This window comes from Bhargavaea ginsengi (assembly GCF_900109165.1).
In the GTDB taxonomy this organism is placed as follows: Bacteria; Bacillota; Bacilli; order Bacillales_A; family Planococcaceae; genus Bhargavaea; species Bhargavaea ginsengi.
The window spans coordinates 1-57671 of the sequence record NZ_FNZF01000002.1; the positions used below are offsets into that span (position 1 = coordinate 1).

Below are 57671 nucleotides of genomic sequence, written 5' to 3' on the forward strand. Positions count from 1 at the left end.
CTCTTCAGCGCCGATGGTAGTCGGGGGCTTCCCCCTGCAAGAGTAGGACATCGCTGGGCACAAGGCCGTCTCCTTATGGAGGCGGTTTTTTTGTGTGTAGATACGGATTATAATATTTTTCGTCCCGCACTATATAGTTCTTACAACTCATGTTAATATATAGAAACTAGATATTTAGATGGAAATTTGATGCTCTGCAGACAACGAACGAATCAAGAAAGAGGAAGACAATGACCCGAAAAAAGAAAGATCAATTAACTAACAGTTTGACAGGACTGCTGTTTGCGGCAAGTGGTCTTACCTATATCAATACTCAATCCATTGAAGCGGCAGCGTTTATCTTTTTCGGCGGTGCAATCGGTCTGATGCTGATCTTGTTTGCAATTGGCTTGATGAAACAGCGGAAGATGAACGCACCCGGTATCCGACAGGTGGATGAAATGAACGGCAAGGAGTTTGAGCAATTCCTGAAACTCCGTTATGAGGCGAGAGGCTATAAGGTTCGCGTGACACCCTATCAGAATGATTTTGGAGCCGATCTTGTTATGACCCGGGATGGAAGAAGGATTGTCGTCCAGGCAAAGCGATGGAAACAAAATGTTGGCATCAAGGCTGTTCAGGAAATCGTTGCAGCGAAAAGTCACTACAAAGCAGAAGATGCCTGGGTCGTCACGAACAGCCAGTTTACAAAAGCTGCAAAGGAGCTGGCATCGAGCAATGGTGTCCGACTTGTCGACCGGATGCAACTCATTCATATCCTCTTGGAAAAACAGGTTGCCTGAATTATATAGGGAAGTTTTAAGCTGATGCCAAATAACAGGTATCAGCTTATTCTACTGGCACCGTCCAGACAGATGTTTCATAGCCTACAGGATGAAGAAAGGGGGAGGGCATCTGTCCGCTTCCGCATTTATCCTGACGATGATCCCGCTTTATCTTATGGCGCTGATCGGCTTTATTGCAAAGAAGATGAATATTCTCAACGGCAATGCCAATCCCGTGATCACACAGCTGATGCTATATGTCACATTGCCGGCTTTGATTTTGTTTTCGCTGAACACCCCATTCTCCATGGAACTATTAATAGAATTCACTTGGCTCGTCTCCATGTCAGTCTTTATCATGACAGTTTCAATGGTACTCGGTGCTTGGCTCAGGAAGCGGGCTGATCTTCCTGACGGGCAGAAAAGTGTGTTCGAGAGTCTGATTGTGTTCGGCAATCAGGGGTTCATCGGGTTTGCGGTAATCTATATGCTGATGGGAGAGCAGGGGGTGGTTTATCTGACCCTGTTCAACATCTTTTATCTGGTGCTGATCTGGTCCTATGGGATTTATCTGTTTGCCCGACATGAAGCATCCGTGAACTGGCGCATGCTGTTCCTGAATCCGGGCATTCTCGCTACACTGGTTGGATTAATCATGCTGTTTCTGCCTTTCAGCTGGCCGGACATGATCGTGAGGACATTTGAAGATGTCGGGAAGATGACGGTTCCTCTATCGATGATCCTGATTGGCAGTCTGCTTGCAGACACGCGCATGGATGACTTTAAGCAGTACTGCAGCAATCTGTATATCTGGCTGGCATCCTTGATGAAATTGTTGATTCTTCCGTTGACCCTGCTCATCTTTATCTTGTTCGGAGTCCCCGAAACACTGCTTCTTATTGCCGTGCTGACAGCCGCTATGCCAAGCGCCACCACCACTACGGTGTATGCACAGAAGTTTGGAGCTGATGCTGTTTTCGCATACTATGGCGTCATTCATTCCACGATTCTTTGTTTGCTGACGATCCCGCTGCTGTACAGCTTTCTGCAATGGCTGATGAACTAGACGAGCGATCAATAATCATCCAGCCGATGCCTAAAAGGACATCGGCTTTTTGTGCAGTCGACTTTTTCCTGGTTCTTTGTTGCTTCCCGCAAATTCTGGACCTGTTCATTGTCCACACCACGTGTCATAGTTTCTCATTCATTCTACATATTCTTGAAAGGTGCCTGCTCTGGTATGATAAATGGAGATTTTGCTTAATTGGAGTGTGGAAAATGAGTCCCAATCGTATTATTACCGGCCTTATGGTCCTGATGATAATTCTTGCCGCCTGCAGCAGTTCTGGAAGCAGCGACGGTATAAGTCCCTCGGAAGAGTTCGAAGAATATCGGACGGAAGGGATCGAGCCGCTACACGAGCGTTCATTGAAACTCGCCGAAATGGGCGGCCATCTCAACTCCATCATTCCGGAACCGGAAAATGCCCGCGACTATATCACTGACGAGATTATTCCCTATATCGAGGAAACAAAAGGGATGGCCGAAGAGTTGCAGGACAGTCTGATCAACCAGGAAATCAAAGAGGTTAACCAGGTGACGATCGCTCAACTGGAATTGATGATTGCCTCCTTCGCTAAGCAGGCCGAATTTCTGGAGTTGCACATTCCGCCCGTAAGCGATGAGTCATATGCGGAATCCGAAGAGATTTACGCGGAGATTATGCAGATTCAGGATCAGGTCGACCAGAAAACCGAAGCGTACAATGCGGGAATAGATGACCTCGAAAAGAAATACGAAAACTAAGAACATCAAAAAAAGCCGGTGCCCGCGGGCATCGGCTCTAGTTTTAGAAGTAGTGTACCATTTTACTGACGACAAATATGAATGCCGCGGCAATGCCGGCAAGGTACAGGCTGCCGAGCAAGTAAAAGAGAAGGTCGACGAGGCGGGACTGCGACTGTCTCGATGTCATACCGGTCATGGTGAAGGGTGCCTCCTGTCTATCCGTATGTTGATAATAGGACGACAGAGGGGCAAGAGAGTTCCGGCCCCTTATAGTCACTGATGACAGCAAATTGCACAAGGAGAGCCAAGGGCTGGCGATCAGGTTTATGTTATACTTTGGTCATTATAATCATTCAGGTTGCAATAGCAGAAGGTAGGAATCAGCATGTTTCGAATCGGTGTGGTCGGACCGGAAAAGTCTGTGGAACGGATTGTCGGTGTGGCCCGGGAAATTGAACAGGAGATTGAACTTGTGCCTCATCCATACGAAGAGGTGAAGGAAGTGGCGGATATCGTGAGCCGGCACGATCGCCAGGTGGACTACTGGCTGTTGTCGGGCTTCATCCCTTATCAGGTGGCGAAGAAACTCATGCCTGCCGCTGACCGGCTGGTCTACATTTACTCTACGGAATCCAGCATTTATAAAAGCTTTATGGAACTCGTCTATGCACAGGGTAAACTGCTGGAGCGGATCAGTATTGACATGATTCCTTCCACGAATATAGGGGAAGGCGAGAGCCTTGAGACATTGAAGGCAACCGTGCAGGAACTGTTTGTAGAGACCGTCGGGTCTGACACGGAATCCGAAGAACTGCTGCGGTTCCATTTGGACCTGTGGGAAGAGGGGAAAATTGACGGCGCCCTCACCTGTTATCCGACAGTCCGTGAAGCACTGGAGAAAGCGAAAGTTCCAGTCAAGCTCATGTCCCCCACACGGATTGAAATCTTTCAGACCCTGCGAATCTTCTTTGAAAAAGTCAAGACGTCTTACTATAAAGACACCCAAATTGGCGTGGAAAAAATCGAAATCAAGGATTTTGATGTGATCAAAGAAAAGATGGAAAAGACCTATCAGGTCCAGTATCTGGAGCTCAGGCTCAAGGAGACGCTGATCCAGCTTTGCGAGAAGATCGACGGTTCCCTCGTAGACGAAGGAAACGGACGGTATTCGATTTTCAGCTCTCGCGGTGCCATCGAGCGCGAACTCCAGGCACTCAAGGACAAAGCCCGCTATCTGTCACTCGAGGCGGATACGCCTGTTGCTGTAGGGATCGGGTTCGGAAGCACGGTGCTCGCGGCAGAAATCCATGCACACCGTGCCCTCCAGACGTCCAAAAAGGAAGACAGTCAGGAGATCGTCATCATTCAGGATGACGGAACTCTCATCGAGTCGGCAGGTGAAGCTGAGGAACTGGCTTATGCTTACCGGACCGATGATCAGGACATCTTAGGAAAGCTAAGGGAAGCCAAAATCAGCGTCAAGACCTACAAGAAAGTCGAGGCCCTCGTCCAAAAGATGGGTTGGCACCAGTTTACGACGAAGGATCTGGCCGCGAATCTCCAGATGACCGAGCGGAATGCACAGCGCATCGTGGCGGACTTGTGCGATGCGGGTTTGGCGGAGAATGTGGGTGAAGAAGCGCAGCATACCCGGGGAAGACCCAATAAGATTTACAGGTTAAAATAACTTTGAAATGAGCATCCCAAATGGGGTGCTTTTTATTCGGAAAAAATCTTGCACATTAGAGAAAGCTATTATAAAATAAATAACGAAAGTTTCGTTTGATGTTCGTTAATAAGGGCCAAGTTTAGTTGTAAACGCTTTTAATGATTTGGAAGCGTTTCAACTCTTCAAGAAACAACAAAATCCGCAACTTAGACAAAAGGAGTTGAACGTCATGCTTCCAAAACGCGAACGGAACCTCATTTTAATCCTGCTTTTCCTCGGGTGGTGCCTGGGGAACCTGGACCGCTATATCATGAACTACGCCGTCCTCCAAATTACGGAGGATTTAAACCTTAGTGCTTCAGCTACAGGGATCATCCTCAGCAGCTTCTTCCTCGGATATGCCATCATGCAAATGCCGGGCGGCTGGCTTGCCGACCGTGTTGGTGCCAGGAAAGTGCTGTTGGCATCGGTCATTTTATGGTCCATCTTCACTGGGCTGTCGGGGGCCGCATGGTCTCTTGCCTCTATGGTCATTATCCGCTTCCTGTTCGGAATCGGAGAGGGCGGGTTTCAGCCGTCCAGCTCCAAAATCATCTCGAACACATTCCCTGTCAAAGAGCGGGGCCGGGCCATGTCCGTCATGCTTTCATCAAGCGGGATTGTCGCTCTGATCATCCCGGTATTATCCGCATTTCTTCTGACTGCAATAGGATGGAGGACGACCTTTGTTGTTTTCGGAGCTTTGGGAGCCCTCATTGCCTTCCTATACTGGAAGTATGTCAGGCTGCCTGAGGACAACCCTGAAGAAAAGCTGGCACGTACCACCAAGCCTGCAGAAAAGGGTCTTGTTGGTTCGCTGATGAAAACACCGCTCATCTGGAATATGGTCATAGCGTATTTCTGCATTTATGCCGTGAACTGGGGACTGGCCACTTGGATACCGACTTATCTTGTGCAGGACCGGGGCCTTGACCTGATTTCGATCGGCTGGGTTCAGACAATTCCGGGAGTCACCTTGCTGCTAGGCATTTTCCTTAGCGGATATCTGGTCGATAAACTTCCGGAAGGCAAAGAAAAGATCGTCGGTGCCATTGCCTGTGCGCTTACCGGGCTGATGCTTTACCTGATGTTCACCGCTCCAAGTGTCGCGGCGTTCATCACTTACCAGACAATCGTCAATCTCTTTATCGCTTTTGTCATCACCCTCCTTCCGGTCATCATCCTCAAGCAGTTGCCGACTTCGGTCACCGGAACGGCGATGGGAATTGCCAATACTGGAGGCCAGCTGGCCGGATTCGCCACACCAATGGCCATCGGATTCATTGTCGATGCATTTGACGGTTCCTTCAATGCAGCATTTTGGATGCTGATTGTATTCGCGGTTATCTGCATTATCGCTATCCTCACAATGCGCAACAAAGGTGAACTGTTCGACCGCGCCAAAGCAGAAGCATCTGCGTGAGCTATACCAAGGAGGTCCAGAGAGTGGGATTTCACAAAACCATTTCAAATTTTATTGAACAGAAACAAGACAAATACATTGAGCTGAGTGAGCGTATCTGGGGCTGTCCGGAACTTTACTTTGCGGAACATCGTTCTTCGGAAATTCTGGCCGGAGCGCTGGAGGAAGAGGGGTTTGAGGTGCAGCGGAAAGTAGCCGGACTCGAGACCGGGTTTGTTGCGAGCTTCGGCAGCGGCAAGCCGGTCATCGCGGTCCTTGGCGAATTCGACGCATTGGCAGGGCTTAGCCAGAAAAAAGGGCTCACCGAATATGACCCTGTTGAAGCCGGAGGAAATGGCCACGGCTGCGGGCATAACCTGCTCGGTACCGGTTCGCTGGCGGCCGCGGTTGCTGTGAAGGAGTATATGCAGGAGACCGGGCTTAAGGGAACCATCCGCTATTATGGCTGTCCTGCAGAGGAAAACGGATCCGGAAAAGCCTACATGGTCCGCGCGGGCCTGTTTGAAGATGTCGATCTCGCTTTTTCCTGGCATCCGATGACCAAGCCGAGTGTATGGCATGTCAGCACGCTTGCCAACTACTCCGTGAGATACCGTTTCCAGGGGAAAAGTGCACATGCAGCTGCAGCGCCCCATCTCGGACGAAGTGCCCTTGATGCAGTTGAACTGATGAACGTGGGCGTGAACTACCTGAGGGAACACATGGTGCCGGAAGCCCGCATCCATTATGCAATCACCGACACAGGAGGGGCTTCCCCGAATGTGGTCCAGGCAAATGCGGAAGTCCTTTATCTGATCCGTGCTCCGAAAATGAAACAGGTTCAGGAACTGACTGAGCGCGTCAACAATATCGCAGAAGGCGCAGCGCTCATGACCGGTACATCGGTGGAAGCCGTATTTGAAGGGGCAGCTTCGGACCTTGTACCGAACACTGTCCTCGCGGAAACCATGTATCAGCACCTGTCTGCAATCGGTGTTCCCGCTTATGACGAACAGGACTACCGGTTCGCCGAAGAAATCCAGGCCACACTTTCTCGTGAAGACATCGAGGCGGACGTGTCGGGTCCTGATCGGGAAACGGTCAAAAAACTGAAAAACAAAGCCATCGCAGACTTTATCGCACCGTTTGCTGGTGAAGCTGCAATGGCCGGATCCACAGACGTCGGAGATGTCAGCTGGGTCGTACCGACCACACAATGTCTGACAGCCTGCTTTGCGCTCGGCACACCGTTGCACACTTGGCAGGTCGTCTCGCAGGGTGCCATGCCGATTGCCCACAAAGGCATGCTGCAGGCGGCCAAAGTCATCGCCAGTACCGCTGTTGACGCAATGGAAAATCAAGAAATCATCGACAAAGCGACTGCGGAATGGAAAGGCCGTCTGGACGGGGAATCTTACGTATCCCTTATACCCGCAGAGAAAACACCACCGAAAAGATAAAAAAACAGGAAGAATTGGTGAGAATCATCGCATTCTCATCCTTTCTTGTGCCTGAGAGAAAGGAGAATCCGTCATGTCCATGGTGAAAGAAACGCTGCCGAATCATCACGAATCCACTCATGACATGCAACGGTTTGCCGCCCAGCTGGACAAGTGGGTGGAGCATGACCGTTTCTATACAGCTGAAGGCGAGTGCGCTTCCTATATCCCCGCCCTGCAAAAAGCCGATCCCTCACAGCTTGGAGTGGTCATGGTCGGCGCGGATGGAACGGTCCTTCAATCCGGAGACTGCGAAGCCTCGTTTACCCTGCAGAGCATTTCGAAAGTTATCAGCTTTATGGCTGCCTGCATCGATTTTGGAACGTCCTATGTGCTGGATCGTGTGGATGTCGAGCCGACAGGTGATGCGTTCAACTCGATTATCCGACTGGAGATCCATAAGCCGGGCAAGCCGTTTAATCCGATGATCAATGCGGGAGCGCTTACTGTGGCATCGTTGCTCGGAACGCGGACACCGCAGGAAAAAGTCGAGTCTTTCATTGCCCTGATAAGCAAAATGACCGGCAGACGGCCGGTGATCAATGAAGACGTCTTCCATTCGGAATGGATCACTGCCCACCGCAACCGGGCCCTTGCTTATTACCTTCAAGAAAACGGCTACCTGGAAGCCGATGTGGAAGAAGCGCTTGAAGTATACCTGAAGCAGTGCTCGGTGGAGATCACTGCCGCAGACATCGCGATGATCGGACTGGTATTGGCGCATGACGGCTATCATCCGATACTCAAAGAACAAATATTTCCGGTGGAAATTGCCCGTATTACAAAAGCGCTCATGGTGACATGCGGCATGTATAATGCCTCCGGAAAGTTTGCGGCATTCATCGGCCTGCCGGCAAAAAGCGGTGTATCGGGCGGCATCATGGCTGTTGTACCTTCACATGCAAGCTCCCGGCAATCGCCATTTCCCGACGGTTGCGGAATCGGCATCTATGGACCGGCAATCGATGAGGTCGGCAACAGCGTGGCCGGCAGCATGCTGCTGAAGCAGATAGCACAGGAATGGAATATGAGCATTTTTTAACTTATAGAAGGGTCCTCCCCGGTGCAAGCCATCTTGTGCGGGAGGACCCTTTTCGGTATTGTTCCTATAGAGTGTCGGAGCCAAATCAATGATTCTGGATTGGAGTGTGAACAGTTAATGAAACATTCCTTTTTTGGAATGAGCCTATTTGTTCTGCTGGCGCTGCTTATCTCAGCCTGCGGCAGCGAAGCAGATTCACAGAATATCAGTGTCGAAAAAGAATTTGAAGAATACCGGAAGAATGTCCTTGAGCCACTGGATGAGCGGTCCTTCGAGTTCGCGGAAATGTTCAACCACTCTGCTTCCATCATCGAACAACCCCAGGAAGCCCACCGCTATATGGAGGAAGAAGTGATTCCCTTTATGGAAGAAACCAGGGAACTCGCTACTGATGCCCATGATGGACTGGTAAATGAAGAGATCAGGGAACTGAACGATACCACGATCGAGTATTTGGATCTGACGCTCGATTCCCTTCAGAAAATTGCTGAGTTATCGGCAATCGATGTTGATACGATGGATTTTGATACGGTGACTGAAGAAACATACCAAAAGGCTGTAAAGCTAAATGAGGAGAACATAGAGCTGCAGGAGAAAATAGAACGAACCGGAGTGGAAATGGACCGGCAAATTGATGAGATTTTAAGCAAACAATGACTGCAGAAAAGGAGGCGGAAAATGCCTTCTGTTTTCATTTGAGAGGATGATTTCTCGAAAAGCCGGTCTCTGTTTTGCTTGCGTCAAAGAAGGGGATGATTGTATAGAGACGTGAAGTTCGTACAAATGAATAACCGGGGAGGTCGTTGGATGGGGGCTGTCTGGAGATTTTATCGTGATCAGTCATTTATGCTGAAAATGTCTGTCGGTTTTCTGCTCGGCATCGTGGCCGGGTTAATATTCGGAGAGTCGGCAGGCGTGCTGTCGCCGCTCGGGGAACTGCTGCTTCGGCTGCTGCATCTGATAGTGATTCCGCTTATTGTCTTTACGCTGATTGCGGCGGTGGACCAGCTGAATCCCGCCAAACTTGGAAGGATCGGCGGGAAGGTCTTTATCTTTTATTTCATTACAACGGGAATTGCGATCGTCTTCGGAATCCTTCTGGCACTTCTGATCAGGCCGGGTGTAGGACTGACCCTCCCGGATGCGCAAGTGGATGTGCCTGAGCGCCCGACCATCGTGGAAACCCTGCTGGCGATTGTTCCCGATAATCTGTTTTCTGCATTGGTAAACGCCGATATACTTGGGCTGATCTTTATTTCGGTCGTTGTCGGATTATCGATCTCTTCGATGATCCATTCAGATGAGGAGCGGATCAGCAAGATGGGACACTTCCTCAGCGATTTGACTGTCAGCCTGAGTGAAGTGACATTCCGCGTGCTGAACGGTATCCTTCAATATGCTCCAATCGGTATCTTTGCCATCGCAGCATCGGCAATCGGATCTCAGGGACTTCAAACTTTGGTTTCTCTCGGAAAATTAACGGTAGTGATCTATGGAGGCATCGTGCTCCAATTTGTACTGGTCTATTTTATCATCATGAAGCTCTTTGGCGTCCGAATCGGTGAGTTCTTCAGAAACGTAAAGGAGGCGGTGGGCACGGCGTTTATGACGTCATCCAGCTTGGGGACGCTGCCTGTCACCATGAAAGCGGCAAAGCGTGCCGGCATCAGTGATGATGTCGCCTCATTCTCCTTGCCGCTGGGAGCTACTGTCAATATGGACGGAGCGGCGATCCGGCTTGGTGCATCAGTCGTGTTTGCCGCAGACATCGTTGGGCTGGATCTTGGTTTCGCTGCGATTCTCGGAATTATCGTGACCGGCACACTCGCTTCCGTCGGTACGGCGGGTGTTCCGGGTGCTGGTCTCATCGCCCTGTCGATCGTTCTCACTCAGGCCGGCCTGCCCATCGAAGTTGTGGCGCTTGTCGCCGGTATCGACGCGATTCTCGGGATGGGCGCGACGGCTACGAATGTGACGGGGGACCTGGTCGGCGCAGCCGTTGTGGACAAAAGCGAGGAAAGGCGCATGGCCAAACCTTGAAAGGGCATGAAGTAGGCGATCTATCTGGAACGGGCAGATCGCTTCTTTATCCTTTGGCCACGTATTTATATGGATGATTGTGAAAGCTTTCACAGATAATTTACGTATATAAAGATAGTCACAACTTACGTTTGGAAGGTCCGAAGCTCTTCGGGTTTGCGCACAAATCGACCGTGATCGCGTATGAAAAAAGTGAATGGTCCGTTCTTGTATGCGTACGAATTCATCATGTTCGCTTGAGAAAAAGAGGGGGTTGGCCCGAGTTTGCACTTGAATTTCAAAAGTTCGCTTGCGAAAAATATAGAAGGTGGAGGAATGTTGAATGGAGATAACAATCAGACAAAGTCTGCCTAGTGATTTTGAGTCGATCAGACACGTGGTGGCGCAAGCCTTCCGGGATGTGGAAATGAGCAATCAGGATGAATATGTTCTGGTAGGCCGGCTGCGTACATCCGACGCCTATGTTCCGGAGTTGTCCATCGTGGCGGAAAATGAGACCGGTCAAATCGTCGGTCATATTCTGCTGAGCAGGATCTCGATCGTGGACGGAGCGAAAGCCGAAGAGTCCTTGGCGATGGCACCGGTCTCCGTCCTTCCAAACCATCAGAATCAGGGAATCGGAAGCCGTCTGGTCCGGGCTGCATTGGACAGGGCAAAGGAACTCGGGTACGGTTCAGTCATCGTCCTTGGACATCCCGGATTCTACCCGCGGTTTGGTTTCAGGAAAGCATCGGAGTGGGGGATCCGCCCGCCGTTTGATGTTCCTGACAATGCATTTATGGCGCTGGAATTACAAGAAGGCGCATTCAAACAGGCTGGCGGTGTTGTCCGGTATCCGGAGCCTTTTAATGAATCAGCAATCGAATCGATGTGAACGGGGCATCGTTTTTTTGTGCAGAATAATATGTTGCATTTGCACTAATTTAAAAGTAACATGATGATTAAGTTGATGTTGCAAATGCACCTATCAGTAGGAGTGTGAGAACAATTGGAGCTGTTGCGGGAAATCGGGATGATCGCAAGGTCGCTGGATTCACTCAGTAATATCGAGTTCAAGGAAGTGGATCTGTCGAAGGGTCAGTATCTGTACTTGGCCAGGATTTGTGAGCAACCGGGGATGATCCAGGAAAAACTCGCCGAGAGGATCAAGGTCGACCGGACGACGGCTGCACGGGCGATTATGAAATTGGAGGAAAAAGGGCTCATCGAAAAAAGGGACGCCGAGGACAACCGGAAAATCAAAATGCTTTTTCCGACGGAGAAGGGCCTCGAAGTATATCCGTTCATCATGAGGGAGCATGCGCACTCCAATTCTGTTGCGCTGCATGGGTTTTCTGAAGATGAGGCGGATATTCTCCTCCGGCTTATCCGGCGAGTCAGAAAAAACGTGGAAAAAGATTGGGAATACGTGAAGAAAGGAAACAAGCGAAGTTATTGAACAAGGAGGAAAAGTAATGACTGTTGAAATCAGACCGTGTGGGTTGGGAGATCTGGAAACACTGCGGAACATCAGCATCGAGACGTTTACTGAGACATTTGAATCTCACAATTCCCCCGAAAATCTTCGTGCCTACCTGGATCAGGCATTTGATCCGGAGCGGCTAAAAACGGAAATGTCCAATCCGGAGTCCAGGTTTTTCTTCATCGAAAAAGACGGGGAAACCGCCGGCTATCTAAAGATCAATACCGGGGACGCCCAGTCAGAAGAAATGGGCGGCGACTCGTTTGAAGTGGAAAGGATCTATATCAGCAACAGGTTCCAGAAGCAGGGGCTCGGCAAAATCCTGTTTGGTCACGCTTTAGACATCGCCAGAAAGGAAGGGAAAACAAAAGTCTGGCTGGGTGTCTGGGAGGATAACGAGAATGCCATTGCATTTTATGAGAAACTGGGTTTTATCGCTGCAGGCGCACACTCGTTTTTCATGGGGGATGATGAGCAGACCGACATCATCATGGAAAAACAATTGGATTAAAGGGGGAATTCGATGTTCATTCCAAAGCTTTTCAAGGTGGCCGACTTTGAGGAAATCAGGAAATTCGTTGAGGCGCACGCATTCGGATCCATCGTGACTGTACATAATGGACGGCCGGTCGCGACCCATCTGCCGTTCCAGTTCCGGCGGATCGGGGAAGAGTGGCATATCACAGGGCATTTCGCCAAGGCGAATCCCCAGTGGAAAACAATTGCGGAGCAGGAAGTGCTCGTGATGATCCAGGGACCGCATGCCTATGTCTCGTCTTCCTGGTACACCCATGAAAATGTTTCGACCTGGAACTACCAGGCTGTCCATCTTTACGGTGAGGCACAGCTCATGGACGAGAAGGAACTGGAGGAAGAGCTCGCCCTGCTGATGAGAAAATACGAGCAGCACCGCCAGAATGCAGTGCTGTGGGAAAACCTGTCGGCGGAAACCAAACAGCAGATCAATGGTGTTGTCGGTTTTAAAATCAGGGTGGGCGAGATCCAGGCGGCGTACAAATTAAGCCAGAACCGGAACAGCACGGATTACCAAAACATCATTGACGGTTTGCGCAGTGAAGGCAGTCCGGAAGCAGATCAGATGGCCACGCTGATGGAGAAGAGGGGCGGAAAGTAAAAAGAAGCCGATGCGTCAGTCTGCATCGGCTTCTTCTTCTGTTACAGGATATACCACTTCGCCGTCCTCCCGTTTGACCGGCTCCGCACCCCACCGGCCCGGCTGATGAGGCTCGATGACGGTCTTTTCTTCTTTTCCGTCAAGAATATGAAAAACCTCACCGCCGTGAAGGGAGACATAATTGCTGATGAGCATGCGGTGGCAGCGTGCGGGATGGCGTTCCGAACAGCAGACTGCCGCCCGTCTGCCCGCCGCAGCGTCCCGAAGCTTTTCAAGGCCTTCTTTGAAATCGTCTTCCTGGGTATAGTCGGCATAGTTGTGGAAGGAGCGGTTATTCCAGCCCGCATTGACTTCATCACTGATAATTTTGGACTTTCGCCGCCGGCCTCCTAGCTCACGGATATGCAAGTAGCCGACGCCGTTTTCCGGAAGCCATTCCTTCATCCGGTCTGTATGGAACCAGGGGAATTTCCGGCTCCCGGGAAAAGCCCGTACGTCTACAAGCAGTTCCACACCTGCATCATGAAGCAATTTCAAAAACTCCTCTTCGTTATGCGTTGAATGTCCGATTGTATATAGTTCCATTTGAACACCCGCTTTGATTTGCTGTTAATGATCTTGTTCCCTAAAACAAATCCGGACAATCATTTCGGAAAAAGGTGTTTGACGAAATGAAAGATTATGATAATATAGAAAACAATCCTTATCGAATAACTTGGATTAGATCATTAAAGGGGAGAAAACGAGATGGCGATCATGAACGTGCAAGCAACGGCAACACTAAAAGAAAATGTACGGGTGGAAGTCGAGGCGCGTGGGCATCAGGTGGTCATTGACGAGCCGGAGGCGCTCGGAGGGACTGACCAGGGGATGAATCCTGTGGAACTTCTGCTGTCGGCACTGGGGGCTTGCCAGGCGATTGTCGCCAGGACATATGCCAAAAAGTTCGATATCGACCTGAAAAGCTTCCGTGTGGATCTGGAAGGGGAGCTGGACATCGACGGCTTCCTCGCGAAATCAGACGTCCGTGCCGGATTCCAGAACATCACGCCGGTGTTTTATATTGAAACGGATGCCGCAGAGGAAAAAGTTCAGGCGTTCAAAGAATTTCTTGAGGCCCATTGCCCGGTCGGAGACACGATTGCCAATCCTGTCGAACTGGCCCCCGCAAAAGTTGTTATCGGGACTCCGGCTAACTGAGGCACTGATCCGCATTAAAAAAGCAAAGGCATCCCCTTTGCTTTTTTCTTATGCCGTCCCGCGGTCCCAAACTCGCGCTCATAACGTTTCCGATTATGGGGAATGGCATGTAAAACGAGGAACAGGCAGGGAACCGGGCTCCCTGCCTGCAGTCGCTCCTCAACATGTGATTGTGTCCATGGCTTATGCGACATTCCGGCAAGCTTCTGCGCACTTCATGCACGCTTCTGCACACTTCTGGCAGTGCTCATGGTCGTGCTTGCTGCATTCTTCGCCGCAAGCTTTACAGATGTCTGCGCAAACTTGGGCGAGTTGGCTGACGAATGGTGAATTCCGGCTGATCGCCGCTTCGAGGAAGCTGCAAATATCCGCGCATTCACGGTCAAGCCGGATACACTCTGCCATCATCTTCACATCTTCTTCCTTTAGGCAGGCATCAAAGCAGTGATTACAGGCCTCCATGCATTCATGCAGCGCCTTCAACAGCTCCTGATGTTGTGCGTGAGCCACGGTGCCATCCCTCCTGTTTGAACCTGTTTGATTGTACATTTATCCTTTTCCCGTCTGAGAGGTGACGAAACAGGATAAATTTCGACAAGTTCATGTTTTTGAGAGCGAAACAGCGGGAAATATGGTAACTTGAATAGGTAAGGAGTGATGAAAATGACACACGTGATTACGGCACCGTGCATCGGCGAAAAAGCCGGTGAATGTGTGGACGTATGTCCGGTAGATTGCATTCTTGAAGGTGAGGACCAGTTCTTTATCGATCCGGATCTCTGCATCGACTGCGGAGCCTGCACAGCGGTTTGCCCGGTCGACGCAATCTTCTACGAAGACGACCTGCTTCCTGAAGACCAGCCGTTCGTCGAAAAAGCAAAACAATTCTTTATGGAAGCATAAAACCGGGGCCGAAAAGGCTCCGGTTTTTCTTATAACTCGTTTTCCTTCATTGCATCCGGGGAATGATGTCAGGTAGTGCTGCCGACCGTTGACCGGCAAGGAAATTATGAGTTGATGACAAACCGATTTGAAGGAAAAGTGGTTCTGATTACGGGTGAAGGTTCCGGACTCGGAAGGTCTTCCGCGCTTCAAAAGGCGCCAAGCTTTCTCTGGACGACTTGAATGAGCAGGGACTTGAAGAGACCAGGCAGTCGGTCATGGAAGTTGTTGCGAAAGCGGAAGTCCTTCTGCTTACTGCGAACGTGGCTGAAGAAGAACAGGTAAAAAAATATGTCGATGACACAGTATCCCGATTTGGACAGATTGACGGATTCTTCAATAATGCCGGCGTCGAAGGAAAACAAGATCTGACGGAGGACTTCGGCAGCAATGAATTCCAAAAAGTCGTCAGCATCAACCTGAATGGCGTCTTTTTCGGCATGAAGTATGTACTGGCTGTCATGAAGAAACAGGGTTCCGGATCGATTGTCAAAACGGCATCCGTAGGAGGCATCCGGGGAGTGGGCAACCAGTCGGGCTATGCTGCCAGTAAACATGGCGTCGTCGGCGACAATTGGGAAGAGGTCGGCAAGGAATTTGTTCAGCCAAACCCGATGAAGCGCTTCGGCAAGCCGGAAGAAGTGGGCTATCTGGTTGCTTTTCTTCTTTCTGATCAGGCCAACTTCATCAATGCGGCTGTTGTTCAAATTGATGGCGGCTAATCTTACAAATATTAATATAAGAAGAAAAGGGGCTGTCCAATAAGTAATGACCTCCTTTTATCTATTGCAAACAGCAATGGCGTCGGGAGACTCCTCGAAAATGCTTCGCATTTCCTTCGTGCCAGGCGGATTCGAGGAGGTTTTTCTGTCCTGCGGGAATAGCGTTAGCCGAAGACCCCGGATGTTGCGCATCGCGAAGCGTTGCGCACAGACTGGCGCCGGCTAAGGCAACGCCCGCGGAAAGCGACCAAAGCCACTGCTGTTTACTTTTTATGCTGGAAATATGCTTTTCGGACAGCCCCTTTATTTCCTTTTGGCAGATATAAATAATAAGCAATCATGATTAATCATTAATATTCTGCACAACCATTCGCAGAAAATTAAACGCTTAAAGACCGTGTCAAAGATAAGGATTCAATATACCAATATAGCTTTATTCATGACTGTAGAGAGTGAATCTGCACGAGTAGTGATAAAGCCACATTGACAGTTTCGATTTAGTTACATATATTTTATTCATTCAGATAATTGAAAACGCTTTCTTTTTTGGCTTCAACGACGGTTTCCGTCGATTCAAAATAAAGGGAGGTTGTTTGCTTGTACGTTTCCGACCGCATCATGTATTTATTTTCCGGACTTATTGTTCTGTCGTTGGTCGGCATGTTCCTGCAGTCATGGAGGCTCATCCTGTATCCGTACCTGGTCGTGATCGGGGTTGCCATCACTATCGGGATCTGGAAGGCGGTCAGGAATAGGCCGGCTTTGCTGTGGGTTCCGATCTCAGTCGCCGGGGGATACATCGTTTTGTTCGTCACGCTCGACCTGATCACTCGTAACGATCCGGCCGGCGGAAGTACCTATGTGCTGGGAATGACCCCTGGTCTCGCCCTCTACCTGCTCGGCATTCTCCCGTTGGCGGTGATCGCTTCTCTGATTTATGCCCTGATTTTTGATCCGGGTGACATCGAAGAGATGGAGAATGAGTTCAAAACCGGGGAGGCTGCCAAATGAACGTAACCATCGTCAGTATTGTCGGATTCTATCTGCTGGTTTGTATCCTGATAGGCGTCTGGGCCACCCGACGAACAAAATCTGCGAGTGACTTTCTGGTTGCAGGCAGAAGTCTTGGAATGTTTGTCATGGCTATTGCGGCGTTTACTTCCATCCAGAGCGGATTTGGACTGTTGGGAGGTGCGGGGCAGACCTTTACCGGCGGTATGGGGTTTGCTGCGGGTGTTCTGATCGCAGCGCCATTAGGTTTCGCCCTGACCTGGTTCCTGGTCGGGAAACGGATCTGGGCAATGGGTGAGATGGGGGATGTCTTTACCCTTGGAGATGTTGTGGAAAAGCGCTATAACAGCCGGGCGGTTCGTGGCTGGCTTGGGTTTGCGATTACGCTCGGTGTTATCGGCTATCTGGGCACGCAGGTTCAGGCGATGGGTGTCATCATGCACTCGATATTCGGTGTGTCACCGGCTGTAGGGGCACTGATCGGCCTGGGAATCCTGGCATTCTACTCGGTCGGGGGCGGTATCATCGCTTCTGTTTACACAGATTTGTTCCAGGGAGTCATAATGATCATCGTCTCGATCGTGATCTTCTTCTTCGCATTAAACGTCGGCGGCGGCATGCAGAACATCACGGAAACGCTTCAATCCTCGGATCCGCTGCTCGCATCTCCCTTCGGCAATTTCTCTCTGATCACGATCGCCTGCTGGTTCCTCCTGTTCAGTCTCGGAGCGGCAGGACAGCCTCATTTCATCAATAAATTCCTGATGATCAAAAGTGCCAAGGAACTGCGCTGGGGCGCATTCACTGCCGGTCTGGCTTATGCGATTACGGTGCTTCTTGTTGTCAGTATCGGACTGACCGCCCGCTCCCTGCAAATCCAGGGCCGGTTCCCGGAGGTTGCGTCAGCGGATGATTCACTGGTCGTGTTCGTTACGACATTTACGCCTTCCATCATCGGGGGGCTTGTCCTTGCCGGTCTGCTGGCTGCCATCATGTCAACAGGTTCCGGTTTTGTCACCCTTGGTGCGGCAAGCCTGGTGCGGGACATCCCGCGCGCATTCGGCAAGGAGATCAAGAATGAGTTGCTCTGGAACCGGGTTGTCGTATTTGTCCTCCTCGTGGTCTCGACTCTATTCTCATTCTATATGGATACGCTTGTGGCGCTTCTGGGTGTCTTTGGGTGGGGCACATTTGCAGCCGCCGTATTCCCGGCAGTGGTGCTCGGTCTGGTTTGGAAACGGGCCACAAAGCAGGGGGCCATCACCAGCATCATCCTTGGGGTATCACTGAACTTCGCCTTTGAAATCCTTAACAAGTATGGCATCACCCTTCTCCCTGAAGGCGTGGTCGTCGGAGCCATTTCACTCGTCATCTCGATTCTCGGCTTTGTCGTCGTCTCGCTGATGACTCAGCCTCAGGAATCAGCAGAAATGGAACAGCCTCCACTCAAGGCAATGGAAGGCTGAACATCAACTGACAGGAGGGGACGCACATGGACGTCGGATATTTGCTGGACAGGGTGGAGCCCCGTCTGCAGACTTTGCACCCGGACAAGGAAGCACTGGCCCTGGAAACAGGGGAGACCTGGACATACGGAAAACTGAATGAGATGACCAACCGATACGCCAATGTTCTTTCGGGGATAGGAGTCAGAAAGGGCGACCGCGTCGGGATGCTGCTGTTTAACTCTCTGGAATACTTCGCCCTGTATTTTGCGATTGCCAAAATCGGCGGCATCGCAGTGAGGATGAATTTTAGGTTGGAATCGGAGGAACTGGAGTACATTTTGAATGATTCCGGCACGAAGGTGCTCTGCTTTGACTCGTCGCTTTCAGAGCGTTTGGAGCCTGTCAGGGATCGCATACCCGTCGAATCTTTCATTTGCTATGACGCCGATGGGGAAGCACCGGCGTGGGCGGATAGCTGGGATAAGCTTTTAAAGGGAGATAGGGAACTGGCAGTGCGCCCGACGCTCGAAGAAACGGACCCGGTCATGCTGATGTATACATCCGGTACGACAGGGCGACCGAAAGGAGCACTCTGGACACATCGGAACACGATCTGGTTCGCAACGTTGCAATCCCTGAAATGGAACTTTGACGGAGATACTGTCGGCATGACCACCGGCCCGCTTTATCATGTGGGGGCGATGGAGGATGTGGCGCTTGCTGTTCTGTTGTCAGGGGGGACGGTTGTGATTTCCAAGAGCGGAAACTTTGAAATCAGGCGGACGCTGGAGGTGATCGAAGAAAAGGAAGTGACGGATGTCTTCCTGTTCCCGTTCATGATTTATGAGATGCTGAAGCTGAATGAAATCGAAGCTTTTGGATTGACGTCGTTGAGGACGATTTATTCGGGAGGCGACCCAATCATTTCCTGGGCAATTGACCGTTTGAATGAACTGTTTCCGCATATCGGCCTTGTCCAGGTGTATGGTTTGACCGAAGGAACGCCGATCGCCGTTTCACTGGACCCGGCAGATTCAAAAACAAAGGGATACACAGCCGGCAAGCCGATGCCGTTCACAGAAGTGAAAGTAGTCGGGGAGCAGGGTGAAGCGCTGCCTGCAGGAGAGATCGGTGAAATCTGCACGAAGGGTCCGGCGGTCGTCTCGGAATACTGGAACAAGCCGGAAGCCACTGCCAAGACATTCGTTGATGGCTGGTGCCATACAGGGGACCTTGGTGTTCTGGATGCAGAGGGTTTTCTGACCATCTCGGGACGCAAAAAAGATATGATCCGTAGCGGTGGAGAAAACATCTATCCTGTGGAAGTCGAAGATGTGCTGATCCGGCATGAGGCCGTCCAGGATGTGGCTGTCGTCGGAATACCGGATCCGAAATACATCGAGACGGTGTGCGCGGTCATTGTGACGAAGCCCGGATGGTCCGTTACGGAACAGGAACTCCTTGAATTTACCGATGGCAAATTGGCGCGATATAAAAAGCCGCGCTCATTTGTCTTCCTGGACGAACTGCCGAGAACAGCATCCGGCAAGGTCCAAAAATTCCGTCTGAGGGAAGAGTTCAAGCATCTGCGCGAACCGCAAGTAAAATTCTGAATGGGGGAAAAGACATGTTTAATAAATACTACGGGGAAGTGCCAGTCGGAGAAGAGTGGGAATCCGGCGGACGCACGATCACTGAAGCGGATATTGTGAATTTTGCCGGGGTGAGCGGTGATTTCTATCCGCTCCACATCGACCGGGAATATGCGAAGAATACACCGTTCGGCGAGCCGATCGCGCATGGAATGCTGGTGCTGTCGGTTGCGACCGGTCTGATGAATTTCACGCCTGGTATTATTGCTGCCTTCTATGGGATGGACAAAATCCGATTTGTCCGTCCGACCCTGATCGGAGATACCATCAGAGTCAGAATGAAAGTGGCCGATAAACAGGAGCGGAAAAACGGAACCGGGGTCATCGCCTACGAGACGGAAATCGTCAATCAGCGAGGTGAAGCGGTAATTGCGGGGACGCTCAGGCTGCTGCTCAACGAGGCGCACGTAGGTGCGGAAGTGTGAATGGATTAGGGCCATCCTGACAGATGGCCATTTTTAATTGTTTGGGTCTGCATGTTCAAAGTGATTGTGTGATTCAAAGGAATTCCCGTTTTATCGGTTTTCCTCTTGGTTTAATGGGAATAGTGTATGAAACGGGAGGGGATGTGGTTGGAAACCTTGAAAACCATCGATGAATTTGTCGGGGCGGCGATGGGATTCGATGCGGAGGCGCATCCGGGAAACCTGTTCGTAAGCCAGTCATCGGAAAACGGATTTGAAGCTGAAGAAATTGTTGTGGGCGATGAAGATTCAGTCCGGAAGCAAGTCACACAGGTTTTCGAAGTCCTTCTCGAAACGGAGCGGGGATCCTACTATTTTCATTACACGTTCAGCGACCCGGCGGAAATCGAGGAAATCATAGCTAAGCTGCAGCCGGTCTATGAACGGTTCCCAAAGCTTGTGCTGCCAAGCGAGGAGATGGCCGAAAAAGTCGCGGTCGCATAGTAACGAATTGACCGGCACCAAAAAGGTGGCCGGTTTTTTGTATTAAGGACTACTTTCAATAGTATTTGCAAAAATTTGCAGAGCAGAGCGATATGTGTGCAAAACAGCTCAAAATAATGGAGCGGCAGCTATATTCACAGCAAAACCGATTAAGTTCCTGCATGGATGACTGGACAAAAAATTATTTTAGCCAAAAGTATTTAAATCTGTCTGAAAATATGTATAATATAGTCATTATTCTTTTTTCATGAGTATACGATATATCGCGTACCTTGAATATCAAGGAGGAAGATGTATGATGGGGAACATGCAGATCAGCATCAATGAGTGCCAAGAACGGAAAACGAAGCCATCCACGGACGGCATCGCATTCGGGCGCAACTTCACAGACCATATGTTCATTGCGGATTATACGGAAGGGATTGGCTGGCACGATCACCGCATCGTTCCTTATGAGCCGATTACACTGGATCCGTCCGCGATCATCTTCCATTATGGGCAGACCGTATTCGAAGGGCTCAAGGCTTACCGGGCGAAAGACGGTGCAATCCGCCTTTTCCGTCCAGAGGAAAATTTCCGCCGGATGAACGAATCCTGCGATCGTCTCTGCATGCCTCAGATCAATGAAGCAGATGCTTTGGAAGCGCTCAGGACACTGATCAAGGTCGACAGGGAATGGGTACCGGAAGCAGAAGGGACTTCCCTCTATATCCGTCCCTACATGATTGCGACAGAACCGCATCTTGGTGTCGCGCCTTCACTTATGTACAAGTTCATCATCATCCTGTCTCCGGTCGGCATGTACTACAAGGAAGGGATCGCCCCGGTCAAGATTCTTGTAGAGAACGAGTATGTCCGTGCGGTGGCAGGGGGCACAGGTGCTGCGAAAACTGCGGGCAACTATGCCGCTTCACTGAAAGCACAGGCAGTGGCAGAAAAGATGGGTTATTCCCAGGTTCTCTGGCTCGACGGCGTCGAGAAGAAATATGTTGAAGAAGTCGGCAGCATGAACGTCTTCTTCAAGATCGATGGAGAGGTCGTCACGCCTGCACTCAATGGCAGTATCCTCGGAGGCATCACGCGCAAATCAATCATCGAGATGCTGAAATCGTGGGGTGTCTCGGTGACCGAGCGTCGCATCACCATGGAAGAGATTAAAACCGCCCAGCAGGAAGGACGTCTCGATGAGGCATTCGGCACCGGAACGGCGGCTGTCATCTCACCAATCGGTGAATTCAGCTGGAAGGGCGATTCTTTCACCATCCATGGTGGTAAGGCAGGCGAACTGTCGACAAAGCTCTACGAAGAACTCACAGACCTGCAGACCGGCGTGAAAGAAGACACGTTCGGATGGGTAACAGAAATCCGTGAAGAAGCGGTTGTCAGGAATTAATCATTTAAAAAGCTCCCCTGGTGGGAGCTTTTTCTATTGCCTATTTGCTTGGGATGGTGAAGGTCAAAGAGGTAAACATTCAGGGGGGGGCTTGGAAATTGGCCTACATGAAGGTGGTCTGATGTGGACCTAACCGGCAGTGTTTTGACTTAAAATTGGCAAGTAAATTTCAACTTCTTCACCGGTGTCTGCAGGAATATAGACTTCAACAATATATTCTTCACGGTTGATATGAAAACCGCTTTCCATGGTCTGTTTCAGCAAAGCGGCATGAAGACCCTGTAAGTCTTCCATGGTTCCTCTTGCTGTTGCGTAATGTCCCAGCACTTCCATATAGGTCATTCCAAGCGGAACTTTATCTAAAGGTACATCGACCAATAAGCCTACATAAAATTCACCTTCGAGATGGTCGTGGCTTTTCTTGGGTTCGAATACTGCGATTTCTTTTCCGGCAACAGATTCAATTCCGCCTGATCGCACAATGACTTCCTGAGCTGCTTTCGGAACGAGTGTTCCAAATTCTTCAAAAGCTCCTGTACCTTTTACCCCAACTAACCTAAACTGCTTGTTTACTGTTTTAAGTTTCATCTGACACCTCCTAAGTCGCTGTGTAACAAATTCTAGAAAACAGGTTACTATTCCTACCTAATTCGGTGAATGATTTTGTATACTGATGATGTAAGGATAAGAAGGAGATGATGGTAATGGCAAATTCAAAAGCAAAGAAACTTCGCCTTAAGATCGAACGGGAGGACCGCATGAATCCAGAACAAAAACGGTTCCGTAATGTCGGTCTGACAACAAGAGTTAAAAGAGACAAAACCAAATATACGAGAAAAGGTCGTTCCGCCAGTGACTTCAAGAGTCAACGTGGAGACGGCCTTTTTTATTTGCCTGAGCATATTTGACGAATCCATAAACAATCAGCGACTATAAGAAGCGGGATTGAGAGTGCAAAGTGATGAAACGGTTTCTCTATTGCCCAAAGAGGGGATAATGGTATCAGAGATCAAACGGAGGGGTCATCATGAAAACTATAGAAAACAAAATGCTTGTCAAAGAAGACTTCAGTAACCGGGAAGATCTTCCCGAGTGGCTGTTGCGTGAATATCAGACGTTCCACAATACTGTTACGGACAAGACGTTTCCCTGCTATTTCGGGATGGCTGCAGAACTCGGCGGTGAGTTGCGGTACGCCTATATCGAGAGGGAAGATTGGTCCAATCTCCCAAAGGCTCTGATGGAATTCCTGAAACTGTTCGAAAACCCTAAACACAAACGGTATGGTTTCTTTGTATTTGTAGAACCGTTTGAGAAAGAAGGTGACCTGGAGGATTACCGGAAAGAGTTCTGGGATATTCTCCAGTACCTTCACGAACAGGACCCGGTCGAATGGCCGGCGGATGCTCCGAAAGATCCGGACCATCACCTATGGGATTTCCGCTTTGGCGGTGAGCCGATATTTGTCTTCGGCAATGCTCCGGCTTATAAGCAGCGGAAGACCCGCGACCTTGGCAATGCAATGGTACTTGGATTCCAGCCACGTAAAATCTTCAAGGGACTGGAGGGAACGGAGCCTGGTGGCATCAATTCGCGGGATAAAGTCCGGGAACGCGTGGAGAAATGGGATAACTTGCCGAAGCATCCGGACATCAGCCACTTCGGTGACCCCACGCACAATGAATGGAAACAATTTTTTATCGGGGACGATATTGTGCCGATCGAGGGCAAGTGTCCGTTTAAACATAAGGATATGAACTGACTAATACCAGACATGTAAAACGCCTCCCGATAATGGGAGGCGTTCATTGTATTAATATGCTTTAGTGGCAACCAAATCGTCGCGGACCACTTTCTTATAACCGACGATTTCCTGGATTTCATCGCCATCGATGGTTTCCTTCGTCATGAGTGCGTCCACAAGGCGGGCGTATTCGGAAGGATGGCTCTTGATCAGCAGTTCTGCCATCTCAAGGGCTTCTTCGAACAGTTCCTGCATTCGTGCTTCTTTTTCATTATTGTTGAACGTGAGCCTGAACCCGTCTTGGAGAAGACCGGTGTCAACCATTTCCTCGAGCAGGTGTTTGGCCTGTTGGACATCACCGCCGACACCCAGGCTATGTTCTCCAAGATGGAGCCGCTCGGCTACGCCGCCGGCAAGGATCATGGAGACACGGTCAAGCTGCTCACTCACGGTCGACAGATGCAGTTCCTTCTGTAGAGGAGCGACATAGCCAAGTGCCATACCGCGCGGGATGATCGTCGCCTTTCGGACGGAGCCCGGGTTTGTGAGCGCCTGAACCAGCGCGTGGCCGGCTTCGTGGATAGCTACCCGGTGTTTTGTGTCCGGATCGTTCAGGGAGCGGGCAGTGCTTCCGAGAATAGTGCGGTCGATCGCAAAGTCCAAGTCTCTCTTGGCGATTTCGGTACGGCCATCCCGGAGTGCCCGCCGGCTGGCCATTTCAAACAGGGAGCTTAGCTCAGCGCCGGAAAAACCGGAGGTGCTTTCAGCCAGTGAGTCAAAAGATGCTGCGACTTCCGGTGCGAATACTTTGCCTTTCGTATGGATATCGATGATCTCCCGTCGGCCCTGGGTATCCGGCAGCGGGACCTGAAATTCAAAGTCGATCCGGCCCGGACGGACGAATGCGTCATCCAGCATATCTTTCCGGTTGGTCGCCGCGATAAAGAGGATTCCGTCGTTGTCGTTACCGCCGTCCAATTGGACAAGAAGTTCAGTGAGGGTTTTTTCGGATTCCTCGCCGCCGTGCTGCTTCCGCTTGCCTGCCAGCGCGTCAACTTCGTCAATAAAGATAACAGCGGGGCGCTGCTTGCGGGCGTTCTCGAAAAGAGTACGGACGCGGGATGCGCCGACACCGACGAACATTTCGGTGAAGGCGGCACCGCTCGAGGAAAAGAACGTCGCGCCGATTTCCCGGGCAATAGCCTGTGCGAGAAGCGTTTTCCCGGTGCCCGGAGGTCCATAGAGAAGGATTCCCCGGGGCGGTGTCAGACCGACTTCTTCTGCGGCTTTCGGATCCTTCAGAACGGCCAGCGCCTGCCCGATTTCGTCTTTCATCTCATCAGGGATTCCACCGATGTCGTCGAGTGTGACATCCGGGAGCGGAGCGGCTTTAGCGGCGCTCTGTTTCATTGAAGAAGCCGTTCCGAGCTTGCCTTTTCGGTAGAGGATGAAGAATGTCACTGCGATGGCACCGAAAATCCCGGCGAGGAGGAGCCGGTCTGCAGTACTTTGTTTTGAATACTCATAGTTCACTGCGTGATTCACAACCAGCTGTTCGACACTCTGGCTGTTCGGCGGGACGTTTGTCCGGTAAGTTCCGTCCGGCGTTTCAAGAGTCAGCGTACCGGAAGCCGATTCGGTGAGCGTCATCATCGTGCCGGCGTCAGATTGGACCAGTTCCTGGATTTTTGCGAACGGGACCTCTGTCGGCCGGGTGCTGTCGTACCAGAACCACCCGGCTCCACCGACTGCCACGACGAGAAGCAATGCGACAAGAAACACTTTTGAAGAAAGTTTGGAAATCGGCTTCAAGACGGTCAACTCCTAAGTCAGAATAAGCCCATTATAGCGGAATTTCTTGTTCCTTTGTAGGAAAAAGAGTTGAGTCATATCTTACAATTTATTGTCGGTAAGGAAAGAGTCGGCCTGATAAAAGAATGAACAATCATTCATTGCGTCTTGACATGATTGGAATGGAGGGTAAGAATGAGAGTGGAAGTGTCTTAATGATCTGAATTCGAAAAGGGGTGGGGGATATGCTCAAACTGCCAGTGATCGTGGCACCGATGTTCCTGGTGTCCAATCCGGAAATGGTGATTGAATCAGGGAAGGCGGGTGTCATCGGAACGTTTCCGCTGCTGAACGCGCGTCCCGTATCGGCGTGCGCGGAGTGGCTTCAGCAGGTGAAGGATGGACTGGGTGATACGCCTTGGGGAGTCAACTTCATCTGCCATAAAAAAGCGAATCAGCGTTACAGTGAAGACCTGGAATTGATCAGGAAATACGAGCCGCCGATCGTCATCACCTCACTTGGCCATCCGGGGGAGGTTGTCGAAGTGGTGCATGCATACGGCGGCAAGGTTTATTCGGACGTTGCTAACGTGAAGCATGCGAAAAAAGCCGCACAGAGCGGCGTGGACGGGCTCATACTTGTCTGCGCAGGCGCGGGAGGCCACGGCGGATTGCTGAATCCGTTCGCCTTTATCTCGTCGGTGAAGACATTCTATGACGGGGCGATTATCCTTTCCGGTGCGATGTCAAGCGGTGCGGACGTGGCGGCCGCACGTGCGATGGGAGCGGATTATGCCTACCTAGGCACGCGGTTCCTCGCAGCTGAAGAAAGCGCTGCATTTGAAGACTACAAACAGATGGTCATTGACTCGACCGTGGAGGACATCATATACACAGATGCGATTAGTGGAGTTCCGGCCAACTTCCTGACTCCTTCGTTGATCAGGCAGGGACTGGATCCGGAGAATCTGAAAGGGACAACGGGCAAACTGGACTTCTCCGGTGAAGACGAAATTAAAGCCTGGCGGGATGCCTGGTCCGCCGGCCAGGGCGTCACCAATGTCACCGAACGCGAAACTGTGGCGCAAATTGTGGAGAAGTTGACGAAAGAATACGAAGCTGCAATCGACAGGCTCGCGGAAGACCGCAGCGGGATTGTTCATTAAGATATGTAGGAGGCACCGGCCAACGCTGGTGCTTTTTTGATGGGAATTTACGGAGCGGGAAGAGGAGTTGCCGACGCGAAATGTATTGTTGCGGTCGCGAGAAATCGGTTCGTGCGGACGTGAATCCGGACGTTGTGGCCGCGAAGAGTAGACTTGCGGCCGTGAAATTACAACTCGCCGACGCGAATCCAACTACCTCCCTTTAAAACTTTCGGGAATGGGAACCTATCGTCCGATGCGTTATAATGAGAGTCACACAAAAGGATCGGGGGATCGTCATGGATCGCATCATGCTGATCGGGCCGGGCGGAGCGGGGAAGTCGACGCTCGCCCGCGAGCTGGGGAAACGGTTGGGCATTGAGGTCCATCACCTGGATGCGCTTCTGTGGAAGCCGGGATGGACACTGACGACACGGGATGAACAAAAGGAGATCCAGCGCGGACTCTTTGACGGGGAGCGCTGGATCGTCGACGGGAACTATGGAGCAACGATGGATCTGCGGCTGCAGGCGGCTGATACGGTGATTTTTATGGATATGCCGCGACGCGTCTGTATGTACGGCATTTTCAGTCGCCGGATCCGGTATCATGGGAAGACGAGGCCGGATATGCAAAAGGATTGTCCGGATCGTCTCAACATTGAATTTGTTAAATGGGTCTGGAATTATAGGAAAAACAAGCGGCCGGGAGTTCTCAGCAAATTGAAGAGCCTCGGTTCGGATAAGCAAGTGATCATATTGAAAAGCAGAAAGGACGTCCGCCGATTTCTTGAGGAGATCGGACGGCGTCCTTCATGATTGGAGTGTCAAGCATGCTCGAGCAGGCGCATGAACAACTAAAAACATATTTCGGCTATCCGTCTTTTCGTCCGGGACAGGAGCGGGTGATCGGCCAAGTGCTGACTGCCGAAGACACGCTCTGTGTCATGCCGACGGGCGGCGGGAAGTCGGTGTGCTACCAGATACCCGCGCTTGTCAGGGAAGGCACGACACTGGTCATCTCCCCCCTTATCTCATTGATGAAGGATCAGGTAGATGCATTGAATGAGATCGGCATTCCCGCAGCCTACATTAACAGTACGCTATCACTGGATGAGTTTCGCTATACGATGGAGCGGGCAAGGGCAGGGGCTTACAAGCTTCTGTATGTCGCACCGGAACGTTTCGAGTCGGATTACTTCCTCCAGGATCTGGTCCGTATGGATATCCCGATGGTGGCGGTCGACGAGGCACACTGTATCTCCCAGTGGGGGCATGACTTCCGACCGAGCTACCGGCTGATCGGCAGTGTCGTCGAGGCGTTGCCGGAGCGGCCGGTGATCCTCGCGCTAACCGCGACGGCGACTCCCGAGGTGCGGGCGGACATTTGCAGGCAGCTCAATATTCCTCAGGGTAATACAGTCCTGACCGGATTCGAACGGGAAAACCTTTCCTTCTCCGTCGTCCGCGGACAGGACCGGGGAAAATTCGTGAAGGACTTCATTAAGAAAAACCGCGAAGAAGGCGGCATCATCTATGCCGCAACACGAAAAACGGTCGACGCACTGTATGAAAACATGAAAAAAGCGGGGCTCCCTGTCGCGCGCTACCACGCAGGACTTCCTGAAGAGGAGCGGCGCGATGCGCAGGAAGCGTTCTTGAATGATGAAGCGCGGATCATGGTGGCGACGAATGCGTTCGGCATGGGCATCGACAAGTCGAACATTCGCTATTGTATCCACTACCAGCTTCCGAAAAACATGGAAAGTTACTATCAGGAGGCGGGACGTGCCGGCCGTGACGGACTGCCGAGTGAGTGCATCCTGCTGTATTCTCCACAGGATGTGCAAACCCAGCGTTTTCTGATCGACCAGACGGATGACCGGGACGGCATCCCGCGCGAGCTTGAAAAACTCCAGGCGATGGTGGATTACTGCCATACCGAGGACTGCCTGCAGCAGTACATCGTCCGACACTTCGGCGACTCGGATACACACGCCTGCGGCCGCTGCGGCAACTGTACCGACGACCGTGAAAATATCGACGTGACGGAAGATGCGCAGAAAGTGCTTTCCTGCATCATCCGGATGGGCCAGCGGTGGGGCAAGGCGATCACTGCCAAAGTGCTCTGCGGCTCGGCGGACAAGATGGTGAAGGAGCGGGAGTTTGACGAACTGTCGACCTACGGCATACTGAAGGGCGCTTACAGCATGAAGGAAGCGACGAACCTGATTGACTTCATGATCTCCCGTGATCTGATTGGCGTCAGCCAGGGAGAGTTTCCTACGATTTTTGTGACGGCGAAGGGCAAGGAAGTCCTGACGGGCGGCGAGCGTGTCAGCCGCAAGCAGGCGGTCGTCACCGTTGCAATCGGCGATGCAGACCCGTTGTTCGAGAAACTGCGTGACCTGCGAAAGTCGCTTGCCGATGAGGCAGGGGTTCCGCCATATGTCATCTTCTCGGACAAGTCGTTGAAGGACATGTGCGCCCGTAAGCCGGCCGATGAGGAAAGCTTCCTGGAAGTGCATGGCGTCGGGGAGAACAAACTGGCGAAGTACGGGGAACCATTCCTCGAAGCGATCCGGGAGTTCCAGTCAGCGGAAGTAAAATAGAAAGACTTGCAGGCACTTCCGGATGAAGGATTCCCGACAGCGCTTTTGTAACACTCTGGTGCGCATGCGTAACACTCGGCACTTTATTCGCTTGTCCCACTAACACACAACAACCCGTACAGGAATAAATCCTGTACGGGTTGTCTCGTTTAAAAGATATGCTGGAAAAATGACCGGACGACATCAGCGCCTCCAATAAAGGTACCGAGCGAGCTTCCGATATTGCCCAAAACAACGACGAGCAGGACGCGGGTTGCCTTGTTCTGCCAGAACCCTTTCACGCTGAGTACATCATCCGTGAGTCTTTGGAAATCCTTGACGCTCGGTCGGGTAAAGAAAGCCTGCACGAGGCCGGAAAACCAGCCGACAGCAAGAAGTGGATTCAGAGAAGTGAATGGTGCCGCGGCAAAGGCGGTAAGAACCGCAAGCGGGTGGCCCTTGGCAAGGATTGTACCCAGTGCCGCAAGTGAACCGTTCCAGAGCAGCCAACTGAGCATCTGGCTCGTGGCAACGTCGCTGTTTTGCATGAACGTATAGGCGATGATGCCGATGATGAGGAGCGGAATCGTCCATCCGACGACTTTCGGCCAAACCGGTTTTGGCGGTTTTTCATTAAGCTTTTTCAGATCATGCTTTTTGTGAATTTCCTCTGTGATTCCTGGCACATGTGCCGCTCCGAGAACGGCAACGACTTTTTTGCCCGGAGCGGTCCGGATCTTTTCGGCTAGGTACTGGTCACGCTCATCGATGAGCGGTGTTTTCAGCCGGGGGAAGGCTTCCGTGAATTCGGCAAGGACTGCGTTTAGCGTATCCTGGGATTTCATCTTTTCCATTTCATCTTCGGAAATGTCATCGCGGCTGAAGATGCTCGCGACAACAGAAGTCAAAAGCTGTGCCTTTCCCCCAGGCCCGAGGTTCCCCCAGATTCGTGAGAACGTCGTCTGGATGTTCCGGTCGGCGAGGACAAGTTTCGCTCCAGTTTCCTTTGCCGACTCAATCCCCTGGATCATCTCCGCTCCCGGTTTGACGTCAAACTGTTTGGCCATCCTGTTTTGGAAGGACGAGATGGCCAGGTTCATAAGCAGGAGCGATGATTTCTTCTCCTTGATGATTTTGAAGATGTCCATCTCTTCCCAGCGGTTGCCGTTCGTGATGGCTTCAAACCGCTGTTTGTCCAGCTCTACAGCGACTGTGTCGGGCTGTTCCCGGTCGATGACAACCTTTACCTGCTGTGCGCTCAGCTTTGAAACATGAGCTGTTCCGATTAAAATGACTTCCTTGTCATCCAGCTGAATCCTGGTGACATTCTCCTCCTCAAGGGCGGATGCTGCCTCTGGCAGGGTGATTTGATTATCTTCCATAGATTGTTCCTTCATTTCTGTAGTGGTCATACCATCAATGATGAAGGAAGAACGGTTAAAGTTCAATATTTTGGGCAAAAGAATTGAAGTGGCAGTGAAATGGGTGTATTATTATCTTGAAATCAAGATAAGGGAAAACAAAACAACCCAATTTGGAGGGGAACCACATATGCAAAGCTTGAAAGGCATGCACCACGTTACCGCAATTACGAGTTCCGCTGAAAAGAATTATGAGTTCTTCACTTATGTGCTCGGCATGCGCCTCGTGAAAAAAACCGTCAACCAGGACGATATCAGTACGTACCATCTGTTTTTCGCAGATGACAAGGGCAGCGCTGGAACGGATATGACGTTCTTCGATTTCCAGGGAATTCCGAAGGGAACCCACGGCACGGATGAAATCCACAGGACTTCCTTCCGGGTGCCTGATGATGCCGCGCTTGATTACTGGGTCAAGCGGTTTGACCGACTGGAAGTCAAGCATGACGGCATCAGGCAGCAATTCGACCGCAAAGTCCTGCCGTTCACCGATTTTGACGGCCAGCTGTATCAGCTGATCTCTGATGAAGGGGATACAGGCGTCGCACCGGGTATCCCTTGGCAAAAAGGGCCGATTCCGCTCGAGTATGCCATAACCGGGCTCGGACCGATCATCTTGCGTGTCAGCAATATCGACTATATGAAACAGGTCATGGAAAAAGCGCTCGGCTTCCGGGAAATCGATAAGGAAGGATCCGTCTATCTGTTCGAAGTCGGCGAAGGCGGCAATGGCGCCCGTGCCATCATTGAGCACAACGCAGTACTTCCGCGCGGCATGCAGGGCTTCGGCACGATCCATCACAGCGCCTTCCGCGTGGAGGACCGCTCCGTTCTCGAAGACTGGATCGGCCATATGGAAGGCATGGGCTTCAATACATCAGGCTATGTCGACCGCTTCTACTTTGAATCCCTTTACGCACGCGTCGCACCGGGAATCCTGTTTGAATTCGCTACCGACGGTCCCGGTTTCATGGATGATGAGCCGTATGAGACGCTCGGTGAAAAACTTGCCCTGCCGCCGTTCCTCGAGCCGAAGCGGGAACAGATCGAATCCTACGTCCGCCACATCGATACGATGCGCAGCGACAAGGAAATTAAGAAAGAATACGAATAAGGATCAAACCGGGCCGCGCGCCCGGTTTTTTCTTTTGGCGGATTGTTTGTACCGGCACCCGTGCGTTTCGCGCCGGGAACTTGGGAATTGGAGCCGGCAGCGGAGTTTGCGCCGGCAAGTCCCGGTTTTGCGCCGGCATCCGTGCATTTCGCGCCGGGAACTTAGGATTTCGCACCGGCACCCGTGCATTTCGCGCCGGCAAGTCCCGGTTTTGCGCCGGCACCCGTGCATTTCGCGCCGGCAACTCCCGAATTCGCGCCGACAACCGAGCGTTTCACGCCGGCAACCAAGGAATCCACGCCGGCACCACAAGATTCCACGCCGGCCAGGCCAGAATCTTCTCTGCATCATCAACTGCCCGTCCGTCGCATACGTTGTAGAAATGAAGCACTGACTGGAGGCGATCAGTTGGACATCCTGGAGAAGGCAAAACGGCATCGTGAAGAAGAAGACCGTCTAAAGTGGGAAGGGACATTCGCGGATTATCTGGAGATCTTAAAACAGCGGCCGGAAGTTGCGCAGAATGCACATTCACGTGTTTACAATATGATCAGGAGCCATGGCATCACGGAGGTTGATGGAACCCGCAGATACGGCTTTTTCGGTGAAGAGATTTTTGGACTGGAGGAAGCGGTCGAGCGGCTCGTTGAAGAATATTTCCACCCTGCGGCAAAGCGGCTGGATGTGCGCAAACGGATCTTGCTGTTGATGGGTCCGGTCAGCGGCGGGAAGTCGACAATCGTAACCCTTTTGAAACGTGGACTCGAGGCCTATTCACGGACAGATGAAGGGGCCGTGTATGCCATCAAGGGATGCCCGATGCATGAAGACCCGCTTCACCTTATCCCGCTGCATTTGCGCGAGGAGTTCAGACGATCTTACGGCATCCGGATCGAGGGAGCGCTCTCACCTCTGAATGCGATGAGGCTCGAGCAGGAGTACGGGGGCAGGATCGAAGATATGCCGGTCGAACGCATCTTCCTGTCGGAGGATAAGAGGGTCGGTGTCGGTACCTTCACTCCATCAGATCCGAAGTCACAGGATATTGCGGACCTGACCGGAAGCATTGACTTCTCGACCATCGCGGAGTTCGGATCGGAATCGGATCCGCGCGCGTACCGTTTCGACGGAGAACTCAACAAGGCGAACCGCGGGCTGATGGAATTCCAGGAGATGCTCAAGCTGGATGAAAAATTCCTCTGGCATCTGCTGTCACTCACCCAGGAAGGAAACTTCAAGGCCGGCCGGTTTGCCCTCATCAGCGCCGATGAGCTAATTGTCGCTCATACGAACGAGACCGAATACCGCTCGTTTATCGCTGACAAAAAGAACGAAGCGCTGCACTCCCGGATTATCGTCATGCCGGTGCCGTACAACCTGAAAGTATCAGAGGAAGAGAGGATCTACCGGAAGATGATCTCTGACAGTGACATGGCGCATGTGCATATCGCGCCTCATGCGCTCAGGGTTGCGGCGATCTTTTCTGTGCTCACCCGTCTGAAACCGTCCAGGAAACAAGGCGCGGATATTGTCAAAAAGATGCGCCTGTATGATGGTGAGAATGTCGAGGGCTTTAGCGCAGTCGATGTGAACGAACTGAAAAAAGAGTTTGCGGACGAAGGAATGAGCGGAATCGATCCGCGGTATGTCATCAACCGCATCTCGTCCGCCATTATCCGGAAAGATGTACCGGCGATTAATGCGCTTGATGTGCTGCGTTCGCTCAAGGACGGGTTGACCGATCATGCCTCGATCAGTGATGAGGATCGGACCCGGTACATTGAGTATATCGGCATCGCCCGCCGGGAATATGATGATATTGCTAAAAAGGAAGTCCAGAAGGCATTTGTCTACTCGTATGAGGAATCGGCGAAGACGCTAATGGATAATTACCTGGATCATGTCGAAGCGTTCTGCAATAAAAACAAGCTGCGCGACCCGCTTACAGGCGAGGAGCTGCCGCCGGATGAGAAGTTGATGCGCTCCATCGAGGAGCAGATCGGCATATCGGAAAATGCAAAAAAAGCGTTCCGCGAAGAGATCCTCATCCGCATCTCCGCCTACGCAAGAAAAGGCAAGCGGTTTGATTACAACTCGCATGACCGCCTGCGCGAAGCCATTCAGAAAAAGCTATTCGCAGATTTGAAGGATGTTGTAAAGATTACCACTTCTTCAGCCACTCCCGATGAATCACAACTTAAGAAAGTCAACGAAGTCGTTGCACGGCTCGTGGACGAACACGGATATAACAGTACTTCCGCGAACGACCTGCTCCGATATGTCGGGAGCCTGCTGAACAGATAAGGGAAATTGATCCGCCTTCCTGAGAAGGCGGATTTGTTCTGATTGACAGCACTCTGGGAACCCGGGGAAGCGGCAAATGACATGCAGCTCATCAATTTGTATCTATCAGATATTTCTTTCATAATTCAGAACCTTGTCAAGCGTCCGCTCCGCCATGCATATGATAATGGAAACTCAAGAAGAGGAGAGGCGGGTGGAGCATGAAGGAATTTGGCCGGTTTGTCGTATCTCAAGAAGACTGGAGCCTCCACCGGAAAGGCCACGAGGACCAGAAACGTCACATGGACAAGGTGAAAAAGGCGATCCGGGAAAACTTGCCGGATCTGATCAGTGAAGAGAATATTGTGATGTCGGATGGGCGGAAAGTAGTGAAAATCCCGATCCGCTCGCTCGATGAATATAAAATCCGCTACAACCATTCCAAGTCGGAACATGTCGGGCAGGGAAAGGGAGACAGCAAAGTCGGGGACGTCGTTGCGAAGGATGGAAACAGTCGTCCGGGCCAGGGCAAAGGCAAAGAAGCGGGAGACGCTCCGGGGGAGGATGTCTACGAGGCTGAAGTGTCTGTAGCGGAACTTGAAGAAGCGCTGTTTGCGGAGATGGAGCTTCCGAACCTGGAGCGGAAGGAACAGGCGGACATTGTCACCGACCGTATCACATTCAATGATATCCGGAAAAAAGGACTCATCGGCAACATCGACAAAAAGCGGACCATCGTTTCTGCCCTTAAACGGAATGCCATGGAAGGACGCCGGGGAATCATGCCAATTCTGGACGACGACCTAAGGTTCAAAACATGGGAAGAGGAAAAACGTCCGGAGTCACGGGCAGTCGTGATCGCCATGATGGATACGAGTGCCTCGATGGGCGCTTTCGAGAAGTATATGGCAAGAAGTTTCTTTTTTTGGCTGACCCGCTTTCTCCGGACAAGGTACAGCTCCGTCGAGATCGAATTCATCTCCCATCAGACAGATGCCAAGGTGGTAACGGAGGAAGAGTTCTTCACCAAGGCGGAAAGCGGCGGCACACGGTGCTCCTCCGCCTACCGGTTGGCGATGGAACTCATCGGTGAAAAGTACAGCCCGGCACGCTACAACATCTATCCGTTCCATTTCTCAGACGGGGAGAACATGACCTCGGACAACAAGGAAGTGCTCCGTCTGGTAGCGGAACTGCTGGAAGTCTCCCGCATGTTCGGTTACGGGGAAGTGAATGAGCACAGCCGCTACTCAACGATGCTTACGGCGCTGAGGACAGTGGATGATCCGAAGTTCCGGCATTATGTCCTGAAAGAAAAGGCAGACGTCTACCATGCCCTGAAAAGCTTCTTCCGGAAAGGGGAGGCGGTCGGATCGTGACTGATGCAAAAGCGCTGGAACGCGCAATCGCCGAAATTACCGAGGTGGCAGAAGGGTTCGGTCTCGACTTTTACTCAATGCGCTATGAAATCTGCCCGGCGGACATCATTTATACATTTGGCGCATATGGGATGCCGACCCGGTTCAGCCACTGGAGTTTCGGCAAACAGTTTCACAAAATGAAGCTGCAATATGATCTTGGCCTTAGCAAGATCTACGAACTGGTCATTAACTCGGATCCGTGCTTCGCATTTCTCCTTGACTCGAATTCACTGATCCAAAACAAACTGATTGTGGCCCACGTCCTGGCCCACAGTGACTTCTTCAAGAACAATGGTCGTTTTGCGAATACCCGCGGGGATATGGTAGAAAGTATGTCTGCCACCGCCGAGAGAATTGCAGAGTATGAAATCCTCCATGGGAAGGAACGAGTCGAGCGCTTTCTGGATGCTGTGCTGGCGGTACAGGAACACGTGGATCCTTCACTGATCATCGTTAAAGATGACGGAGAACAGAGTGAGGCGCCTGCTGTCCGGACAACACCTTATGATGATCTCTGGGCACTGGACCGGCCTTTGGGCAAGGATTCACGTCCGCAGGCACCAGCCAGAAAGAAGGTTCCTGAAAATCCGGAAAAGGACATCCTTTACTTTGTCCAGGAACACAGCCGTGAACTGGACGGTTGGCAACGTGACATCCTGACGATGATGCGTGAAGAGATGCTTTACTTCTGGCCCCAGCTTGAGACCAAGATCATGAACGAGGGCTGGGCGACCTTCTGGCATCAGCGGATCATGAGGGAACTTGACCTCACGCCGGCCGAAACGATCGAGTTTTCCAAGCTGAACGCGGGCGTGATCCAGCCTTCGGCGACCTCGATCAATCCATATACGCTCGGTCTTCGCATTTTTGAAGACATTGAACGCCGCTATGACCATCCGGATGAAAGCATGAGGAAAAGAGGAGTCGGGCGAGGCAGCGGCAGGGAAAAGATCTTCGAAGTACGGGAAATCGAATCGGATACTTCCTTTATCCGTAACTATCTGACGAAAGAGCTCGCGGAACAGGAAGACCTATACCTGTTCGGCAAGCGCGGTCACGAGTACAGGATCACAGAAAAGGACTTTGAGAAAGTGCGGGACCGCCTCATTTCCTCCCGGGTGAACGGAGGATTCCCTTATCTGGTCGTTGAAGACGGCGATTATCTGCGCAACGGCGAACTGTACCTGGTGCATCAGTATGAAGGCACGGAGCTTGATCTGCCTTATCTCGAGCAGGTTCTGCCGCATCTCCATCATCTTTGGAGCCGGACCGTCCACCTGGAGACGATTGTGGAGGGCAGAAAGATTTGCTTTTCATGTGATGGAAAAAAGGTGACAAGGCGGGCTTTATAGAAAACTTTAAACCTCCTTCCGGAATCGGAAGGAGGTTTGTTTACATAATACTATTATTCGTAAGGCAAGCAGTTTCTTGGTAAGGCGGCGTGGGATGGCGGTATCATGTTTAAAGAGAAGGAGTGATCCGATTGGAATTGATCCGAGAAAATGCCAAGAAATTTGAAGGAATTCCGCTGTCCGTCCTCGATCTTGTACAGGTCAGGGAAGAGGATACGCCGGCTGATGCCATCCAAAACAGTGCAAAGCTGATTCGCCGTGCCGATGAGCTCGGCTATAACCGTTACTGGCTTGCCGAACACCATAACTTCGAAGGGATTGCGAGCTCTGCCACGGCCGTTCTGATCGGTCGACTTGCATCCGAGTCCAAGGAGATCCGTGTAGGTTCCGGCGGGGTTATGTTGCCGAACCACGCACCACTTATCATTGCGGAGCAGTTCGGCACGCTGGATGCGATGTATCCCGGCCGGATCGATCTCGGACTTGGCCGCGCGCCAGGGACTGACCAGCAGACGATGTGGGCGCTCCGTCGCAATTTAAAAGGCGGGCCTGATGAGTTCCCGCGGGATGTACAGGAACTGGAGACCTATTTCGAGGGCGGGGAAGACATGCCTGTGCGAGCATTTCCGGGTGATGGCCAGGATATTCCGATCTGGCTGCTCGGTTCAAGTGGGTTCAGTGCGCAGCTTGCTGCGAGAAAAGGACTCCCGTTTTCATTTGCCAGCCACTTTGCGCCCGGCTATATGGACGCAGCGCTTGAACTGTACAGGGATGGTTTCGAACCTACCGATAAAATGGAAGAGCCTCACGCCATGCCGGGAGTCAATGTACTGATTGCCGATACTCAGGAAGAAGCGGAATACCTGATCACGACCCATATGCAGCAGTTCCTTTCGATCATCCGGAACAGCCGCGGCAAGATGCAGCCGCCGGTCGAGGATATTGAGGCGCTGTGGACTCCGTATGAACGCCAATACGTTATGCAGACACTCGATCCAAGAACCACGCTGTTTGGAACTAAGGAAAAAGTACGGGAAGGGCTGCTCCGTCTGATCGATGAGACACAAGCAGATGAACTGATCGTCAATACCGTCGCGTACGACATCGATAAGCGGATCCATTCCTATGAGCTGCTCGCCGAAATGATGGATTAAAAAATAACCTCTGCCGGTTAGGGCAGAGGTTATTTTTGTTGATGGCGCCTTATTTGGCAACTGCGTTTTTAACGTGAGCAACAGTCTCGTTGTCTGTTTGGTTAGTTGAACGCTTGGACCAGACAGTGGCCAGAATCGGACCTGAAATATTGTGCCAGATGGCACCCCAAACACTTGGAAGCGCTGCGAGCGGGCTGAAGTGTGCCGTCGCAAGAGCAACACCAAGACCCGAGTTCTGCATGCCCACCTCCAAGGAGATAGCCCGGCAGTCGGTTTCGTTCAATCTGAATGCCTTGGCCAAGAAGTAACCAAACAGCAGGCCGGCTCCGTTATGAAGGAAGACCGCAATGAAAACGATGAACCCGGCAGAAGCAACATTACCGGCATTGGCCGCAGTAACCGCCATGACGATGATAAGGATGGCGATAACCGAGATAAGCGGAACGACCGCGACACTTTTCTGTACAAGCCGCGGAAGAAATCGCTGGACCAGCAAGCCGAGAGCAATCGGAAGGATGATCACTTGCACGATCGACATAAACATTGATCTGGCATCTACGGGGAGCCATTGGCCGGCCAGCAGCAATAGGATGGCAGGTGTCGCGATTGGTGCCAGAAGAGTCGAGAACGAGGTCATCGCGACAGAAAGTGCCACGTTGCCCCTTGCAAGATAAACCATGACATTGGATGCAGTTCCTCCAGGCACGCAACCTAGAAGAACGAGGCCTGCTGCCAGTTCGGCCGGCAGCTGCAGCAGTGTCGCAATGGCAAATGCCGTAAGCGGCATGACCGTATACTGGAGCAGTACGCCGGCGATTACAGGAATCGGATTTGTGAAAACAAGTTTAAAGTCGACAGGCTTTAGGGTAAGTCCCATTCCGAACATAACAATCCCGAGAAGGATCGTGATAAAGGCTCCAAGTGGAAGGAACGGATCCGGAACGAGGTATGCGATGATAGCCGCGGCAATCACGAAAATCGCAAAATTCCGGCCGGCAAATGAACTGATTGATTCAAGTACTTTCATTTAATTTTCCTCCTTCGGCGGATTGAACAGCTTTCCGGGGTTCATCAGGTTTTCCGGATCAAGTGCCCGCTTGATCGTTTCCATGACTCCCAGAGCGGCACCGTGCTCACGGGCCTGGTATTTCAATTTACCGACGCCGACTCCATGCTCACCGGTGCAGGTGCCGTTACGGTCGAGGGCGTAGCTGACAATAGCTTCATTCAGCTCATCTGACTTGCGGACTTCATCAGGGTTGTTCATGTCGATCATGAGGATGATGTGGAAGTTGCCGTCACCCACATGGCCGGTAATGCCGCCGATCAGGCCCATGTTGTCCACGGTTTCACGGGCATGGTGCACCGCCCCGGCAAGTTCTGAAATCGGAACACAGACGTCGGTGACCATCATTTTACGTCCGGGATGGCTGTGGATATAGGAGTAGGCGAGGTGGTGGCGTGCTTCCCACAGCCGGTTCATGCCTTCCTGGTCCATCTCGAACTCCAGGTTGTCGCAGCCGAGGTCCGAGACAATTTCTTCTGTAAACTCGATGTCCTGGCGGAGCCCCGCCTCGTTGCCGCTGAACTCGAGGAATAGGGTCGGCTTCACCGGATAGCCGGTACCGGCATGACGGTTGACCTGCTGCATCGAAGGCTCGTCGACAAGTTCTACGCGTGAGATCGGAATCCCGGCCTGCTGGATTGAGACAACTGCAGTTACAGCCGCGTCGATAGTCGGGAAGGAAGCCCTTGCCGCTGCGATCTGTTCAGGGATGCCATATACGCGCAATGTCAGTTCCGTGAAGCAGCCGAGAGTGCCTTCCGATCCGACAAACAAGCCGTTCAAATGAAGGCCGGATGCTGATTTTGCGGCGAGGCTGCCAGTGTGAATGACCGTTCCATCAGCCAGTACAACTTCCAGATCCCTTACCTGATCACGCATGACCCCGTATTTGACTGTGGTGGTTCCGCTTGCATTGGTGGCTGCCATGCCGCCCAGCGTGGCGTCTGCACCGGGATCCACGGAGAAAAAGAGGCCATATTTCTTTAATTCTTTGTTTAGCTGGGTTCGCGTCACACCCGGCTGGACTCGCACAAGAAAATCGTCTTCATGGATTTCGAGGATTTGGTTCATCAGCGAAAAGTCGATGGTGATTCCGCCATCATAAGGTATGACATGTCCCTCCAGACTCGAACCAAGGCCGAATGGAACAATTGGGATCCGGTGCCGTGCTGCCGCCTTGACGACGGCGGCCACTTCTTCCGTCGACTCCGGAAAAACGACCAGATCGGACGGCCGTACAGCATGATAGGATTCGTCCCTTCCGTGAAGGTCACGGACCGTATCATTGACCGTCGCCCTTTCCTCTCCAAGCAGTTCCCTGAGTTCTTCCAACAAATTACCAATTGAATTCACAGCCAACATACTTCACTCCTTTTCTCGTTGCAGCTTGCCAAAGATGAATAATATTATGAATTATACGCCATGAATTATTAATTTCAAGACGATTTGCAAAAGTTAAAATCGATTAAAACGCTTACATCATTTTCGGACGGCCGGTAACAATTTCCTTACATAATCATTTCCAAAGGAGCCATCATAGGCAAAAAGGAAAGGAGGATGAGATATGAACAAGCTTCTGTTCAGCATGGCTTCAATGGCACTTGTGCTTGGACTTGCGGCCTGTGGCGGGAACAACGATGATCCATCAATGTCTTCAAACGGACATGAGGAAAATGATGTCGGAACCGACAAAAACCCTGACCAGAACGGCAGCAACCCGGACAACGGGGCGATGGATGAGAATGGGGAAAATAATGGCGGACAAAACGGCAACGATTCTGGAGAAGGCGACATGAACAACCTCAAGCGAGACAAGGAAACGGCTGACCGAGTATCCACGGTGGAGGGCGTGGAAAGTGCAACTGTCTTCTTATCAGATGACAATGCCTATGTGGCAGTTGAACTTGCCGAAGGTACTGAGGAAACTGATGAGCTGAAGACAAAGGTCAGTGATGAAGTGAAAGCCGCAAAACCGGATGTCGAAAATGTATTTGTTTCGGCAAATCCGGACTTCGCCAAGCAGTTCCGGGACTACGGGGAAAGATTAGACCAAGGCGATCCGGTTGAAGGATTCATCGATGAATTTGGAGATCTGGTCAGAAGGGCCTTCCCAGACGCCCAATAATAGACTGAATTTCAGACTTCACAATAAGTCCTTCATTATTATACAAAGCCGAAACAGGCATTAAGTCCTGATTCGGCTTTGTTTTTTTATGAAGGGATGGTTGTTTAGACTAGGCAAATGTGAACATTTAACGAATTTCAGAATCCTGCTGTTTTTCGACAAACCTTGCATGATTCGCGCGGTATGATGAACAAGTTGCTTTAAACCATCATAATCATACAAACACGGAGGCAAAATGGACATGGATATGTCGAAGAAGATTTTGAAAAATCGGATTTTCTGCAGGAGAATGCTCATGTACTGGAAAGCCCGCCAGTACGGACTAACTCACCCGAAAACTGTCAAATGCAGCCAGACGCTGGATAACCTGCTTAACAGATACCAGAATTATGACCAGCATTGTTCCTGATAAATAAACGGAAAAGGCGCCGATCCAATTGGATCGGCGCCTTTCGCTTAGCGTCCCAGGGGAGATTCGAACTCCCGACCTACAGCTTAGGAGGCTGTTGCTCTATCCTGCTGAGCTACCAGGACATGTGCTTGCGACGTTTTCCATTATACACGATTCAGCTGCCAATGCAAAAGGGCAAATTTTTTTGTGCAGTCTTACATGTGAACCGGAAAGATCGAATTGATTTGAGGCATCAAGATAAACGAATTCTTGATATTACTAAATGGAAAGATGCAAAATTTCCTGACATCTCACGAGTAATTTTGCATTTACCAGAAAAAATGTTTCGATTATGATCGATATAGCGCTTACATTTCATTCTCATAAGGGGGCTGAATTCAGTTGAGAAAAGCAGACCAACATCATGAAGACAACAGCAAGCAGCTGGAGTTTAGCTTTTTCTGGGCAATCGTGCCTCTGGTAGTCATGATCGGAATCATGCTTTACACGGTTGTCGAACTCAAACAGGGACCACACATCCCGCTGATTGTAGGCACAGTGACAGCCGCACTAGTAGCGATAAAGACAGGATTTTCCTGGAAAGAAGTAGAGGAAATGATGTATAAGGGGATCCGGCTGGCACTGCCGGCAGTGGTCATCATTATTCTCGTGGGACTCATCATCGGTTCGTGGATGGGCGGGGGAATCGTCGCTACAATGATCTTCTATGGTCTTAAACTGCTTAGCCCAACGTATTTCCTTGTCGCGATCTGTCTGATTTGTTCGATTGTATCACTGGCAATCGGCAGCTCCTGGTCGACGATGGGAACAATCGGTGTCGCAGGCATGGGCATCGGGATGGCGATGGGGATTTCACCGGGTATGGTCGCAGGTGCGGTTATTTCCGGCGCTTACTTTGGCGACAAGCTGTCGCCGCTATCGGACACAACCAACCTTGCTTCAGGACTGACGGATACCGATTTGTTCGACCATATCAAGCACATGCTGTGGACAACGATCCCGGCCCTCATCATTGCACTCGGAATCTATGCGTTTCTCGGTTCAAATGTGAGCGGAGCGATTGACGCTGAACAAATTGCACAGACCGCTTCCGTTATGCAGGAGAGTTTTCTGATTTCTCCATGGCTACTCCTCGTACCGATTATTGTCATCGGTATGGTGGCGCTCAAGGTCCCTGCTGTTCCCGCTCTTGTCATCGGGGCTGTGCTTGGCTTTCTCTCTCAGGTATACATTCAGGGGGATGATGCCACGGCAGCTCTCACGGCATTGCAGGAGGGCTATGCCATTGAGACAGGCAACGCCCTGGTGGACGCTCTGTTCAATGGCGGAGGATTGGATTCGATGATGTACACCGTCAGCATGACCATCGTTGCTATGACGTTCGGCGGAATTCTTGAGTATTCCGGAATGCTCAAAGCCATCATGAATCAGCTTTTGAAGCTGATCCGGAGCACGGGATCGCTGATCGCTTCAACAATCGGGGCAGCGTTCCTCACGAATGCCTCTTGTGCGGAACAGTACATATCGATCGTCGTTCCGTCCAGGATGTTTGCGGGAACTTATAGGAAGATGGGGCTTGCCTCCAAGAACTTATCCCGCGCTCTGGAAGACGGCGGCACGCTCACATCAGTCTTCATCCCGTGGAACACATGCGGGGTGTTCATCTTTGGCACACTTGGCGTCGGGGTGCTTGAATACGGTCCGTACGCCCTGTTGAATCTGCTCTGTCCGGTCATTTCAATCATTTATGCATATACAGGACTCACAATTGCCAAGATAGAAGGCGGAGGCAGAGGTGAGGGCGGCATGAAAGAACCGGCAAAAACGAAAAGTGAGCTTCAGCACGTCTGAGCCTGGAAGCAGGAACTCATTGAGTGAATCCAGTTCTCATTCTCGGTGCTCCTGATTCGTATCACCAAGTGGTGGAGGCGTTTTGCATCCCGTGTCGATCAGCAGCCAATAGAAAGTGTATATAGCTATATCCAGATTTTCGGCGCAAACAACCGGGAGATTCGGGAAGACATTGGCTTTACTATCCTAAAAAGTCCTCAAAAGCATATCAGTCAGACTGCAGCAGGGAAACGGTCGCACAGATTCCCTCCGATTTTGGCTATGAGCCGGTCCGGCAGGTTGCGATTGACGACGATTGGTCCGCATTGCGGTTCCGGAAAGCATCAGATATCAAGAAAATGACTCGTTCGTTTGCCTATACGGATGAAGGGAAGAAAAGGACGGAAGGCAAACAATCCTAATAGCACATACTAAAGGGGCGCAATCAGCGCCCCTTTTTCCTTTGTACGGCCAATGTCCCGTCAGGCAAGTATTCCGCGTAGAACACATCCGAAACAGATGTGATGTTCTGCTTTCTCAGCTCACTGATCAGCCAATCCGGCGATAAACCGAGTTCGTTCATTTCGTGACTGGCCAGTTGACCGTCCATAACGACAGTGGTCGGCAGATTTCTGTGTGGTTTCTGGGGAACCTGCAAATCGTCTTTTGTGACGGGAGCATGTCCGGATCTCATCGTGACACTCAATTGGCCGTTTGGCTCAAGAATGGCATATTCCACTCCGGATATTGAAAAAGCGTGCTCTCTTCGCAGCAACATTGAGAGATCATCCAAGTTCAACCTGAGCTGAGCAAGAATTTCTTCCTGTACGATTCCCTTGCGAATAAGGATGGAAGGTTCGCCGTCGGTCAGTACCCGGGTTTTCTTGGACTTCAAACCTGCAAACCCCAGGAGGATAACTGCAGCGCACCAGACAATCAGGGCAATCAGGTCATGAATTGTATCATTGCCTGCAGGTCTGACAGCCAGGTCGGCCGTAATCGAACCGATCGTAATTCCTGCGATGTAATTAAAATAAGTCAGCTGGCTCATCTGTTTTTTGCCCATGATCCTAGTAAGGAGAAGAAGGGCAAAAAAAGCGAACAGTGAGCGCAAAATGGTCACCAGGTATTCGTCCAAGCGATTCCACTCCTAAAAATCATGATCGGTATAGGGTGTGGAATCCGTATCAGACTATACAAAAAAGCACCGGATTTCCAAACGGAAAACCGGTGCCGGTAGCGGAGATGAGAGGATTTGAACCCCCGCGGCGCGTGAACGCCCTAACTGATTTCGAGTCAGTCCCCTTCAGCCTCTTGGGTACATCTCCATGATTTGATGACAAATGAAATTATATCATTCGAGAAAAAGGTCCGCAACCCTTTTTAAATGATTTTTTCTGATAGGGCCCACTTGAGTGATGACCGGGCTTTACTGCCCATCCAAGTCGGACTGGAAGGCTGGAATTCAAGACAAATGAACCATAACTTTCTCCGGATTCCAAATAGATTCAAGCTTGCTATGATTTATATGTCTGAATATTTTAAATGGGGAGGAAGTATATGAAAAACAAGACGATTGCACTCACACTGGCCGCCATGCTGGCGGCAGGCGTCGCTGCGCCGACAGCTGTCATTGCACAACCGATTGAATCAGGATACCAGGAAGCGCTTAATCAGTTTGACCAGAAAGCGATACGAAAAATCGATGTGGACCGGATCTACAACCACATTGCTACGCTTTCAGAAGCTCCTCGGGTGGCAGGTACAGATGTGGAGAACCGGGCTGTTGATTACCTCCGTGATGAGTTCAAGTCTTACGGTTATGATGTCGAAGTCCAGCCATTCACTTATGTCGGCTATACGGAACCGACCCGTATTGAACTCGATGTGCCTGGTCATGAAGGTGAGCTGAACCCGGGTAATTTCACTTATGGCATTTCCGGTGATGTGACAGCCGGTCTTGTCGATGCGGGAATCGGCTCACCGGCGGATTTTGAAGGAATCGATGCGGAAGGAAAGATTGCAGTTGTCCAGCGTGGCGAATTCAGCTTTGCTGAGAAAATTGTAAATGCCGCCGACGCGGGTGCAGCCGGAGTAGTCATCTACAATAACGGTCCGGGCGCTTTGAACGGAACCCTCGGGGGCCACGATGACCGATTTGTGCCGGCCGTCTCGCTTTCTCAGGAACAGGGGCAGTCCCTCCTCCAGCATATGAACGGAAATCCGGGTGCAGAGGCACGGATCTTGGTGGAAGGAGCTGAAACAGGAGAGCATACTTCCCACAACGTGATTGCCACGAAGCATCCGACAAACAAGAAAAAGGACACAGGTGAAGTAATCGTAATCGGATCCCATATGGACTCTGTTCCGGGAGCGCCTGGTGCAAATGATAATGCTTCGGGTACTGCAGTGACACTGGAACTTGCACGTGCGATGAAGAATCTGCCGTCAGACACTGAAATCCGTTTTGCTTCTTTCGGAGCGGAAGAACTGGGCCTGATCGGCTCTCACCATTATGTCAGCGAGCTTTCCGATACGGAAAAGGACCGGATCATCGCAAACTTTAACCTGGATATGGTCGGAAGCCGAGATGCAGGTGATCTGATCGTGGCTTCCGTGGACGGGGAACCGAATCTTGTGACGGAGCTGACCCAGAAGGCGAGCGCAAAGCTGAACGGGGAGCCGACAACACGCGGAAGAAGCGGTTCGAGTGACCATGTACCGTTCCACCAGGCAGGCATCCCTGCGGCTCTCTTTATCCACAGCCCACTGGAGCCTTGGTATCATACGCCACAGGATACGCTCGACAAGATCAGCAAGGAGAAACTTTTGGATGTTGCTGAAATCGTGGCAGCTGCCGTATACGACAGGGCCCGTTTCGATAACCAGAATCCGAAAGATAAAAAACGCAAAGAAACTACAGTTCCAAAAGAAGCGTTCTTCGAACAGTCGATTCGATGAATTACAACACTTTAACAAACTCCTGATCCGAATAAATGCCTTCACTCCTAAATTGGAGTGGGGCATTTATTGATTTCACTTGATCGCCTCTGATCTTGAGCAGCCAGTCTCCATGCATACTCGACTAGGTTAGAAAGCAGCGGAACAGGCGTCGACTTTTCTTCTTTTTCCCTTCAATGTATAATCCGGAAATAAGAGGAGGTGAATGCGGTGGAAAACCAAGTTACTGCACACGAGGTCGCGAAATTGGCGGGGGTTTCACAATCCTCGGTTTCCCGTGTCTTTACAAAGGGAGCGAGTGTATCTGAGAAAACCCGGGAAAAAGTCCTGAAAGCCGCCGAACAGCTCGGTTATCGGCCGAACGAGTATGCCCGAAGCCTGATCAAGAGAAAATCCAGTCTGATCGGCCTTGTCATGAAAGGCGTTTCCAACCCTTATTATCCGCACGCAGTGAAGAAGTTCACTTCTGAACTGAAGAAGCTGGGGTATAGCGTACTCCTGATTGATACGGATGATGTCGAACTGCAGATGCAGGATATAGATGCCCTGCTGTCTTACCACGTTGCTGGAGTGGTCATCATGGACGCGACTGCTTCTTTTCAGACAGCCGAGATGCTCCGGCGTTTCCGGATACCGGCCGTGCTATTTAACCGTGTCGTTCCGGGTACCGGACTCCACTCGGTCAGCTGTGAAAACGAATCGGCAGCCAGGGAAATCGCCCGTCTCCTTATCGCCCGAGGGTGTAAATCATTCACATACGTAGGAGGCCGTGAAGGAGCCTCCACGCATATCGAGCGCCTGAAAGGGTTTACCGAAGAGCTGGAGAATCATGGATTTGGGTGCCAAGTATTGCCGGGTGATTTTACTTATGGCACCGGGTACCGGAATGGTGCCGAAATGATCGAGTCCGGCCGCCTCACGGATGCGGTGTTTGCCGTGACGGATTTAATGGCTTATGGGATTTATGATGCGTTCCGTGACCGGGGAGTCCGTGTTCCGGAACAGGTCAAGCTCGTCGGATTTGATGATATCGAAATGTCTTCCTGGTCCTCTTACAATCTCTCTACATATGCGCATCCGGTGGACCGGATGGTGGCACTCTCCATTGAATTGCTTCTCGATCCCGAGCAGAGCCACGCGGAGGGGGAAGTGCATTATCTTACTGGTGAGATGAGATTGCGCGGCACTACATAAAAAACAGTCTTGACTGTTTCGACAATTTTAAGTAATGTACCTTTTGTAAGCGTTTTTGCATACGTATTCATTCAAAATTGCATACGTATGCAAATTCCTAGATCTTGAAAGGGGTCCAACCAAAATGAAATTCATCAAGCAAGGTAAATCCTCAGAAGAAGTTAAACAAAGTGACGCGAAAGTTTCAGAAACGGTAGCTGCGGCACTTTCCGATATTGAAGAAAAAGGCGATGCAGCAGTACGTGAAATGTCCGCTCGATTCGATAAGTGGGAGCCGAAATCGTTCCGCCTGAGCGAAGAGCAGATTTCTGAGATTGTCGGCCGTGTGCCGGAACAAGTGATCGAAGACATCAAGTTTGCGCAAAAGAATATTCGTGAATTCGCTGAAGCACAGCTCGCTTCGCTGAGCGATGTGGAAGTCGAGAATATTCCGGGTGTCATCCTCGGCCATAAAAATATTCCGGTGAACAGTGTCGGATGTTATATCCCGGGTGGCCGGTACCCGATGGTCGCTTCTGCACATATGAGCGTTTTGACAGCCAAGGTGGCAGGTGTTAAGCGAGTGATCGCGTGCACGCCTCCGATCAACGGAGAGATTCCTGAAGCGACAGTTGCGGCGATGCATCTTGCAGGTGCGGATGAAATCTACCTTCTTGGCGGCATACAGGCTATGGGCGCAATGGCGATCGGCACAGAAACCATTGAATCTGTCGATATGATTGTAGGGCCGGGCAATGCGTTTGTTGCGGAAGCGAAGCGTCAACTGTATGGCCGTGTTGGCATCGACCTGTTCGCCGGCCCGACTGAAACATTGGTCGTTGCTGATGAAACGTCGGATGCGGAAATCATTGCAACCGACCTTCTGGGACAGGGTGAGCACGGTCCGACTTCTCCTGGTGCACTCGTGACGACAAGCGAGAAGCTTGCATATGAGACGCTGGAAGAGATCGAACGCCAGCTGAAAGTATTGCCGACTGCTGATGTGGCACGTGTTTCCTGGGACGATTATGGTCAGGTGATTGTCGTCGATTCGATCGAGGAGGCACGGGAAGTGGCGGATGAAATGGCCTATGAACACGTCGAGATCCTCACTGAGAATCCTGATTACTTCCTGGAGAACATGACCAACTACGGCTGCCTGTTCCTCGGGCCTGAAACGAACGTCGCCTACGGGGACAAGGTAATCGGAACCAACCATACGCTCCCGACAAAAGGAGCTGCGCGCTACACCGGCGGTCTGTGGGTCGGCAAGTTCATCAAAACGGTCACTTACCAGAAGGTTAAGCCTGAAGCCAGTGCCTATATCGGCGAATACGCAGCACGTCTCTGCCAGCTTGAAAACTTTGCCGGACATGCAGAGCAGGCATTGCTCAGGGTCCGCAGATATGGCGACCAGAAGAAAAACTAAAATCACATTTATCCGGCCCCGGGTCATCAGACCCGGCGGCCGGAGTACATAATTAGGGGGATTTGTTCATGCTCGGAATGATAGGTATGATCGGGGGCCTGGTTCTGCTCATCTGGTTGACGATGCGCGGGATGAATCTGCTGATTGTTGCGCCGCTATCGGCGCTGTTTGTTGCTCTGATGAACGGACTGCCTCTCTTCCCGCAACTTGCGGAAAAAGGGGCAGCCAACTTCCTGACGGGTTATATGGAAGGATTCTCAGGGTTCATCATGTCCTGGTACCTGATGTTCCTGGCAGGTGCCATCTTCGGTAAAGTCATGGAAGACAGCGGTGCTGCGGATGCGGTATCCAAATGGATCGTCGATAAGCTTGGGATGAAACAGGCCGTACTTGCGGTAGTCGCGGCCTGTGCGGTCCTGACTTACGGCGGTGTCAGCCTCTTCGTCGTTGCCTTCTCAGTGTACCCGATGGCAGTCAGCCTCTTTAAAGAAGCAGATCTGCCACGCAGGTTCATTCCGGCAGCACTTGCTTTCGGTTCGACAACGTTCACGATGACATCGGCGGGTTCTCCGGAAATCCAGAACTGGATTCCGATCGAGTTTCTTGGCACATCGCCACTTGCTGGATGGGAAGTGAGTCTGATTGTCGCTGTGTTCATGATGGTCTTCGGTTATTGGTGGCTCCGGAAGATGATCCGAAAAGCCGTTTCCAATGGTGAGCATTTCATCGAGAGAGAGTCGGATCACAGGGAAGATCGGGACGAGCTTCCACACCCGTTCCTCAGCCTGATTCCGCTGCTCGTTGTACTGTTCGTCTCCTTTGGGTTCCACGACTCCCTGGGTACTTCCGCTCTGATCATTGCGCTTTCGGGCGGGGTGATCGCCACTTACCTTTTTAACCGCAGGTATTTCAGGAACTTCGGGAACGCGGTTTCCGAGGGGACACTCGGCGCGATCGTCGCCATTGCTAATACTGCCGCGGTCGTCGGGTTCGGCGGCGTGGTCAAAACGACACCGGCCTTTGCAACTGCGGTAGATGCGATTACAAGCATACCGGGAAGCCCGCTGATTGGCGGAGCGGTCGCGGTCGGCATTATCGCCGGTCTGACCGGTTCCTCTTCGGGCGGACAGGCCATCGCGTTGCCGCTCCTTGCGCCGCATTATCTGGACATGGGCGTGAATGCGGAAGCCCTTCACCGTACTGTCGCCATTTCCTCCGGATCGCTTGACTCCCTGCCGCACGGCGGTTATACAGTCACGACCATCCGGTCCATTGCCGGCGAGACCCATAAGGATGCTTATCCGGCCATGGGCGCCATGACGGTTATCGTACCGCTCGTAGGTGCAGCCCTTGCCGTCATCCTGTTCTCCCTTGGACTGGGTATCTGATGTATCCCCGGCAGCATCCCATGCTGCCGGGTTTTATTTGCGAAATAATGAATGGAAAGGGATGGGAATATGGAAAAATTGGCAGTGATCGGCAGCGGTACGATGGGACACTCCATTGCGCTGAATGCATCATGGCACGGTATGGACGTCAGGATGTATGCAACTAACGAAGAAGACATCAGAAGAGCTGAACAGGGAATTGTCCAGAAACTCCGCAACATGTCTGATAATGGTCTGTTCAGTATGGTGGAAGCGTCAGCCATCCAGGATAAGATTGACATTTCAGATCAACTGGAAACAGTTGTGGACGGGGCGACATTTGTCATCGAAGCCATCCCGGAAAACCTGGAGCTGAAGCAACAGTTCTATAGCCGCCTGGAAGAACTGATCGGGCAGGAAGCGATCATTGCGAGCAACACCTCAGGCCTCCAGCCTACTGACCTGGCTTCCGGCCTGCGCCATCCTGGGCGGTTTGTCGTGACCCACTTCTGGAATCCGGCTCATCTTGTTCCTTTGGTGGAAGTGGTGGGCGGTAAGCAAACATCCGATGCCACAATAGAGCGTGCCATGGAACTGATGAATGCCATGCAGAAGAAACCGATTGTCGTGAAGCAGGAGATACAGGGGTTCATCGGGAATCGTCTGCAATATGCCCTGTTCAGGGAAGCGCAGGCTTTGCTTGACGCAGGCGTAGCTGAAAAGGAAGACATCGACGCTGCCGTAACATACAGCATCGGCAGGCGTCTCCCGGTAACCGGACCGCTCATGTCCGCGGATTTCGGAGGGTTGGATGTATTCAAGTCCATCTCGGATTACTTGTTCAGCGACCTGAGCACGTTGGAGGCTTCCGGAAAAACATTGGATTCACTTGCCGGTTCGGGGAAGCTCGGCGTAAAGTCCGGTGAAGGCTTCTACGATTGGAGCGGCAACCACAGTGAAGAAATCGCAGCAGAGCGTGAAAACATGCTGATCCGCTTCCTAAAAGATGATGAACGGAAAGGATGAGGAAGTTGAACAATCATTTTGGTGATTTGGAAGGTATGTCAGTCCTCGTGACAGGCGGCAGTAAAGGAATCGGAAAATCGATTGCGCTGGCATTTGCCGACCTTGGCGCGAAAGTCACGATTGTCGGAAGGAATCTCGAAGCTTTGGAAGCGACACGCCTTGAACTGGTGGGAAAAAGCCCTGAAAGCAGTGCTATACAGGCGGATCTGTCAGATATCCAGGAGACGCGGCGGGTGGCCGATATGACGGCCGAACGGTACGGCTCCATCGATGTGCTGGTAAACAACGCAGGGATCAACATTGCAAAACCTGCGTTTGAAGTGACCGAGAAGGATTGGGATACGGTGCTTGACCTGAATCTGAAGTCGGCATTCTTCATGTGTCAGGCGGCAGGCAGGCACATGGAGCGGCAGGGCGGCGGGAAGATCATCAATATCGCCTCACAGATGGCGTTTGTCGGCTACTACAACCGTGCTGCTTACTGCTCGAGCAAAGGCGGGCTTGTCCAGCTTACAAAAGCACTTGCGGTCGAATGGGCTTCACACCGAATCAATGTCAATGCGGTCGCACCGACGTTCGTCGAAACAGAGATGACGAGCGGTATGATGGAAGACCCTGCTTTTATGGAAGAAATCCGGAGCCGGATCCTGTTCGGCCACCCTTCAAAACCTGAAGATGTCAACGGAGCGGTGCTTTTCCTCGCTTCGGGAATGTCCTCATTCGTGACGGGTGACACGATTAAGGTCGATGGTGGTTGGACAGCCATCTGACCGGACAAAACTCTTGATAATGTGTACACTTTTCATATAGAAAGGGGTGCAGGCCATGCAATCTTTGACAAGCTCTCAATACCATTTCATCCTCCGCCAGGCACGGAATGTGATGAACGGTCACACCAATTCGGCTGATGAGGATGTACTTGCAGCAGTTGTCCTGATGGCGATCGAGCGCTCCGAGAGGCTGACAGAAGTCGTTTCGGATGAATTAAAGCGCACAATACGTTTGATGGACAGCATCAGAAACAGGGAAGACTATGAGGAGTTCCGGGAACGGCTGCTTTTGTATGTCAGGCCGATGGTTGAAGTGACGGACAAGGACATCAAAAAGCTTTTTCCGAAGGTGAAAAATCTCCGCATGCCTAAGTTTGCAGAAGCTGTGCGCAAGGAGCTGACCTATCTCGGTTGGAATGACCCCGGCACGAACAGGAAATATTTCGTGTTCGAAGAAGGAGACGGCCTGACGGGCTTATATGGGCAGTTCCGTCCATCCGGCAAAAAAGGGGTCTGTTCAATCTGCAACGGCATCGACGAGACGGGGCTGTTTCTGACAGAAACCCGCCATGCGGGAGGCGAGACGTACACAAAGCGGGGCAACTATATATGCACGGACAGCATGGCCTGTAACAGGCGGCTGGATGACCGGGAACGGTTTGATCAATTTATAAAGACAGTCAGCAGATAAGGGGGAAAATGAAATGGAAGGCAAGGTATTGCTGATCACGGGAGCTGCACGGGGAATCGGATATGAGATTGCAAAGGGCTTCTCGGAAGCAGGTGCCAAAGTGGTCCTTTCTGACATGAACGAAGAAGGCGTCAAGGCTGCCGCGGCATCGTTTAGCGGGGAGGTTGAAGGCATCGCGTGTGACGTTACCAACGAAGAGGATATAATCCGGACCATAGACTTCGCGGTGGAACGGTTTGGCAGGATCGATATCCTGATCAATAATGCCGGCATGCAGCATGTTGCGGATCTGGAAGAGTTCCCGACGGAAAAGTTCCGTCTGCTGGTCGACATTATGCTGACAGGCCCGTTCATGGCGACCAAGCACGTTCTTCCGCATATGAGGAAACAAGGATGGGGCCGCATCATCAACATGTCATCCATCAACGGTCTGATCGGATTTGCCGGCAAGGCGGCCTACAACTCAGCCAAGCATGGAGCGATCGGACTGACAAAGGTTACCGCCCTGGAAACAGCTGAAGACGGAATCACAGTCAATGCGATCTGCCCGGGTTACATAGATACGGAACTGGTCAGAAACCAGATGAGAGATCTAGCGAAGACAAGGGGCGTTTCGGTGGAAGAGGTATTAGGAGAAGTGCTTTATCCTTTGATCCCTCAGAAACGCTTAATCGAAATCGGCGAAATCGTTTCACTGGCAAAATACATCGCAAGTGAAGACGCCAAAGGAATGACCGGCCAGGCGGTTGTCCTGGATGGCGGCTACACGGCACAGTAATTCCTGAAAACCTTCTGTAACGCCGTTTCGACTGAGTACGCCAAGGGAATCATAAAAACAGACGTACAAGACAGGCAGACAGGAGGGGATCCGTATTGGCCAAGCATTATCCCGATAGCCGTCCGTACCCTTATGATACGGACAAGCCGCAATGGGCGGCGTTGTGGATCGCACTCGCGGGCATCATTATCGCAATTCTTCTCGGGATTATGATGTAAGAAAACCGGCAGGCCTTTAACTGGCCCGCCGGTTTTCTGGGTATTCGAATCAGCTTTGCCCGATGATCTGGAAAGTAACGCGTTCTTCGCCTATGAATATTCCGTCCGCAAAAGTTCGTTCAATGAATGCGGCACGACCTTCGCGGTCAATAAGAATCACCGTCTGACAGCGTGTCCCATACCCGGTCATTCGGATAAACAGCGGTGAAAGGGAACGCTCGAGATCCGGTCCGACTCCTGTGTCAGGAAGTCGGTTATCCGGGAAGGGTTCCGCATCACTCAGGATTTCAAAGAGCACATCCGGATCGATCGGGCAGACATCATCTGCAAGTCGGGACAGCTCTTCGATCCCTTTTTGGACCTTCGGCCATGGCGTATCCAGCATGGCGTTGCTGAGGCCATGTGTACCAGATTGAATCTCCCTGAAACTTCCCGGTGACTGGTTCGTCTGATACATTAGACGGCCGGGCGTTCCTGCGATGACATTGTAGAGGTCATATCGGTCCTGCCGGCTGGAGAGCTGTTTCATAGTTTCTTCCATTGAGATCGAATCATCCAGGAGGTCCGTAACGATGCCGCCTCTGGACCGCGCATCAGGGGGAGGTGGAACATCCGGCCTCCTGACATTAGTCAAAGCGGCAAAACGGCCGGATTGTGTCAGTCCCAGCCAAGTTCCTCCACCGGTCAGATCCTTGCCGGCCACCAGGCCTTTGGGTCGTTCCCATACATGGGCCGGGGCTGCCGGCCGATCGTAGAATTCATCCCGGTTCGCCGCTACGATCAACGGATAGACCGGGTGCTCGCCTTGATTAAATAAGACTAGGCACATGAATATCCCCCCATTATCTGTGTCCATTATATCGGAGGCACAACATATCGGCGAGAATTAGGAATTGCATTTTTTTCGTGTATTCCTCCCATGTGTCATGATAGAATGAGGCTTAATTCTCGTACACATAAGGAGTAAATCATATATACAGATGGTTACATATCGATCAGCGGACGGAGTGAACGAATGATGAAATGCCCGAACTGCGGACATGAATTGGAACAGTATGAAGGAACCTGCCCTGAGTGCGGCAAAAGGCTGACCAGGGGTAAGCGTAAAAAGAAGAAAAAAGGTCTGATTGTAGGCACCGTCGCAACGCTGTTTATCCTGACAGGCGGAACATTCGCGGCACTGCAGTTTCTTGGAGATGAGGAAGCTGCCAACGAGCCGATTGCTCCGGAGGAAGAGATCATGCCGGAGACTGAAGAGGCAGAAGAGATTCAGGATGAAAAGGAAGAAGCCGAGGGAGAAGTTACTGAAACCGAGGCGCCAGCCGAAGAAGAGCCTGCTGTCAGTGAAGGTACAGTCGAACGGGCGATTCAGGAAGACAATGCAGTTGCCCAGGAAGCCATTATCCTTCCCGAAAAAATTGCAGGCCAGGGACGGGATGCCCAGCAGATCATTAAGGAATCACTTCCAAAGGTTTTCACGATCTTGACTGATGAAAATATCGGATCCGGTTTTCTCTATAAAAACGGCGGACTGATTGCGACGAATGCCCACGTCGTCAGCGGTCATACGGATGTCACCGTCCGTAACAGTGACGGGAAGGAATCCCAGGGGCGTGTAATCGGCATTTCGGACCGCTCTGACGTTGCACTGATCAAGGTCGATGACTTTGCCGGCATCGAACCATTCCCGGTGGAAAGCGGCGTGACGCCAATCGGTGCGGAAGTCATTGCCATCGGGAGCCCGCATGGTCTTTCCAATACAGTCACTACGGGTACACTGACCGCCCATGACCAAAACCTTGAACTGGGCTTTATCTATGAAAATATTTATCAGTTCAACGCAAAGATCGAACGCGGGAACAGCGGGGGACCGCTGATTGATGCCAAGACAGGAAAGGTTGTCGGCATCAACTCCCTCGTCATGCAGGACAACAGCCTCGTGGGCTTCGCTATTCCACTTTACAGCATGACGGGACTGCTTGATCAGTGGGCAGCAAGCCCCATGTCACCGGAACAGGTTGCAGGCGTTTTCGGTACGTACGATGAGTTTGAAGGTGGTGCCGCATCTCCAGAAGATGACCAGTTCGAAGGCGGCTGGGAAGGTGACACCTTCAACGAAATAGCACTTGAGAACTTCATTCTCAGTTTCGGACATTTCCAGACGCTTATGAAAGATGCCGGCGATTTCTTCTGGGTTGCCGATCTTGTCCAGCCAGGAAGCCCTGCCTATGATAAACTGACACAAGAGGCGAATGGCCTGGCCGGCAGCGGAGTCAAGTATGAGCTGGCCGGTCAGGACGTCACATCTGTGGAGATCATGGATGACCATGCAATCGTGCATTCGGCCGAAACAGAAAAGACGACCGCAGCTGACGGTACGGTGACCGAAACCCAGGTAAATCGGGACTATAAAGTCATCATCGACAGCAACGGCTTCTTCCAGGTGGCCGACGTTACAATCGCCGAGTGATGCAAAAGGGGGAATCTTGATGGAAGAGTTGAAATCAGTTGAGCAGTTTAATGAACTGAAGAAGGAAGAACGCGTGGTGTTCATGTTCACCGCCGGCTGGTGCCCGGATTGCCGCTTTGTCGATCCGTTCCTGCCGATGATCGAGGCGGATTACCCCGAGTATACATTTGTTTCGGTGGACCGCGACGAGTTCATTGACTTGTGCGGTGAACTGGACGTCTACGGTATCCCTAGTTTCGTGGCATTCAGCGAAGGGGAAGAAACCGGCCGCTTCGTCAGCAAGGATCGCAAGACAAAAGAGGAAATCGAGTCCTTCCTTAACGGGCTCGCCTCCTGAAGCATATGAAAATGCCGGACTGTCCCGCGGGAATTTGACTAAGTCGGACAGCAAGAGCCGTCACTCATTTTTTGAGTGACGGCTCGTTTTCTTGTGGCATCCGGCTGCGTCTCTATTGTAGATTTCGTCAATCGTCTCTTTAATCTCGTCATTCAGGTAGTTTTTCCGGACGAATGACGAGTTTATAGTCATGAATGGTGAAACTGAATGCATGAATGACGAAATTGAACACGGGAATGACGAAACCGTCACTCACACACGTTTTCTGCTCCCATATTTAATGCTGCGGTTGCCGCATAGCACCGCCCATCCAAGACGAAGAAACGGGGCTGTCCATTAAGTAAAGTAATTAAATTCTTGTATCTATGGCAAGCAGCAGTGGCGTCGGGAGACTCCTCGAAAATGCTTCGCATTTCCTTCGTGCGAGGCGGATTCGAGGAGTTTTTCTGTCCTGCGGGAATAGCGTTAGCCGAAGACCCCGGATGTTGCGCAACGCTTCGCGATGCGCACAGACGCCAGTCGCGTACTGGCGCCGGCTGAGACAACGCCCGCGGAAAGCGACCAGAGCCACTGCTGTTTGCTTTTTATGTTGGAAATACACTTTTCGGACAGCCCCGTTTTCAGCTTTAAGGTCAAGGAAAGACGATAGTTTACCAGAAAACCTGCAGGCAGGGCGATGACAGAAGCCTACCGCTTATAGCCCTGCTGGTTGAGAATCCCGCTCCAGTGATGCCAACCGTTCCTGGATTCTTCGTTTCCGATAAAGGATGGCACCGGTTTCGGCAAGTTCGGAAATCGTGCTCCGGTTGGTAATGGCACCGAATACGAGTCCTGCCACAGGTATCAGCTGAAACATCTTCTTCATCCCCCAGCGGTCCCGGAAAGAC

General features: G+C 51.5%; 56 protein-coding genes, 2 tRNA genes and 1 pseudogene (1 of these 59 running past the window's edge). 46 read left to right on the forward strand and 13 right to left on the reverse strand.

The genetic code is table 11. The features are described from left to right. Positions 1 to 230: 230 nt before the first annotated feature. The 3 genes from BMX91_RS05205 (at position 231) to BMX91_RS05215 (ending at position 2570) form a co-directional block, all read left to right on the forward strand. Complete coding sequence (locus BMX91_RS05205; protein WP_092050815.1) at positions 231 to 782, forward strand: restriction endonuclease; 552 nt, start codon at positions 231 to 233, stop codon at positions 780 to 782. 91 nt (positions 783 to 873) lie between these two features. Continuing rightward, positions 874 to 1830, forward strand: a complete 957-nt coding sequence (locus tag BMX91_RS05210) for an AEC family transporter (RefSeq protein ID WP_092050817.1) — start codon at positions 874 to 876, stop codon at positions 1828 to 1830. 212 nt (positions 1831 to 2042) lie between these two features. Then, the gene (locus BMX91_RS05215) at positions 2043 to 2570 is read left to right on the forward strand and encodes a hypothetical protein (protein ID WP_092050819.1); all 528 of its coding nucleotides are present in this window, start codon (positions 2043 to 2045) and stop codon (positions 2568 to 2570) included. Between the two features lie 43 nt (positions 2571 to 2613). On the opposite strand, the gene BMX91_RS15955 is transcribed toward BMX91_RS05215, so the two are convergent. Beyond that, positions 2614 to 2748: a hypothetical protein gene (locus BMX91_RS15955; RefSeq protein WP_281242806.1), complete on the reverse strand. Its 135-nt coding sequence runs from the start codon at positions 2746 to 2748 to the stop codon at positions 2614 to 2616. A gap of 189 nt (positions 2749 to 2937) precedes the next feature. Between BMX91_RS15955 and BMX91_RS05220 the strand changes: the two genes are divergently transcribed. From BMX91_RS05220 to BMX91_RS05265, 10 genes are all read left to right on the forward strand, one after another. After that, entirely contained in the window at positions 2938 to 4239 is a 1302-nt protein-coding gene (locus tag BMX91_RS05220) for a hypothetical protein (protein WP_092050821.1), read from the forward strand. 211 nt (positions 4240 to 4450) lie between these two features. After that, complete coding sequence (locus tag BMX91_RS05225) at positions 4451 to 5683, forward strand: MFS transporter (RefSeq protein WP_092050824.1); 1233 nt, start codon at positions 4451 to 4453, stop codon at positions 5681 to 5683. A 23-nt stretch (positions 5684 to 5706) separates the two neighbouring features. Then, the gene (locus BMX91_RS05230; protein WP_092050827.1) at positions 5707 to 7122 is read left to right on the forward strand and encodes a M20 family metallopeptidase; all 1416 of its coding nucleotides are present in this window, start codon (positions 5707 to 5709) and stop codon (positions 7120 to 7122) included. Between the two features lie 124 nt (positions 7123 to 7246). Further along, on the forward strand, positions 7247 to 8203 hold the full coding sequence (locus BMX91_RS05235) for a glutaminase (RefSeq protein WP_177168321.1): 957 nt from the start codon (positions 7247 to 7249) through the stop codon (positions 8201 to 8203). A 21-nt stretch (positions 8204 to 8224) separates the two neighbouring features. Next, on the forward strand, positions 8225 to 8860 hold the full coding sequence (locus BMX91_RS05240; RefSeq protein ID WP_143059354.1) for a hypothetical protein: 636 nt from the start codon (positions 8225 to 8227) through the stop codon (positions 8858 to 8860). A gap of 150 nt (positions 8861 to 9010) precedes the next feature. Continuing rightward, positions 9011 to 10243 carry a dicarboxylate/amino acid:cation symporter gene (locus BMX91_RS05245; RefSeq protein WP_092050835.1) on the forward strand — a complete coding sequence of 411 codons (1233 nt, stop codon included), beginning with the start codon at positions 9011 to 9013 and terminating at the stop codon, positions 10241 to 10243. A 322-nt stretch (positions 10244 to 10565) separates the two neighbouring features. After that, complete coding sequence (locus tag BMX91_RS05250; RefSeq protein ID WP_092050838.1) at positions 10566 to 11117, forward strand: GNAT family N-acetyltransferase; 552 nt, start codon at positions 10566 to 10568, stop codon at positions 11115 to 11117. Between the two features lie 138 nt (positions 11118 to 11255). Continuing rightward, a complete protein-coding gene (locus BMX91_RS05255) occupies positions 11256 to 11681 on the forward strand; it encodes a MarR family winged helix-turn-helix transcriptional regulator (RefSeq protein ID WP_092052081.1) in 426 nt (141 codons plus the stop codon). A gap of 16 nt (positions 11682 to 11697) precedes the next feature. Then, positions 11698 to 12216 carry a GNAT family N-acetyltransferase gene (locus BMX91_RS05260; protein WP_092050840.1) on the forward strand — a complete coding sequence of 173 codons (519 nt, stop codon included), beginning with the start codon at positions 11698 to 11700 and terminating at the stop codon, positions 12214 to 12216. 12 nt (positions 12217 to 12228) lie between these two features. Then, entirely contained in the window at positions 12229 to 12840 is a 612-nt protein-coding gene (locus tag BMX91_RS05265; RefSeq protein WP_092050842.1) for an FMN-binding negative transcriptional regulator, read from the forward strand. Positions 12841 to 12855: 15 nt separating this feature from the next. Here BMX91_RS05265 and BMX91_RS05270 read toward each other — a convergent pair whose 3' ends face one another. Continuing rightward, the gene (locus BMX91_RS05270) at positions 12856 to 13425 is read right to left on the reverse strand and encodes a DUF488 domain-containing protein (RefSeq protein ID WP_092050844.1); all 570 of its coding nucleotides are present in this window, start codon (positions 13423 to 13425) and stop codon (positions 12856 to 12858) included. Positions 13426 to 13587: 162 nt separating this feature from the next. On the opposite strand from BMX91_RS05270, the gene BMX91_RS05275 reads away from it, so the two are divergent. Further along, positions 13588 to 14040: an OsmC family protein gene (locus tag BMX91_RS05275; RefSeq protein WP_092050847.1), complete on the forward strand. Its 453-nt coding sequence runs from the start codon at positions 13588 to 13590 to the stop codon at positions 14038 to 14040. A 183-nt stretch (positions 14041 to 14223) separates the two neighbouring features. Here the strand turns inward: BMX91_RS05275 and BMX91_RS05280 are convergent, their stop codons facing one another. Next, positions 14224 to 14550 carry a four-helix bundle copper-binding protein gene (locus tag BMX91_RS05280; protein ID WP_092050849.1) on the reverse strand — a complete coding sequence of 109 codons (327 nt, stop codon included), beginning with the start codon at positions 14548 to 14550 and terminating at the stop codon, positions 14224 to 14226. A 153-nt stretch (positions 14551 to 14703) separates the two neighbouring features. Here BMX91_RS05280 and BMX91_RS05285 point away from each other — a divergent pair, with 153 nt between their 5' ends. The 8 genes and pseudogenes from BMX91_RS05285 (at position 14704) to BMX91_RS05320 (ending at position 22116) form a co-directional block, all read left to right on the forward strand. Further along, complete coding sequence (locus BMX91_RS05285; RefSeq protein WP_092050852.1) at positions 14704 to 14943, forward strand: indolepyruvate ferredoxin oxidoreductase subunit alpha; 240 nt, start codon at positions 14704 to 14706, stop codon at positions 14941 to 14943. Positions 14944 to 15057: 114 nt separating this feature from the next. Next, positions 15058 to 15704 (forward strand): annotated as a pseudogene (locus BMX91_RS05290) (SDR family oxidoreductase). 597 nt (positions 15705 to 16301) lie between these two features. Continuing rightward, positions 16302 to 16715, forward strand: coding sequence for a hypothetical protein (locus tag BMX91_RS05295; RefSeq protein WP_143059355.1), 414 nt, complete (start codon positions 16302 to 16304; stop codon positions 16713 to 16715). Beyond that, positions 16712 to 18181 carry a sodium:solute symporter family transporter gene (locus tag BMX91_RS05300; protein WP_092050854.1) on the forward strand — a complete coding sequence of 490 codons (1470 nt, stop codon included), beginning with the start codon at positions 16712 to 16714 and terminating at the stop codon, positions 18179 to 18181. Before BMX91_RS05295 ends, BMX91_RS05300 begins: the two co-directional genes overlap by 4 nt. A gap of 26 nt (positions 18182 to 18207) precedes the next feature. Next, positions 18208 to 19776 (forward strand): class I adenylate-forming enzyme family protein, encoded by a 1569-nt coding sequence (locus BMX91_RS05305; RefSeq protein WP_092050856.1) that lies wholly within the window; start codon positions 18208 to 18210, stop codon positions 19774 to 19776. A 14-nt stretch (positions 19777 to 19790) separates the two neighbouring features. Then, entirely contained in the window at positions 19791 to 20240 is a 450-nt protein-coding gene (locus BMX91_RS05310) for a MaoC/PaaZ C-terminal domain-containing protein (RefSeq protein ID WP_092050858.1), read from the forward strand. A 147-nt stretch (positions 20241 to 20387) separates the two neighbouring features. Beyond that, a complete protein-coding gene (locus tag BMX91_RS05315) occupies positions 20388 to 20723 on the forward strand; it encodes a hypothetical protein (RefSeq protein ID WP_092050861.1) in 336 nt (111 codons plus the stop codon). 298 nt (positions 20724 to 21021) lie between these two features. Next, positions 21022 to 22116, forward strand: coding sequence for a branched-chain amino acid aminotransferase (locus tag BMX91_RS05320; RefSeq protein WP_092052082.1), 1095 nt, complete (start codon positions 21022 to 21024; stop codon positions 22114 to 22116). Between the two features lie 129 nt (positions 22117 to 22245). Here BMX91_RS05320 and BMX91_RS05325 read toward each other — a convergent pair whose 3' ends face one another. Then, positions 22246 to 22704, reverse strand: a complete 459-nt coding sequence (locus BMX91_RS05325) for a GyrI-like domain-containing protein (RefSeq protein ID WP_092050863.1) — start codon at positions 22702 to 22704, stop codon at positions 22246 to 22248. Between the two features lie 116 nt (positions 22705 to 22820). Between BMX91_RS05325 and BMX91_RS05330 the strand changes: the two genes are divergently transcribed. Both BMX91_RS05330 and BMX91_RS05335 read left to right on the forward strand, forming a co-directional pair. Beyond that, a complete protein-coding gene (locus BMX91_RS05330; protein ID WP_092050865.1) occupies positions 22821 to 23024 on the forward strand; it encodes a hypothetical protein in 204 nt (67 codons plus the stop codon). Positions 23025 to 23143: 119 nt separating this feature from the next. Continuing rightward, a complete protein-coding gene (locus BMX91_RS05335) occupies positions 23144 to 23878 on the forward strand; it encodes a YqcI/YcgG family protein (protein WP_092050867.1) in 735 nt (244 codons plus the stop codon). Between the two features lie 51 nt (positions 23879 to 23929). Here BMX91_RS05335 and BMX91_RS05340 read toward each other — a convergent pair whose 3' ends face one another. Continuing rightward, the gene (locus tag BMX91_RS05340; RefSeq protein WP_092050869.1) at positions 23930 to 25672 is read right to left on the reverse strand and encodes an AAA family ATPase; all 1743 of its coding nucleotides are present in this window, start codon (positions 25670 to 25672) and stop codon (positions 23930 to 23932) included. Positions 25673 to 25896: 224 nt separating this feature from the next. Between BMX91_RS05340 and BMX91_RS05345 the strand changes: the two genes are divergently transcribed. The 3 genes from BMX91_RS05345 to recQ all read left to right on the forward strand — a co-directional run bounded on the left by BMX91_RS05345 (position 25897) and on the right by recQ (position 29407). Beyond that, positions 25897 to 26817 (forward strand): NAD(P)H-dependent flavin oxidoreductase, encoded by a 921-nt coding sequence (locus tag BMX91_RS05345; RefSeq protein WP_092050871.1) that lies wholly within the window; start codon positions 25897 to 25899, stop codon positions 26815 to 26817. A gap of 278 nt (positions 26818 to 27095) precedes the next feature. Beyond that, entirely contained in the window at positions 27096 to 27614 is a 519-nt protein-coding gene (locus tag BMX91_RS05350) for a DNA topology modulation protein (protein ID WP_092050873.1), read from the forward strand. A 14-nt stretch (positions 27615 to 27628) separates the two neighbouring features. Next, the gene (gene recQ / locus BMX91_RS05355) at positions 27629 to 29407 is read left to right on the forward strand and encodes a DNA helicase RecQ (protein WP_092050875.1); all 1779 of its coding nucleotides are present in this window, start codon (positions 27629 to 27631) and stop codon (positions 29405 to 29407) included. A 149-nt stretch (positions 29408 to 29556) separates the two neighbouring features. Here the strand turns inward: recQ and BMX91_RS05360 are convergent, their stop codons facing one another. Continuing rightward, a complete protein-coding gene (locus tag BMX91_RS05360) occupies positions 29557 to 30768 on the reverse strand; it encodes a TraB/GumN family protein (protein WP_092050878.1) in 1212 nt (403 codons plus the stop codon). 169 nt (positions 30769 to 30937) lie between these two features. On the opposite strand from BMX91_RS05360, the gene BMX91_RS05365 reads away from it, so the two are divergent. The 5 genes from BMX91_RS05365 to BMX91_RS05385 all read left to right on the forward strand — a co-directional run bounded on the left by BMX91_RS05365 (position 30938) and on the right by BMX91_RS05385 (position 38131). Then, positions 30938 to 31921 (forward strand): ring-cleaving dioxygenase, encoded by a 984-nt coding sequence (locus tag BMX91_RS05365; RefSeq protein WP_092052084.1) that lies wholly within the window; start codon positions 30938 to 30940, stop codon positions 31919 to 31921. Between the two features lie 408 nt (positions 31922 to 32329). After that, on the forward strand, positions 32330 to 34225 hold the full coding sequence (locus tag BMX91_RS05370) for a PrkA family serine protein kinase (protein ID WP_092050880.1): 1896 nt from the start codon (positions 32330 to 32332) through the stop codon (positions 34223 to 34225). Positions 34226 to 34425: 200 nt separating this feature from the next. Beyond that, complete coding sequence (gene yhbH, locus BMX91_RS05375) at positions 34426 to 35583, forward strand: sporulation protein YhbH (protein ID WP_092050882.1); 1158 nt, start codon at positions 34426 to 34428, stop codon at positions 35581 to 35583. Beyond that, the gene (locus BMX91_RS05380; RefSeq protein WP_092050884.1) at positions 35580 to 36977 is read left to right on the forward strand and encodes a SpoVR family protein; all 1398 of its coding nucleotides are present in this window, start codon (positions 35580 to 35582) and stop codon (positions 36975 to 36977) included. Before yhbH ends, BMX91_RS05380 begins: the two co-directional genes overlap by 4 nt. A gap of 131 nt (positions 36978 to 37108) precedes the next feature. After that, positions 37109 to 38131 carry an LLM class flavin-dependent oxidoreductase gene (locus BMX91_RS05385; RefSeq protein WP_092050886.1) on the forward strand — a complete coding sequence of 341 codons (1023 nt, stop codon included), beginning with the start codon at positions 37109 to 37111 and terminating at the stop codon, positions 38129 to 38131. 49 nt (positions 38132 to 38180) lie between these two features. Here the strand turns inward: BMX91_RS05385 and BMX91_RS05390 are convergent, their stop codons facing one another. Further along, positions 38181 to 39158 carry a bile acid:sodium symporter family protein gene (locus tag BMX91_RS05390; RefSeq protein ID WP_092050888.1) on the reverse strand — a complete coding sequence of 326 codons (978 nt, stop codon included), beginning with the start codon at positions 39156 to 39158 and terminating at the stop codon, positions 38181 to 38183. After that, a complete protein-coding gene (locus BMX91_RS05395) occupies positions 39159 to 40556 on the reverse strand; it encodes an FAD-binding oxidoreductase (protein WP_245744289.1) in 1398 nt (465 codons plus the stop codon). It lies immediately after the preceding gene. A gap of 205 nt (positions 40557 to 40761) precedes the next feature. On the opposite strand from BMX91_RS05395, the gene BMX91_RS05400 reads away from it, so the two are divergent. Both BMX91_RS05400 and BMX91_RS05405 read left to right on the forward strand, forming a co-directional pair. Then, positions 40762 to 41322, forward strand: coding sequence for a YhcN/YlaJ family sporulation lipoprotein (locus BMX91_RS05400; RefSeq protein ID WP_092050892.1), 561 nt, complete (start codon positions 40762 to 40764; stop codon positions 41320 to 41322). A 247-nt stretch (positions 41323 to 41569) separates the two neighbouring features. Continuing rightward, entirely contained in the window at positions 41570 to 41731 is a 162-nt protein-coding gene (locus BMX91_RS05405; protein WP_322787451.1) for an aspartyl-phosphate phosphatase Spo0E family protein, read from the forward strand. Between the two features lie 51 nt (positions 41732 to 41782). Here BMX91_RS05405 and BMX91_RS05410 read toward each other — a convergent pair. Then, positions 41783 to 41856, reverse strand: a tRNA-Arg gene (locus BMX91_RS05410). A gap of 343 nt (positions 41857 to 42199) precedes the next feature. Between BMX91_RS05410 and nhaC the strand changes: the two genes are divergently transcribed. Continuing rightward, entirely contained in the window at positions 42200 to 43585 is a 1386-nt protein-coding gene (nhaC, locus tag BMX91_RS05415) for a Na+/H+ antiporter NhaC (protein WP_092052086.1), read from the forward strand. Between the two features lie 424 nt (positions 43586 to 44009). Here nhaC and BMX91_RS05425 read toward each other — a convergent pair whose 3' ends face one another. Both BMX91_RS05425 and BMX91_RS05430 read right to left on the reverse strand, forming a co-directional pair. Then, on the reverse strand, positions 44010 to 44702 hold the full coding sequence (locus tag BMX91_RS05425; protein ID WP_092050896.1) for a DUF421 domain-containing protein: 693 nt from the start codon (positions 44700 to 44702) through the stop codon (positions 44010 to 44012). Between the two features lie 102 nt (positions 44703 to 44804). Then, positions 44805 to 44892 (reverse strand) — tRNA-Ser (locus BMX91_RS05430). Positions 44893 to 45124: 232 nt separating this feature from the next. Here BMX91_RS05430 and BMX91_RS05435 point away from each other — a divergent pair. From BMX91_RS05435 to BMX91_RS15960, 9 genes are all read left to right on the forward strand, one after another. After that, positions 45125 to 46525: a M20/M25/M40 family metallo-hydrolase gene (locus BMX91_RS05435; RefSeq protein WP_092050898.1), complete on the forward strand. Its 1401-nt coding sequence runs from the start codon at positions 45125 to 45127 to the stop codon at positions 46523 to 46525. 210 nt (positions 46526 to 46735) lie between these two features. Next, positions 46736 to 47719, forward strand: a complete 984-nt coding sequence (locus BMX91_RS05440) for a LacI family DNA-binding transcriptional regulator (RefSeq protein WP_177168287.1) — start codon at positions 46736 to 46738, stop codon at positions 47717 to 47719. Positions 47720 to 47843: 124 nt separating this feature from the next. Next, entirely contained in the window at positions 47844 to 49127 is a 1284-nt protein-coding gene (hisD, locus tag BMX91_RS05445) for a histidinol dehydrogenase (protein ID WP_092050904.1), read from the forward strand. 68 nt (positions 49128 to 49195) lie between these two features. Continuing rightward, positions 49196 to 50515 carry a GntP family permease gene (locus BMX91_RS05450; RefSeq protein WP_177168288.1) on the forward strand — a complete coding sequence of 440 codons (1320 nt, stop codon included), beginning with the start codon at positions 49196 to 49198 and terminating at the stop codon, positions 50513 to 50515. A 69-nt stretch (positions 50516 to 50584) separates the two neighbouring features. After that, positions 50585 to 51520 carry a 3-hydroxyacyl-CoA dehydrogenase family protein gene (locus tag BMX91_RS05455; protein ID WP_092050906.1) on the forward strand — a complete coding sequence of 312 codons (936 nt, stop codon included), beginning with the start codon at positions 50585 to 50587 and terminating at the stop codon, positions 51518 to 51520. Beyond that, positions 51517 to 52290, forward strand: a complete 774-nt coding sequence (locus BMX91_RS05460) for an SDR family NAD(P)-dependent oxidoreductase (RefSeq protein ID WP_092050909.1) — start codon at positions 51517 to 51519, stop codon at positions 52288 to 52290. The genes BMX91_RS05455 and BMX91_RS05460 overlap by 4 nt, the downstream gene beginning before the upstream one ends. A 55-nt stretch (positions 52291 to 52345) precedes the next feature. Beyond that, entirely contained in the window at positions 52346 to 52981 is a 636-nt protein-coding gene (locus tag BMX91_RS05465) for a FusB/FusC family EF-G-binding protein (protein WP_092050912.1), read from the forward strand. 13 nt (positions 52982 to 52994) lie between these two features. Then, positions 52995 to 53759 (forward strand): 3-hydroxybutyrate dehydrogenase, encoded by a 765-nt coding sequence (locus tag BMX91_RS05470; RefSeq protein WP_092050915.1) that lies wholly within the window; start codon positions 52995 to 52997, stop codon positions 53757 to 53759. A 95-nt stretch (positions 53760 to 53854) separates the two neighbouring features. Then, the gene (locus tag BMX91_RS15960) at positions 53855 to 53977 is read left to right on the forward strand and encodes a hypothetical protein (RefSeq protein ID WP_281242808.1); all 123 of its coding nucleotides are present in this window, start codon (positions 53855 to 53857) and stop codon (positions 53975 to 53977) included. A 49-nt stretch (positions 53978 to 54026) separates the two neighbouring features. On the opposite strand, the gene BMX91_RS05475 is transcribed toward BMX91_RS15960, so the two are convergent. Beyond that, complete coding sequence (locus tag BMX91_RS05475; RefSeq protein ID WP_092050917.1) at positions 54027 to 54806, reverse strand: NRDE family protein; 780 nt, start codon at positions 54804 to 54806, stop codon at positions 54027 to 54029. Between the two features lie 189 nt (positions 54807 to 54995). Here BMX91_RS05475 and BMX91_RS05480 point away from each other — a divergent pair, with 189 nt between their 5' ends. Both BMX91_RS05480 and BMX91_RS05485 read left to right on the forward strand, forming a co-directional pair. Continuing rightward, positions 54996 to 56447 (forward strand): trypsin-like peptidase domain-containing protein, encoded by a 1452-nt coding sequence (locus BMX91_RS05480; RefSeq protein ID WP_177168289.1) that lies wholly within the window; start codon positions 54996 to 54998, stop codon positions 56445 to 56447. A gap of 19 nt (positions 56448 to 56466) precedes the next feature. Further along, positions 56467 to 56784: a thioredoxin family protein gene (locus BMX91_RS05485; RefSeq protein ID WP_092050923.1), complete on the forward strand. Its 318-nt coding sequence runs from the start codon at positions 56467 to 56469 to the stop codon at positions 56782 to 56784. A 694-nt stretch (positions 56785 to 57478) separates the two neighbouring features. On the opposite strand, the gene BMX91_RS05490 is transcribed toward BMX91_RS05485, so the two are convergent. Next, a protein-coding gene (locus tag BMX91_RS05490) for an EcsC family protein (RefSeq protein WP_177168290.1) crosses the window boundary here: on the reverse strand, positions 57479 to 57671 show its end. The gene runs 632 nt beyond the window's last position; 193 of the gene's 825 nt are visible here — the last part of the coding sequence; the start codon falls outside the window, past its right edge; it ends in the stop codon at positions 57479 to 57481.

Coding starts and splice junctions, on each gene's coding strand:
- BMX91_RS05205 (WP_092050815.1), top strand. CDS start 231: ATGACCCGAAAAAAGAAAGATCAATTAACTAACAGTTTGACAGGACTG.
- BMX91_RS05210 (WP_092050817.1), top strand. CDS start 874: ATGAAGAAAGGGGGAGGGCATCTGTCCGCTTCCGCATTTATCCTGACG.
- BMX91_RS05215 (WP_092050819.1), top strand. CDS start 2,043: ATGAGTCCCAATCGTATTATTACCGGCCTTATGGTCCTGATGATAATT.
- BMX91_RS15955 (WP_281242806.1), bottom strand. CDS start 2,748: ATGACCGGTATGACATCGAGACAGTCGCAGTCCCGCCTCGTCGACCTT.
- BMX91_RS05220 (WP_092050821.1), top strand. CDS start 2,938: ATGTTTCGAATCGGTGTGGTCGGACCGGAAAAGTCTGTGGAACGGATT.
- BMX91_RS05225 (WP_092050824.1), top strand. CDS start 4,451: ATGCTTCCAAAACGCGAACGGAACCTCATTTTAATCCTGCTTTTCCTC.
- BMX91_RS05235 (WP_177168321.1), top strand. CDS start 7,247: ATGCAACGGTTTGCCGCCCAGCTGGACAAGTGGGTGGAGCATGACCGT.
- BMX91_RS05245 (WP_092050835.1), top strand. CDS start 9,011: ATGGGGGCTGTCTGGAGATTTTATCGTGATCAGTCATTTATGCTGAAA.
- BMX91_RS05250 (WP_092050838.1), top strand. CDS start 10,566: ATGGAGATAACAATCAGACAAAGTCTGCCTAGTGATTTTGAGTCGATC.
- BMX91_RS05255 (WP_092052081.1), top strand. CDS start 11,256: ATGATCGCAAGGTCGCTGGATTCACTCAGTAATATCGAGTTCAAGGAA.
- BMX91_RS05260 (WP_092050840.1), top strand. CDS start 11,698: ATGACTGTTGAAATCAGACCGTGTGGGTTGGGAGATCTGGAAACACTG.
- BMX91_RS05265 (WP_092050842.1), top strand. CDS start 12,229: ATGTTCATTCCAAAGCTTTTCAAGGTGGCCGACTTTGAGGAAATCAGG.
- BMX91_RS05270 (WP_092050844.1), bottom strand. CDS start 13,425: ATGGAACTATATACAATCGGACATTCAACGCATAACGAAGAGGAGTTT.
- BMX91_RS05275 (WP_092050847.1), top strand. CDS start 13,588: ATGGCGATCATGAACGTGCAAGCAACGGCAACACTAAAAGAAAATGTA.
- BMX91_RS05285 (WP_092050852.1), top strand. CDS start 14,704: ATGACACACGTGATTACGGCACCGTGCATCGGCGAAAAAGCCGGTGAA.
- BMX91_RS05300 (WP_092050854.1), top strand. CDS start 16,712: ATGAACGTAACCATCGTCAGTATTGTCGGATTCTATCTGCTGGTTTGT.
- BMX91_RS05305 (WP_092050856.1), top strand. CDS start 18,208: ATGGACGTCGGATATTTGCTGGACAGGGTGGAGCCCCGTCTGCAGACT.
- BMX91_RS05310 (WP_092050858.1), top strand. CDS start 19,791: ATGTTTAATAAATACTACGGGGAAGTGCCAGTCGGAGAAGAGTGGGAA.
- BMX91_RS05320 (WP_092052082.1), top strand. CDS start 21,022: ATGGGGAACATGCAGATCAGCATCAATGAGTGCCAAGAACGGAAAACG.
- BMX91_RS05325 (WP_092050863.1), bottom strand. CDS start 22,704: ATGAAACTTAAAACAGTAAACAAGCAGTTTAGGTTAGTTGGGGTAAAA.
- BMX91_RS05330 (WP_092050865.1), top strand. CDS start 22,821: ATGGCAAATTCAAAAGCAAAGAAACTTCGCCTTAAGATCGAACGGGAG.
- BMX91_RS05335 (WP_092050867.1), top strand. CDS start 23,144: ATGAAAACTATAGAAAACAAAATGCTTGTCAAAGAAGACTTCAGTAAC.
- BMX91_RS05345 (WP_092050871.1), top strand. CDS start 25,897: ATGCTCAAACTGCCAGTGATCGTGGCACCGATGTTCCTGGTGTCCAAT.
- BMX91_RS05350 (WP_092050873.1), top strand. CDS start 27,096: ATGGATCGCATCATGCTGATCGGGCCGGGCGGAGCGGGGAAGTCGACG.
- recQ (WP_092050875.1), top strand. CDS start 27,629: ATGCTCGAGCAGGCGCATGAACAACTAAAAACATATTTCGGCTATCCG.
- BMX91_RS05360 (WP_092050878.1), bottom strand. CDS start 30,768: ATGGAAGATAATCAAATCACCCTGCCAGAGGCAGCATCCGCCCTTGAG.
- BMX91_RS05365 (WP_092052084.1), top strand. CDS start 30,938: ATGCAAAGCTTGAAAGGCATGCACCACGTTACCGCAATTACGAGTTCC.
- yhbH (WP_092050882.1), top strand. CDS start 34,426: ATGAAGGAATTTGGCCGGTTTGTCGTATCTCAAGAAGACTGGAGCCTC.
- BMX91_RS05390 (WP_092050888.1), bottom strand. CDS start 39,158: ATGAAAGTACTTGAATCAATCAGTTCATTTGCCGGCCGGAATTTTGCG.
- BMX91_RS05400 (WP_092050892.1), top strand. CDS start 40,762: ATGAACAAGCTTCTGTTCAGCATGGCTTCAATGGCACTTGTGCTTGGA.
- BMX91_RS05405 (WP_322787451.1), top strand. CDS start 41,570: ATGTCGAAGAAGATTTTGAAAAATCGGATTTTCTGCAGGAGAATGCTC.
- nhaC (WP_092052086.1), top strand. CDS start 42,200: ATGATCGGAATCATGCTTTACACGGTTGTCGAACTCAAACAGGGACCA.
- BMX91_RS05435 (WP_092050898.1), top strand. CDS start 45,125: ATGAAAAACAAGACGATTGCACTCACACTGGCCGCCATGCTGGCGGCA.
- hisD (WP_092050904.1), top strand. CDS start 47,844: ATGAAATTCATCAAGCAAGGTAAATCCTCAGAAGAAGTTAAACAAAGT.
- BMX91_RS05450 (WP_177168288.1), top strand. CDS start 49,196: ATGCTCGGAATGATAGGTATGATCGGGGGCCTGGTTCTGCTCATCTGG.
- BMX91_RS05455 (WP_092050906.1), top strand. CDS start 50,585: ATGGAAAAATTGGCAGTGATCGGCAGCGGTACGATGGGACACTCCATT.
- BMX91_RS05460 (WP_092050909.1), top strand. CDS start 51,517: ATGAGGAAGTTGAACAATCATTTTGGTGATTTGGAAGGTATGTCAGTC.
- BMX91_RS05465 (WP_092050912.1), top strand. CDS start 52,346: ATGCAATCTTTGACAAGCTCTCAATACCATTTCATCCTCCGCCAGGCA.
- BMX91_RS05470 (WP_092050915.1), top strand. CDS start 52,995: ATGGAAGGCAAGGTATTGCTGATCACGGGAGCTGCACGGGGAATCGGA.
- BMX91_RS05475 (WP_092050917.1), bottom strand. CDS start 54,806: ATGTGCCTAGTCTTATTTAATCAAGGCGAGCACCCGGTCTATCCGTTG.
- BMX91_RS05480 (WP_177168289.1), top strand. CDS start 54,996: ATGAAATGCCCGAACTGCGGACATGAATTGGAACAGTATGAAGGAACC.
- BMX91_RS05485 (WP_092050923.1), top strand. CDS start 56,467: ATGGAAGAGTTGAAATCAGTTGAGCAGTTTAATGAACTGAAGAAGGAA.